This is a genomic window from Bacillus sp. DJP31 (genome assembly GCF_049310945.1).
Classification (GTDB): domain Bacteria; phylum Bacillota; class Bacilli; order Bacillales; family SA4; genus Bacillus_BS.
Map to the genome: position 1 here is coordinate 1 of NZ_JBMERO010000020.1, position 57,671 is coordinate 57,671.

Annotated in this window: 58 protein-coding genes and 4 pseudogenes (1 of these 62 running past the window's edge); 39 read left to right on the plus strand and 23 right to left on the minus strand. The window is 37.3% G+C overall.

Going from position 1 to position 57,671, the window contains the following annotated elements; translation table 11 throughout:
* Positions 1–199: pseudogene (locus tag ACOI1C_RS16195) on the minus strand (hypothetical protein); the annotation flags it as partial.
* A gap of 282 nt (positions 200–481) precedes the next feature.
* The gene (locus ACOI1C_RS16200; RefSeq protein WP_422511635.1) at positions 482–1,957 is read right to left on the minus strand and encodes a gluconokinase; all 1,476 of its coding nucleotides are present in this window, start codon (positions 1,955–1,957) and stop codon (positions 482–484) included.
* A 255-nt stretch (positions 1,958–2,212) separates the two neighbouring features.
* Between ACOI1C_RS16200 and ACOI1C_RS16205 the strand changes: the two genes are divergently transcribed.
* Both ACOI1C_RS16205 and ACOI1C_RS16210 read left to right on the plus strand, forming a co-directional pair.
* A complete protein-coding gene (locus ACOI1C_RS16205) occupies positions 2,213–2,581 on the plus strand; it encodes a hypothetical protein (RefSeq protein ID WP_422511637.1) in 369 nt (122 codons plus the stop codon).
* 393 nt (positions 2,582–2,974) lie between these two features.
* Entirely contained in the window at positions 2,975–3,313 is a 339-nt protein-coding gene (locus ACOI1C_RS16210) for a hypothetical protein (RefSeq protein WP_422511639.1), read from the plus strand.
* Positions 3,314–3,366: 53 nt separating this feature from the next.
* On the opposite strand, the gene ACOI1C_RS16215 is transcribed toward ACOI1C_RS16210, so the two are convergent.
* Entirely contained in the window at positions 3,367–3,564 is a 198-nt protein-coding gene (locus ACOI1C_RS16215) for a hypothetical protein (RefSeq protein WP_422511641.1), read from the minus strand.
* A gap of 219 nt (positions 3,565–3,783) precedes the next feature.
* Here ACOI1C_RS16215 and ACOI1C_RS16220 point away from each other — a divergent pair, with 219 nt between their 5' ends.
* Positions 3,784–3,930, plus strand: a complete 147-nt coding sequence (locus ACOI1C_RS16220; protein ID WP_422511643.1) for a hypothetical protein — start codon at positions 3,784–3,786, stop codon at positions 3,928–3,930.
* The gene (locus ACOI1C_RS16225; protein ID WP_422511701.1) at positions 3,917–4,108 is read left to right on the plus strand and encodes a DUF3221 domain-containing protein; all 192 of its coding nucleotides are present in this window, start codon (positions 3,917–3,919) and stop codon (positions 4,106–4,108) included. Before ACOI1C_RS16220 ends, ACOI1C_RS16225 begins: the two co-directional genes overlap by 14 nt.
* 76 nt (positions 4,109–4,184) lie before the next feature.
* Here the strand turns inward: ACOI1C_RS16225 and ACOI1C_RS16230 are convergent, their stop codons facing one another.
* The 4 genes from ACOI1C_RS16230 to ACOI1C_RS16245 all read right to left on the minus strand — a co-directional run bounded on the left by ACOI1C_RS16230 (position 4,185) and on the right by ACOI1C_RS16245 (position 6,981).
* Positions 4,185–4,343 carry a hypothetical protein gene (locus tag ACOI1C_RS16230; protein ID WP_422511644.1) on the minus strand — a complete coding sequence of 53 codons (159 nt, stop codon included), beginning with the start codon at positions 4,341–4,343 and terminating at the stop codon, positions 4,185–4,187.
* Between the two features lie 113 nt (positions 4,344–4,456).
* Complete coding sequence (locus tag ACOI1C_RS16235; RefSeq protein ID WP_422511645.1) at positions 4,457–5,551, minus strand: ABC transporter permease; 1,095 nt, start codon at positions 5,549–5,551, stop codon at positions 4,457–4,459.
* The gene (locus ACOI1C_RS16240) at positions 5,548–6,459 is read right to left on the minus strand and encodes an ABC transporter ATP-binding protein (protein ID WP_422511702.1); all 912 of its coding nucleotides are present in this window, start codon (positions 6,457–6,459) and stop codon (positions 5,548–5,550) included. Before ACOI1C_RS16240 ends, ACOI1C_RS16235 begins: the two co-directional genes overlap by 4 nt.
* 96 nt (positions 6,460–6,555) lie before the next feature.
* On the minus strand, positions 6,556–6,981 hold the full coding sequence (locus ACOI1C_RS16245; RefSeq protein WP_422511646.1) for a DUF6526 family protein: 426 nt from the start codon (positions 6,979–6,981) through the stop codon (positions 6,556–6,558).
* Positions 6,982–7,100: 119 nt separating this feature from the next.
* On the opposite strand from ACOI1C_RS16245, the gene ACOI1C_RS16250 reads away from it, so the two are divergent.
* The 7 genes and pseudogenes from ACOI1C_RS16250 to ACOI1C_RS16280 all read left to right on the plus strand — a co-directional run bounded on the left by ACOI1C_RS16250 (position 7,101) and on the right by ACOI1C_RS16280 (position 12,750).
* Complete coding sequence (locus tag ACOI1C_RS16250; RefSeq protein ID WP_422511647.1) at positions 7,101–7,460, plus strand: 4a-hydroxytetrahydrobiopterin dehydratase; 360 nt, start codon at positions 7,101–7,103, stop codon at positions 7,458–7,460.
* Positions 7,408–7,872, plus strand: coding sequence for a hypothetical protein (locus ACOI1C_RS16255; RefSeq protein ID WP_422511648.1), 465 nt, complete (start codon positions 7,408–7,410; stop codon positions 7,870–7,872). The genes ACOI1C_RS16250 and ACOI1C_RS16255 overlap by 53 nt, the downstream gene beginning before the upstream one ends.
* Before the next feature lie 126 nt (positions 7,873–7,998).
* A pseudogene (locus tag ACOI1C_RS16260) lies at positions 7,999–8,208 on the plus strand (polynucleotide kinase); the annotation flags it as partial.
* A gap of 159 nt (positions 8,209–8,367) precedes the next feature.
* Complete coding sequence (gene speD, locus ACOI1C_RS16265) at positions 8,368–9,177, plus strand: adenosylmethionine decarboxylase (protein ID WP_422511649.1); 810 nt, start codon at positions 8,368–8,370, stop codon at positions 9,175–9,177.
* A gap of 435 nt (positions 9,178–9,612) precedes the next feature.
* Positions 9,613–11,004, plus strand: coding sequence for an alkaline phosphatase (locus ACOI1C_RS16270; protein WP_422511650.1), 1,392 nt, complete (start codon positions 9,613–9,615; stop codon positions 11,002–11,004).
* A gap of 100 nt (positions 11,005–11,104) precedes the next feature.
* A complete protein-coding gene (locus ACOI1C_RS16275; RefSeq protein ID WP_422511651.1) occupies positions 11,105–11,749 on the plus strand; it encodes a hypothetical protein in 645 nt (214 codons plus the stop codon).
* A 188-nt stretch (positions 11,750–11,937) separates the two neighbouring features.
* Positions 11,938–12,750 (plus strand): CAP domain-containing protein, encoded by an 813-nt coding sequence (locus ACOI1C_RS16280; protein WP_422511652.1) that lies wholly within the window; start codon positions 11,938–11,940, stop codon positions 12,748–12,750.
* 34 nt (positions 12,751–12,784) lie between these two features.
* Here ACOI1C_RS16280 and ACOI1C_RS16285 read toward each other — a convergent pair whose 3' ends face one another.
* Positions 12,785–13,492 carry an aspartate/glutamate racemase family protein gene (locus ACOI1C_RS16285; RefSeq protein ID WP_422511653.1) on the minus strand — a complete coding sequence of 236 codons (708 nt, stop codon included), beginning with the start codon at positions 13,490–13,492 and terminating at the stop codon, positions 12,785–12,787.
* 117 nt (positions 13,493–13,609) lie between these two features.
* Here ACOI1C_RS16285 and ACOI1C_RS16290 point away from each other — a divergent pair, with 117 nt between their 5' ends.
* From ACOI1C_RS16290 to ACOI1C_RS16300, 3 genes are all read left to right on the plus strand, one after another.
* The gene (locus ACOI1C_RS16290; RefSeq protein ID WP_422511654.1) at positions 13,610–13,966 is read left to right on the plus strand and encodes a GntR family transcriptional regulator; all 357 of its coding nucleotides are present in this window, start codon (positions 13,610–13,612) and stop codon (positions 13,964–13,966) included.
* A gap of 292 nt (positions 13,967–14,258) precedes the next feature.
* Positions 14,259–14,717: a hypothetical protein gene (locus ACOI1C_RS16295; protein WP_422511655.1), complete on the plus strand. Its 459-nt coding sequence runs from the start codon at positions 14,259–14,261 to the stop codon at positions 14,715–14,717.
* A 15-nt stretch (positions 14,718–14,732) separates the two neighbouring features.
* Positions 14,733–15,902 carry a M24 family metallopeptidase gene (locus ACOI1C_RS16300; RefSeq protein ID WP_422511656.1) on the plus strand — a complete coding sequence of 390 codons (1,170 nt, stop codon included), beginning with the start codon at positions 14,733–14,735 and terminating at the stop codon, positions 15,900–15,902.
* 41 nt (positions 15,903–15,943) lie between these two features.
* On the opposite strand, the gene ACOI1C_RS16305 is transcribed toward ACOI1C_RS16300, so the two are convergent.
* A complete protein-coding gene (locus ACOI1C_RS16305; protein ID WP_422511657.1) occupies positions 15,944–16,171 on the minus strand; it encodes a spore germination protein in 228 nt (75 codons plus the stop codon).
* Between the two features lie 307 nt (positions 16,172–16,478).
* On the opposite strand from ACOI1C_RS16305, the gene ACOI1C_RS16310 reads away from it, so the two are divergent.
* Both ACOI1C_RS16310 and ACOI1C_RS16315 read left to right on the plus strand, forming a co-directional pair.
* On the plus strand, positions 16,479–18,887 hold the full coding sequence (locus ACOI1C_RS16310) for a penicillin acylase family protein (RefSeq protein WP_422511658.1): 2,409 nt from the start codon (positions 16,479–16,481) through the stop codon (positions 18,885–18,887).
* A 312-nt stretch (positions 18,888–19,199) separates the two neighbouring features.
* A complete protein-coding gene (locus ACOI1C_RS16315; RefSeq protein ID WP_422511659.1) occupies positions 19,200–20,453 on the plus strand; it encodes an ATP-binding protein in 1,254 nt (417 codons plus the stop codon).
* A 58-nt stretch (positions 20,454–20,511) separates the two neighbouring features.
* Here ACOI1C_RS16315 and ACOI1C_RS16320 read toward each other — a convergent pair whose 3' ends face one another.
* Positions 20,512–21,609, minus strand: a complete 1,098-nt coding sequence (locus ACOI1C_RS16320) for an SDR family oxidoreductase (protein ID WP_422511660.1) — start codon at positions 21,607–21,609, stop codon at positions 20,512–20,514.
* 100 nt (positions 21,610–21,709) lie between these two features.
* Here ACOI1C_RS16320 and ACOI1C_RS16325 point away from each other — a divergent pair, with 100 nt between their 5' ends.
* A complete protein-coding gene (locus ACOI1C_RS16325; protein ID WP_422511661.1) occupies positions 21,710–22,315 on the plus strand; it encodes a sterol desaturase family protein in 606 nt (201 codons plus the stop codon).
* A 50-nt stretch (positions 22,316–22,365) separates the two neighbouring features.
* On the opposite strand, the gene ACOI1C_RS16330 is transcribed toward ACOI1C_RS16325, so the two are convergent.
* The gene (locus ACOI1C_RS16330) at positions 22,366–25,476 is read right to left on the minus strand and encodes an efflux RND transporter permease subunit (RefSeq protein ID WP_422511662.1); all 3,111 of its coding nucleotides are present in this window, start codon (positions 25,474–25,476) and stop codon (positions 22,366–22,368) included.
* A gap of 272 nt (positions 25,477–25,748) precedes the next feature.
* Between ACOI1C_RS16330 and ACOI1C_RS16335 the strand changes: the two genes are divergently transcribed.
* Both ACOI1C_RS16335 and proC read left to right on the plus strand, forming a co-directional pair.
* On the plus strand, positions 25,749–26,621 hold the full coding sequence (locus tag ACOI1C_RS16335; RefSeq protein ID WP_422511663.1) for a TetR/AcrR family transcriptional regulator: 873 nt from the start codon (positions 25,749–25,751) through the stop codon (positions 26,619–26,621).
* A 44-nt stretch (positions 26,622–26,665) separates the two neighbouring features.
* Positions 26,666–27,475 (plus strand): pyrroline-5-carboxylate reductase, encoded by an 810-nt coding sequence (gene proC / locus ACOI1C_RS16340; RefSeq protein ID WP_422511703.1) that lies wholly within the window; start codon positions 26,666–26,668, stop codon positions 27,473–27,475.
* Positions 27,476–27,496: 21 nt separating this feature from the next.
* On the opposite strand, the gene ACOI1C_RS16345 is transcribed toward proC, so the two are convergent.
* Both ACOI1C_RS16345 and ACOI1C_RS16350 read right to left on the minus strand, forming a co-directional pair.
* Positions 27,497–28,252, minus strand: a complete 756-nt coding sequence (locus ACOI1C_RS16345) for a hypothetical protein (RefSeq protein ID WP_422511664.1) — start codon at positions 28,250–28,252, stop codon at positions 27,497–27,499.
* 148 nt (positions 28,253–28,400) lie between these two features.
* Positions 28,401–29,396, minus strand: coding sequence for a hypothetical protein (locus ACOI1C_RS16350; protein ID WP_422511665.1), 996 nt, complete (start codon positions 29,394–29,396; stop codon positions 28,401–28,403).
* 128 nt (positions 29,397–29,524) lie between these two features.
* On the opposite strand from ACOI1C_RS16350, the gene ACOI1C_RS16355 reads away from it, so the two are divergent.
* Positions 29,525–29,941 carry an aminopeptidase gene (locus ACOI1C_RS16355; RefSeq protein WP_422511666.1) on the plus strand — a complete coding sequence of 139 codons (417 nt, stop codon included), beginning with the start codon at positions 29,525–29,527 and terminating at the stop codon, positions 29,939–29,941.
* Positions 29,942–29,983: 42 nt separating this feature from the next.
* Here ACOI1C_RS16355 and ACOI1C_RS16360 read toward each other — a convergent pair.
* A pseudogene (locus tag ACOI1C_RS16360) lies at positions 29,984–30,471 on the minus strand (DUF3231 family protein).
* A 137-nt stretch (positions 30,472–30,608) separates the two neighbouring features.
* Positions 30,609–31,468, minus strand: a pseudogene (locus ACOI1C_RS16365) (NCS2 family permease); the annotation flags it as partial.
* Positions 31,469–31,811: 343 nt separating this feature from the next.
* Here ACOI1C_RS16365 and ACOI1C_RS16370 point away from each other — a divergent pair.
* A complete protein-coding gene (locus ACOI1C_RS16370) occupies positions 31,812–32,492 on the plus strand; it encodes a TerC family protein (protein ID WP_422511667.1) in 681 nt (226 codons plus the stop codon).
* Between the two features lie 365 nt (positions 32,493–32,857).
* Positions 32,858–33,862: a DUF3231 family protein gene (locus ACOI1C_RS16375; protein WP_422511668.1), complete on the plus strand. Its 1,005-nt coding sequence runs from the start codon at positions 32,858–32,860 to the stop codon at positions 33,860–33,862.
* Between the two features lie 116 nt (positions 33,863–33,978).
* On the opposite strand, the gene ACOI1C_RS16380 is transcribed toward ACOI1C_RS16375, so the two are convergent.
* Complete coding sequence (locus ACOI1C_RS16380) at positions 33,979–35,157, minus strand: class I SAM-dependent rRNA methyltransferase (protein ID WP_422511669.1); 1,179 nt, start codon at positions 35,155–35,157, stop codon at positions 33,979–33,981.
* A gap of 350 nt (positions 35,158–35,507) precedes the next feature.
* On the opposite strand from ACOI1C_RS16380, the gene ACOI1C_RS16385 reads away from it, so the two are divergent.
* Entirely contained in the window at positions 35,508–36,269 is a 762-nt protein-coding gene (locus tag ACOI1C_RS16385; protein WP_422511670.1) for a YqcI/YcgG family protein, read from the plus strand.
* A 42-nt stretch (positions 36,270–36,311) separates the two neighbouring features.
* Here the strand turns inward: ACOI1C_RS16385 and ACOI1C_RS16390 are convergent, their stop codons facing one another.
* Entirely contained in the window at positions 36,312–36,968 is a 657-nt protein-coding gene (locus ACOI1C_RS16390; protein WP_422511671.1) for a spore coat protein, read from the minus strand.
* Between the two features lie 191 nt (positions 36,969–37,159).
* Between ACOI1C_RS16390 and ACOI1C_RS16395 the strand changes: the two genes are divergently transcribed.
* Positions 37,160–37,750, plus strand: coding sequence for a DUF1989 domain-containing protein (locus tag ACOI1C_RS16395; protein WP_422511672.1), 591 nt, complete (start codon positions 37,160–37,162; stop codon positions 37,748–37,750).
* 50 nt (positions 37,751–37,800) lie between these two features.
* Here the strand turns inward: ACOI1C_RS16395 and ACOI1C_RS16400 are convergent, their stop codons facing one another.
* Both ACOI1C_RS16400 and ACOI1C_RS16405 read right to left on the minus strand, forming a co-directional pair.
* A complete protein-coding gene (locus ACOI1C_RS16400; RefSeq protein WP_422511673.1) occupies positions 37,801–39,282 on the minus strand; it encodes a sensor domain-containing diguanylate cyclase in 1,482 nt (493 codons plus the stop codon).
* A gap of 252 nt (positions 39,283–39,534) precedes the next feature.
* Positions 39,535–40,080: a flavodoxin family protein gene (locus ACOI1C_RS16405; protein WP_422511674.1), complete on the minus strand. Its 546-nt coding sequence runs from the start codon at positions 40,078–40,080 to the stop codon at positions 39,535–39,537.
* A 145-nt stretch (positions 40,081–40,225) separates the two neighbouring features.
* On the opposite strand from ACOI1C_RS16405, the gene ACOI1C_RS16410 reads away from it, so the two are divergent.
* Positions 40,226–41,062, plus strand: coding sequence for a trypsin-like peptidase domain-containing protein (locus ACOI1C_RS16410; protein WP_422511675.1), 837 nt, complete (start codon positions 40,226–40,228; stop codon positions 41,060–41,062).
* A 6-nt stretch (positions 41,063–41,068) separates the two neighbouring features.
* Here the strand turns inward: ACOI1C_RS16410 and ACOI1C_RS16415 are convergent, their stop codons facing one another.
* Both ACOI1C_RS16415 and ACOI1C_RS16420 read right to left on the minus strand, forming a co-directional pair.
* On the minus strand, positions 41,069–41,980 hold the full coding sequence (locus tag ACOI1C_RS16415; protein WP_422511704.1) for an RluA family pseudouridine synthase: 912 nt from the start codon (positions 41,978–41,980) through the stop codon (positions 41,069–41,071).
* Positions 41,980–42,855 (minus strand): sulfite exporter TauE/SafE family protein, encoded by an 876-nt coding sequence (locus ACOI1C_RS16420; protein WP_422511676.1) that lies wholly within the window; start codon positions 42,853–42,855, stop codon positions 41,980–41,982. Before ACOI1C_RS16420 ends, ACOI1C_RS16415 begins: the two co-directional genes overlap by 1 nt.
* Before the next feature lie 436 nt (positions 42,856–43,291).
* On the opposite strand from ACOI1C_RS16420, the gene ACOI1C_RS16425 reads away from it, so the two are divergent.
* The 11 genes from ACOI1C_RS16425 (at position 43,292) to ACOI1C_RS16475 (ending at position 53,770) form a co-directional block, all read left to right on the plus strand.
* Positions 43,292–43,525 carry a GerAB/ArcD/ProY family transporter gene (locus tag ACOI1C_RS16425; RefSeq protein WP_422511677.1) on the plus strand — a complete coding sequence of 78 codons (234 nt, stop codon included), beginning with the start codon at positions 43,292–43,294 and terminating at the stop codon, positions 43,523–43,525.
* Positions 43,526–43,844: 319 nt separating this feature from the next.
* Positions 43,845–45,338, plus strand: coding sequence for a spore germination protein (locus tag ACOI1C_RS16430; RefSeq protein ID WP_422511678.1), 1,494 nt, complete (start codon positions 43,845–43,847; stop codon positions 45,336–45,338).
* The gene (locus ACOI1C_RS16435) at positions 45,335–46,444 is read left to right on the plus strand and encodes a GerAB/ArcD/ProY family transporter (protein ID WP_422511679.1); all 1,110 of its coding nucleotides are present in this window, start codon (positions 45,335–45,337) and stop codon (positions 46,442–46,444) included. Before ACOI1C_RS16430 ends, ACOI1C_RS16435 begins: the two co-directional genes overlap by 4 nt.
* On the plus strand, positions 46,431–47,660 hold the full coding sequence (locus ACOI1C_RS16440; protein ID WP_422511680.1) for a Ger(x)C family spore germination protein: 1,230 nt from the start codon (positions 46,431–46,433) through the stop codon (positions 47,658–47,660). Before ACOI1C_RS16435 ends, ACOI1C_RS16440 begins: the two co-directional genes overlap by 14 nt.
* Before the next feature lie 6 nt (positions 47,661–47,666).
* Complete coding sequence (locus ACOI1C_RS16445) at positions 47,667–47,834, plus strand: hypothetical protein (protein ID WP_422511681.1); 168 nt, start codon at positions 47,667–47,669, stop codon at positions 47,832–47,834.
* Between the two features lie 398 nt (positions 47,835–48,232).
* Entirely contained in the window at positions 48,233–48,427 is a 195-nt protein-coding gene (locus ACOI1C_RS16450) for a CLC_0170 family protein (protein WP_422511682.1), read from the plus strand.
* Between the two features lie 151 nt (positions 48,428–48,578).
* Complete coding sequence (locus tag ACOI1C_RS16455) at positions 48,579–50,063, plus strand: spore germination protein (protein WP_422511683.1); 1,485 nt, start codon at positions 48,579–48,581, stop codon at positions 50,061–50,063.
* Between the two features lie 24 nt (positions 50,064–50,087).
* Positions 50,088–51,182, plus strand: a complete 1,095-nt coding sequence (locus ACOI1C_RS16460; protein WP_422511684.1) for a GerAB/ArcD/ProY family transporter — start codon at positions 50,088–50,090, stop codon at positions 51,180–51,182.
* Positions 51,179–52,240: a Ger(x)C family spore germination protein gene (locus ACOI1C_RS16465; protein WP_422511685.1), complete on the plus strand. Its 1,062-nt coding sequence runs from the start codon at positions 51,179–51,181 to the stop codon at positions 52,238–52,240. The genes ACOI1C_RS16460 and ACOI1C_RS16465 overlap by 4 nt, the downstream gene beginning before the upstream one ends.
* A gap of 60 nt (positions 52,241–52,300) precedes the next feature.
* Positions 52,301–53,248 (plus strand): nucleoside hydrolase, encoded by a 948-nt coding sequence (locus ACOI1C_RS16470; protein ID WP_422511686.1) that lies wholly within the window; start codon positions 52,301–52,303, stop codon positions 53,246–53,248.
* A 129-nt stretch (positions 53,249–53,377) separates the two neighbouring features.
* Positions 53,378–53,770 carry a DUF5365 family protein gene (locus ACOI1C_RS16475; RefSeq protein ID WP_422511687.1) on the plus strand — a complete coding sequence of 131 codons (393 nt, stop codon included), beginning with the start codon at positions 53,378–53,380 and terminating at the stop codon, positions 53,768–53,770.
* A 28-nt stretch (positions 53,771–53,798) separates the two neighbouring features.
* On the opposite strand, the gene ACOI1C_RS16480 is transcribed toward ACOI1C_RS16475, so the two are convergent.
* Both ACOI1C_RS16480 and ACOI1C_RS16485 read right to left on the minus strand, forming a co-directional pair.
* A complete protein-coding gene (locus ACOI1C_RS16480) occupies positions 53,799–54,266 on the minus strand; it encodes a thioredoxin family protein (RefSeq protein ID WP_422511688.1) in 468 nt (155 codons plus the stop codon).
* 1 nt (position 54,267) lies between these two features.
* A complete protein-coding gene (locus ACOI1C_RS16485) occupies positions 54,268–54,702 on the minus strand; it encodes a disulfide oxidoreductase (protein WP_422511689.1) in 435 nt (144 codons plus the stop codon).
* 180 nt (positions 54,703–54,882) lie between these two features.
* Between ACOI1C_RS16485 and ACOI1C_RS16490 the strand changes: the two genes are divergently transcribed.
* The 3 genes from ACOI1C_RS16490 to ACOI1C_RS16500 all read left to right on the plus strand — a co-directional run.
* Complete coding sequence (locus ACOI1C_RS16490; RefSeq protein WP_422511690.1) at positions 54,883–55,116, plus strand: CBS domain-containing protein; 234 nt, start codon at positions 54,883–54,885, stop codon at positions 55,114–55,116.
* A 224-nt stretch (positions 55,117–55,340) separates the two neighbouring features.
* The gene (locus tag ACOI1C_RS16495) at positions 55,341–56,879 is read left to right on the plus strand and encodes a GNAT family N-acetyltransferase (protein WP_422511705.1); all 1,539 of its coding nucleotides are present in this window, start codon (positions 55,341–55,343) and stop codon (positions 56,877–56,879) included.
* Positions 56,880–57,082: 203 nt separating this feature from the next.
* Positions 57,083–57,671: the 5' end (the start) of a phospho-sugar mutase gene (locus ACOI1C_RS16500; RefSeq protein ID WP_422511691.1), read on the plus strand. It continues 1,169 nt past the right edge of the window; the window shows 589 of its 1,758 coding nt (coding positions 1–589); the start codon lies at positions 57,083–57,085; the stop codon falls past the right edge of the window.

A 57,671-nucleotide genomic window follows, 5' to 3' on the forward strand; every position in this document is an offset into this window, starting at 1 on the left:
AAATGCCAACTACTAATAAGTATCCGACAATAAATTCAATGAATGCAGCTAATACAATGAAAATATCATAGGGAAAACCAAATTTAGGAACTCCATGATGCTGGATTATGCTAATGGTTAATTCTGGATATACCCATTTTTCCACTGCAATCCAACATAATGATAATCCCGTTCCTAAATAGAGAATGGGAAGCCCCAATCTTCTATCTTCGTTTTTTCTATAGGGAGGACACCTATATAGAGAGGTAAAAGCCGTAATCCAGCATATGGAAGACCCCAACCTCAGCTGTTACATATACAAAAAGTCCTAAAAGAAAGCTTGCACCTAATTTTGTTGAAATATGGTGTGGAATCAACAGGAGAATCATTGAAAGGATAATCCAGAATATTTCTAATGTTGATGTTACTTTAAACTCAGGCGCAAAAATAGACCCATTCATTATCTGCAATAGGAGAGCTATTGCTGTTCCGTATCCATTCCCTATCTTCTATACATTTTGTTCGTAGTCTTTGATAGCTCTGTGAACATGTTAAACATGTCGATATACACTTTATGGTTGTCCGCATTTGGCTTATAGAGTCCTTGCATGGGAATGCACTCTTTAATAGATTCTAGGGTATTGACCTCACCTATACCTTGCAAGGCAACCCAAGCTGCTCCCCATGCGGAGCTTTGATGACTAACTGGAACTTGTACTTCCTGATTAAAAACATCCGCCGTTATTTGAAGCCATAGTGGCGAACGGGCAAATCCTCCACTTGCAAGGAGTTTGGTTGGCTTGCCAGCAAGTCTTTCTAGCGCTTGTCCGACATGATAAACGCTATATATAACTCCTTCCAACCCAGCACGAATAATATGTTCTCTTTTGTGCCTTAATGACAGTCCAAACAGATTTCCTCTTACCTCTGAATTCCAAATCGGTGCTCTCTCCCCGTTTAAATAGGGAAGAAATAATAACCCCTCCGCTCCGGGACCCACTTTCTCGGCTTGAGAAAGGAATGCCTCATAACTTTCATGACTTCCGAGTGTTTCCTTTAACCATTGTAAAACGATGCCACCGTTATTAGTAGGACCGCCAATAAGGGACATCGAGTCGGTAAAGGTGTAACAAAATGTTTGTTGAAGAGCATCTGTTTTGGGTTGAGCAACTAATTGCCTAATAGCTCCACTTGTACCAATTGTGATGGCGACCTCCCCTGGATCAATGGCACCAACTCCCAAATTTGCGAGAGATCCATCACTCGCCCCAATTACAAACGGGATGTCTGTTGGCATTCCTGTTTGATGAGCAATCGCTTTATTTAAGCCGGTAATAACTTCTGTCGGTGGGACTGGCTTAAAGAGTCGATCCTCTGTAATACCAGCTAGCTTTAACGCATCTTGATTCCATGTTCGTTTATGTATGTCAAATAAACCTGTTGCAGAAGCAACCGCATAATCAACCACCTTGCACCCAAACCAGCGGTATAAGATAAATTCTTTTATGGACACAAATGTTGAGGCTGCAAGATATGGGGTGAAATTATTTTCCTTCATCCACATGAGTTTCACTAATGGAGACATAGGATGAATGGGTGTTCCTGTCGATTGATAGAGAGATAGACTATGCTCATTTAATTGAGAAGCTTGTTTTGAGGCACGTCCATCTGCCCATGTAATAGAATGAGATAAAGGTTCCCCTTCATTGCTCATACAAATGAGAGAGTGCATAGCACTCGACAAACCAATCGCCAAAATGGTACTTGAATCTATTTTACTTACTTCAATTAAATGATGAAGTACAGCAATTGTTGCTTGTTCAATTTCTAAGGGATCTTGTTCAACCCAATTAGGATTGGGCGTGTATAAGGGGTAGGATCTCTCGTGCTCAGCTACAACATGACCACTCTTTGTAAAAGCAACCGCTTTCACACTAGTTGTTCCAATATCGAGTCCAATAACAATAGAACGGCTCATAAGATACACCTTCTTCATTCATTACCTTTTCAGGTGAAATTTTCATTTAATTAAAGCTTACATTATCATAAAGAGACAAGAAAAACATACGTTTCAAAGAATTATTGCTGGTAAAAAATATTATTCTTGCAAAATCGTGGTAGTTTATGTTAATAACGGTTATAATAGGATATAAGGGATAAACCCTTTGGGTCTCCTGGTGATTAGACTCATTGGCGAAAAAAGCGTGAGACCTAAACAGGAAGGATGACCGATATGACAAGTGTGTTCTATCAAGCGAAAGCTGGAGACGGATTTCAAAAGAAGGGTCTGAAGAGAACCAATTTCTTCTTTAACACCCATCAAGAAGCTGTATCAGAAGTTTTAGCCCTAAAGGAAAGAATGGATGATACTTACAAGAATGATATCCAATGGGATTACAACGGAGAGATTACAGGCTCATCATCGAAAATGAAGATACTTAGAGGATACTTAGGTGGGGACCTGGAAACAAACCCGTTTTACCTTCAAATAGTATCTACTGAACAGACAGATAAAGTTAAAACCATTACTCCAGGCAAGCCTAAAAAGCTTACACCAAAGTATAAAAAGGTAATAAAAAGAGTTGAAGAGTTTTTAAAATAAACATATATGAAATAGGGGCAGGTTCATTTGAACCTGCCCCTATTTTTGTTTAGAAGAGTAGCTTAAAGAGCTGATTCCCAAAATAGAAACTAAAGCCTAGTAAACAAAGACCAGCAGTAAAGGTAATGGATCTTATTAAGTTTTTATTCATGAGTCGTTTGGAGAAGTGGACAGTGAAAATGACATTTAGATTTCATAAAAAGAGTCCGAGTATAATTGCAAAGCTACAGATGATCGAGAATACAAAGGAATGATGGGTGATTAGAGTTTGGAGGGAAGTCCCATACCATTTTTTACTAACTTTTACAAATTCTAAATTTTGAGTTGTTTTTTTATGTAATACTTTAAGAGTAGGTGTTTTTTAATAAATATTTTAGGGAGGATTAAAAAAGAATGATAAAAAAATTGTTTAGTAGTCTTTGTTGCATTTTTATTTTATTATCTTTTGGGCCATTTAAGAGTATACAGGCAGATTCATTAAACAACTTGGAACAAATTTTTGATCAAGAAATTGATGTTAAAGAGATTAATAAGAATATTAAATTCCGAGAAAAAATGGGCTTGAAGAGTGATCAGAATTTTGTTGAATATTTACTGAAGAATAAAGATAGTTACTTTGAAAAGAACAGTTATATCCTTACTGAAGAAGAATTTACTGAAATTAACAAAAGAACAGATATGCATGAAATAGAACTTCCTAAAATAAGGAATTATTACAGAAAGCATTACTGACAATTTTACAATCTATATCGATCAAAAACATCAAGGTAAAATTTATATTGGTTTTACTTCAGATCTAAAAGAGGGTGTTCAAAAAGTCCGGCAAAAATAGCTTCAAATTTCTTCGTCAGCTCGTCTCTCCGCTCCTCACGTATACAAAACATACGCGCAGGAAGCTCAAGACTTCGCTTCCTCGAACTTCTTTGCTCTTTTTGTCCTCCTTTTTGAACAGACTCTAAAAGGTGAAGACAAACAAAAAACAAAAGATTTATCTTCTGCTCCTGAAAAAATAATTATCTATCAAGTTAAGTACACACAAAAGGATTTGCAAAATTTAACTAAAAAGCTATTTAGTGATATTTAAGTGCTTAACAATAAAAACATAAAATTAATTAGTTCCACTACCGACATAAAAAAAGAAAGAATTGTTTTAGGTATTGAAGATCCAACAAAAGATGGATATTAATTCGGAGGCTAATACTATGAGAGTATTATGGATTTCATTTATTCTATTATTAGTTTCATGTTCTCAAGGAGAGTCAAATTCGATTGAAGGAATAGAAGGTGAAATTACTATAATAGATTCAGAGTCAATGAATCTATATGTTTTTAATGATGACCTATGGTGAAGTGGAACTTAAAACAAATAAGAATACTTCCATAGTCTTTAATAATAATAGAAGTGCTGAATTTTGGGATCTAAAAGTAGGACAAATTGTGAAGATATTTTATGAATCAGAACCAATTGATTCACAACCTCTTCAGGCCACAGCTGCTGAGATTAAAATAATTAAGTATAAGCTTTAATATGCGAGTCGGCAAAATAGCTACTAAATATTGCTTTTGTGTGACCGGAAGTTGTTTAGTGTATATAAAATGAGGTTTATACAATATGTTGGTGAATATCCGACAAAGTTAAGTCTATTCGAATAAAAGATATGAAGAATGGATTAGCTATTAGAGGGTGTTCAAAAAGTCCGGCAAAAATAGCTTCAAATTTCTTCGTCAGCTCGTCTCTCCGCTCCTCACGTATACAAAACATACGCGCAGGAAGCTCAAGACTTCGCTTCCTCGAACTTCTTTGCTCTTTTTGTCCTCCTTTTTGAACAGACTCTATTAAGCTAATCCATTGTTTACTTTTGACTTAATAATACTTCATTCCCATTTAAACACATAACTAGCTATAGCAAATCCTCCGATTAACCAGGCTGATAGGATCAAAGTTTCAAAGCCAAGAGCTAAAAATGGGGTACCAATATTCATTGTTTCCCTGAGTGCTGAGCTTAAGTGAGCAATTGGTAGTATTTTTACAAAAGGTTGTAAAAACTCTGGCATGTTACTAATAGGGAAGAAAACTCCACCTAAAAACAACATAGGAAAGGTGACAAACCCAGCGATTGGTCCAGCACTTTCTGGATTTTTCGCGATACCTGCAATGATAAAACCGAGTGACATAAATGCGAGTGTTCCGAGCACCACAAAGAAAATGAGAGCAAGCCAGGATCCAGCAACATCAATATCAAAGACAAGGTTAGCAATTAGGAGAACAAGTAATGCTTGGCTTCCGTTCAAAAACAATCGGGCGGTTATTTGAGCAGCAATAAAGGTAGAGGCTTTGAGTGTGGTCCCTTGCATTCTTCTCAAAATTCCTCGTTCACGCCATGCAGCAATTTGCCCAGCGACACCATTCATATTGTTGCTCATAATCATCATTGCAACAATTCCAGGCACTAAAAAGTCTACATAACGAATCGTTTTTGCCTCAATACCAAATGATTCAATTGTTATGGTCGGTTCGTAGCTAACAAGGTCTTTGCTATATTGGTCTATAATTCCGTTTACAACAGTCAAGCCAAGCTCGGCTGCTGCCAAATTGGTCTCATTATAATAAACAGGAAGTGGATAGGGAGCTTCATCCTCTGTTTCTGTTTCAGAACCATACCCTTTTGGTATTTCTAGCAAGAGAGGAACATCCCCATTTTTTACAGCAGATTTCCCTTCCTCTACGCTATCATAGTAGGTAACTGTAATACCCTCATTTTTTTTAAATAATTCTTCTAACTGAATAGAAGTTTCAGATTGATCATCATTCACAATTGCAATGCTAAGAGACAAGTTATTCCCTCCTCCGACAAATGTGCCAAGAGCAAGCATTAAGATAATTGGAAAAAGTAAAGTGAAAAATAGAACCTGTTTATTTCTTGAGAAAATGCGTAATTGTGCCAGTGTTAACTGCAAGTAGGCTCTCATGATTCTCGTAAGCTCCTTCCTGTCATATGAATGAATACATCCTCTAAAGTAGCGGACCTAGTTTGAAGCTCTTCTATGATCACATTGTGATCGGACACATAGTGAATCAAGGCAGTTAGTGACTTTTGAAGCTCATCCGTATATAACTGAACATATTTGTCACGAATCCCAACTTCCTTCACACCATCCAACTGTAAAAATGAGTCCTTTTCAGGAGGACTGGCGACTTGAAACTCAATCGTACTGCTAGATTGAAGCTGCCTCACTAAATTTGTTGGCGTATCCAATGCAATTAGTTTACCTTGATCCATAATTCCAATCCTGTCACACAAGACATGAGCCTCGTCCATATAATGTGTGGAGAGGATAACTGTTTTTCCTTGATCCTTTAAACGTAAAATAATATCCCATAATGTGCGTCGTGCTTGTGGGTCAAGTCCAGTAGTAGGTTCATCCAAGAACACTACTTTTGGATCATGAATCAAGGCTAAGGCGATTGCCAAACGCTGCTTCTGACCACCTGATAAGCCTTTCACTCGATCCTTTCGCTTCTCAGCTAAAAGCATATCAGTGATTAGTTGTTCTATGTCAAGGTGTCTTGGGTAAAAGCTAGCGTATAAGTGTAGAATTTCCTCCACTTTCAATAATTCAAACAGGGAAGTGGATTGAAGTTGTATTCCAATGACTTCTTTGACCTTGTTAATCTCTTTTTTTACATCAAAACCAGCTAAAAAAGCTGTGCCTTCGTCGGGCTTACGAAGACCAACTAACATCTCAATTGTGGTTGTTTTACCAGCACCGTTTGGTCCGAGAAGTCCGAATACTTCTCCTTTATAAACTGAAAGATCAACACCATTTACTGCTGTAAAGGAGTCATATCTTTTTACAAGTCCCTTTGCCTCAACCATTATTTCTTGTGTCACTCTAGCCACCTCAATCTATTTTCCATTTAGGTTTCAAAAAAGAAACAGCCCTATATAGGACTGCTGATTTACTTAAGCTTATTATACTCGATGGAAATCTGATCGCCAATTATTAACAGCTTTTTTGATTTCATTTGCAGATAAATTTTCATCAATAGCTCTTGTAACTAATGCAGGGTATTCTTCATCACTAGCAAAACGAAGGGCAATGATTTGTCCTAACGTTAAGCGGGGTTCAGCTATTTTACCTGTAAGCTGAAAGCTACGAAAGTTTTCTTCATTACGAATAATACGATCCTGTAGTTTTAATCCATAACCTCTTGCCTTGATCGCGAGAAGTAGAAAAATAACAGGACTTAATAGGACAATGAAGCTAAGTAGCATTTGTTCACCCAGATTTTGAATGAAGAAGATGACAGATAAGATAAGGCTAATAAGAATGGATAGAAGGATGCCTCCATGGAACATTGGGAATTGTCTGTGATTATCATAGCTTTGTTTTTTCACGTATGTACCTCCTTTTGGTCTTACTTTTATTATAAGGGTTTAAAGCTGATTCTGTACAAATTATATAGGCTAAGTTGTATAGTTAGAACAAAGAGCATGAATTTAAGGAGAATGAAATTGTGACTCGATTAAATCCGGAAGAAATTGAAGAGTATTTAAAGAACCAAAACGGGTGGAAGCTAGTAGAAGAGGTATGGATTCAAAAGAAATATCGATTTAATGAGTATTTAAGGGGAATTGAGTTTGTACATGAGGTGGCGAAGAGGTCTGAAGAAGTTAATCATCATCCGTTCATTTCGATAGATTATACGCTTATTACGGTGAAAATGTCGTCATGGAAAGCTAGAGGGTTGACACAGCTAGATTTCGAGCTAGCGATGATTTATGATCGAATCTATGATGAGATAAAAATGAAAATAGATTCAAGTGACAAACACAAAAAAGTTCTTGATACAAGCTCAAGAACTCGTTCTCTTTAAGATGATATTTACCTTTTATTTATACAATTTTAAGGAAGTCTTTCAGAAATATTGTTGGGACATAGATGATGTAAGTCAAATTCAAATAGCACCTTTTCACGTGTTAGCACATAGTAAAGAAGCATTTTTCCAAAAACCACATACTTTGCATATGGAAATGAACGGAGAGTTTGCCGGGATTTCAAAGTTTTTTGTTGAAACGGAATATAAAATTATTACCGATGAAGCAAGTGAAGCTGAGGTCATACAGTGGTGGGAAAGCCTAACAAGTGAAGGGCACGAAGGAATCGTCATTAAGCCTTTTAAATTCACTTCGAAAAACAAAGGAAAACTTCTTCAGCCAGCTATTAAAGTACGTGTACGTATATATCTTAACATTATAGAGGATGTTCAAAAAGTCCGGCAAAAATAGCTTCGAATTTCTTCGTCAGCTCGTCTTTCCGCTCCTCACGTATACAAAACATACGCGCAGGAAGCTCAAGACTTCGCTTCCTTGAACTTCTTTGCTCTTTTTGTCCTCCTTTTTGAACAGGCTCTTATATATGGCATGGATTATTTACTTCCCGAAAATCTTGTGAGGCTAAAAAATAGGAACACAGGTAAAAAGCAAAAGCTAGCCTTAATCGAGTTTGCTTTAGGTATTGAGGGAATCAAACGATTTGTAAACGGTGAATCCTTAGAAAGAGTCCATGAATGTGTTCTAGCAACATTAGCTATGGAATCTGACCGGATTGATCCTAGATTATGATAGACTCAGGACTTACTTATTTGATTAAGGCTTTTTGCATCCAGAAGAATAAACCGTAAAATTAGTAAATACTTCCTTAGTTGTTAGTAGAGAATAGTAAGGAGCTCTTTTAACAAACCTAATTATATCGAAACATATACAAAAAAGGGGACCTAATGGATGACACTGACACCAGAACAACGAATAGAACTCCATGGATTTAATAATCTTACTAAATCGTTGAGCTTTAATATGTATGACATTTGCTATACGAGAACAACTGAAGAGCGGGATTCATACATTCACTATATAGATGAACAGTATAATGCGGACAGATTGACCAAGATTTTATCAAAGGTTACTGAAATGATTGGGGCTCATATTCTCAATATTGCAAAGCAAGACTATGTTCCGCAAGGATCTAGTGTAACGATTTTAGTATCAGAGGGTCCAGTTGATGAAGCACCCAAAGAAGCATTTGAAGAGTCACCTGGTCCAATCACTGGAAATGTTGTGGCTCATCTTGATAAGAGTCATATCACCGTCCATACATATCCTGAATACCATCCTGACGCCGGAATTAGCACGTTCCGAGCCGATATTGATGTTTCCACTTGTGGGGAAATATCTCCACTGAAAGCCTTGAACTATTTAATTCATTCATTTGAAACGGATGTAATGGTTATAGATTACAGAGTCCGCGGCTTTACCAGAGACGTGACGGGCCATAAATTATTTATTGATCATGATATCAATTCCATTCAAAATTATATTCCAGATGAGGTTCAACGGTTGTATGACATGATTGATGTGAATGTATACCAAGAAAACATCTTTCATACTAAATGCAAGCTGCGACAATTTAATTTAGATAATTATCTATTTGGACATAAAAAAGAAGAACTCCCGCCTGAAGAGCAACTCGAAATTACGAAAAAGCTCAAGACCGAGATGGAAGAGATTTTTTATGGCAAGAACATTACCTATTGATCATGTAAAAACTGTTTAATAACTGTAATGATAAGTTGTTAGTCCACTGAAATGATGTAGAAAAAGTAAATTAAAAATTATAGAAAGAAGGTTTCCAGGCTGCCGATAAATTCTAAGGCAGCCTGATTTGTTTGTTACATATCGATTTCATTGTAAAGAAAAACGTTAACAAATCTATCAAGCTACTAATATAGTACATGTGACAAATTAGTCTGAAAAGATACAAATATCGACAAAACATAGGATGAAAGAAGCGGTGAATAAAGTCGATACTGATCGTTTTATAGTTCCATTGATTTAAAAAGATTCATTTTACTAGAATAGCCAATCATAATCTTAATTTACACTAATTACATGTTTATGTTATCAAAACTTCAAACTACTAAACTATAATCAGTTTTGTAGATTGTACATAAAACGATTGGAGGTATGTAAATGTTTAAGTCTAAATTATCAAAGAAATTAATTCCGTTTGCTGTTGTTTCTTCGTTAGCATTAGGAAGTCTAGCAGGAACTTTTGCAACAGCAGAAGCAAATGGTGATTCTAGACGTGCAGAAGTAAAGAATGTAATCTTCTTAATTGGTGATGGAATGGGTGTTTCTTATACATCTGCCTACCGTTACTTAAAAAACACTTCTACAAATGAGTATGTAAATGGGACTTACATGGATCAATATCTTGTTGGTCAACAAATGACGTACCCAGAAGATCCAGCACAAAACGTTACGGATTCGGCATCTGCTGCAACAGCTATGTCAGCTGGGATTAAAACATACAATAATGCGATTGCTGTTGATAATGATGGTTCTGTTGTGAAGACAGTATTAGAGGCTGCTAAAGAACGAGGGAAAGCAACTGGTCTTGTAGCAACTTCTGAAATTACTCATGCTACACCAGCAGCATTCGGTTCACATGATGAGAGCCGTAAGAACATGAATGCTATTGCTGACGATTACTATCAAGATTTAATTGCAGGGAAGCATAAAATTGATGTACTACTTGGTGGTGGCACAGCCCTATTTAAGCGTGCTGACCGTGATTTAACGGAAGAATTTAAAAATGATGGCTTCAGCTATGTTACTAACAAAAAAGAATTAATGGCAGATAAAAATCAGCAAGTATTAGGTTTATTTGCTCCAGGTGGAATGCCAAAGATGATTGACAGAACGGAAGACATTCCATCTCTTGAAGAAATGACAAACTCTGCAATTAATCGTTTAAACAAAGACAAAGACGGATTTTTCTTAATGATCGAAGGAAGCCAAATTGACTGGGCAGGCCATGACAATGATATCGTTGGGGCTATGAGTGAGATGGAAGACTTTGATAAAGCTTTCAAAGCAGCCATTGAGTTTGCAAAGAAAGACAAGCATACATTAGTTGTTGCAACAGCTGACCATTCAACTGGTGGTTTCTCTATCGGATCTGACGGAATTTATAACTGGTTTGGTAAGCCAATAACCGCTGCAAAGCGTACTCCTGATTTCATGACAGCTGAAATTATGAAGGGTGCGGACGTGGAAGAAACATTAAAGAAATACATTGACCAGAATATCTTAGCCTTAACTCCTGAAGAAATTAATGCAGTTAAGACATCTGCTACAACAAAAAAGCCAATAGAAATAGATAATGCAATTGAAAATATCTTCAATAAGAGATCTCATACAGGCTGGACAACAGGTGGACACACTGGTGAAGACGTTCCAGTATATGCTTTCGGACCTGCAAAAGAACGTTTTATGGGCCAAATTGACAACACAGATATGGCTATTAACATTTTTAACCTTTTAGGATATGGTAAGAAAAATAATCATGATAATGACTAATAGGTAGTATTTGAATGAAAGAACAAAAAAATTCCCGTTGTTAGTTGATAACAGCGGGTAGTTTTTGCCTTTTGTGCACAATGGTTGGAAGGGGATTTTTGTGAGGAAATATTTCATTTTATTGCTCTCATTTACATTATTCGGATGCTCAAATAGTTCGTTTCAAGAAGCGAATGCTCCTCATGAAAAAGAACAAGTTCTTTCTCAAAAAAAGATAAAAAGAAGTGATGTGTATGTATCAAATCCACAAGTACCAGATGATCGCACTTTGCTTAAGGTTGGAGATTCCTATTCTGACCGAAAAGGTGAGATTACTTTACATGCAATAGATGACTTAGATAGAACGTATAATATTGGTGACATCGAGATGACGATTAAAGATGTAAAACTTATTCAACTTGTACCAGATTACAGTCTAATCGATTACTTTCACACACTAACACATGAAGAACAGTTTGTTTTTGCTAAGGTGTATGTAGAAATTAAAAATAACAGTTCAGAAAACTTGAACTTTGCACCTGTAGCCATTTTTGAAACAAGTGAAGGTGAAAATATACCATGGGAAAATGATATTTACCTTGAAGACTTGAATGGAGTTATCGAAGGTCAGGAGCAGAAATTCGGTAACATAGGTTTTATTCTTGAAAGGTCTAAAATTGATTCACTAACTATTACAACAAGCGATGTATTTAATAAAGATGAAGATAAAATTCAAGATGCAGAAAAAATTAAGATTGATTTCTAAAATAGGAACTAAAGAATGCCAGCTAATAAGCCGGCTTTTTTTTGTAGATATTTTTATATAGTTTGGTTCATCCAAGTCCAGAGCCCTAAACCACTAAAATGCTATTCATTACTAATTTTTTTTAGGATAAAAAAATTCTTCCGGTGAAGATTAAGAATGCATGATGTTCATTATGAGGAGGTTCTACAATGAAAAAATTAAGTACACTTTTCTTGAGTGCGCTTCTTATTTTAGGAGCATTGTCTGGTTGTAATACAGAAGACGATGAATCTGCCCAAGATTACGATAATAGAAACGACTTTTTAACTGGAGATGACGTGAATTATCACTCAGGAAACAGTCGAACAAATTCGGATGGAAAGCTAACAGGTAGTACGGCATCTAGTAAGCCTTCAGGACATCATGACCCAAAGATTTCCACTAATCATCAGCAAAATCAACAGCGTCGAAATATGGGTTATCAAAACAACAGACAACAAGGTCAAAACCCAACAACGAATCAAAGTGCTGGTGGAAATACGAGCCAAGGACAAGCAGCTACTCCTAAAGCAAATGCGGGCCAAGGGAATTCAACAGCACCTGGAGGAACCGGACAAAAAGCAGCCCCAGCGCCTGCACCATCTGGTGATATGATTACTCAAGTGGTTCAATTAACAAATCAAGAAAGACAAAAGAATGGTCTGGGAGCTCTTTTGGGAGATTATTCTGAATTACAAAAAGCAGCCCAGATGAAATCAGATGATATGGCCCAAAATAAGTATTTCTCCCATACTTCGCCAACATATGGATCACCTTTTCAAATGCTAAAGGACTTAGGAATTGAGTATCAAGTAGCAGCAGAAAATATTGCTGCCGGACAACGCTCAGCTCAAGAAGTAGTGACGGCTTGGATGAACAGCCCAGGGCATCGACAAAACATTTTAAATAAAGAAATCACTCACATTGGGGTAGGCTACGCCACTTCAGGAAGCTATTGGACGCAGTTATTTATTAAGAAGTAAAAGAAAAGGGCCAGCATTAAGCTGGTCCTATATCTTATTTTTGAAAGGACAAACCTGATAATGCAAATTTTGAAGCTGCTATTGCATGAATCTGGGTTGTGTCAAAAAGAGGTATGGATATATCATTTTGTCCAATGAGTAAGGGTATTTCTGTGCACCCAAGTATGATTCCTTCTGCTCCATCTGAAACTAATCTATTTATGATTTCGATATATTTCTTCTTTGAAGATTGACTAATTTCTCCTTTACATAGCTCGTTGTATATTACGTTGTGAACAAGAGTTCGATCCTCTTCACTCGGAATGACTACTTCGATATTATGCTCACTTAATAATCTATGATAAAAATCTTGTTCCATTGTAAATCGAGTGCCAAGAAGTCCGACTTTTTTTACTTTTTGTTTCTTAACTTCTTCCGCGACAGTATCAACAATATGAAGAAGTGGAATATTTACTGCTCTTGAGATTTCCTCTGCCATTTTATGCATCGTGTTCGTACAAATCACGATGTTATCAGCCCCGCCTTTTTCTAAAGTCCTGGCAGCCTCAATCATCTTTTTCGTTGCTTTGTCCCATTCCCCGCTGTGTTGAAGGTTCACCATCTCTTGGAAATCAAATGAATAGAGCAGACATTTTGCCGAATGTAGACCGCCCAACTCTTTCTTTATAAATTGATTGATATAGCGATAATATTCAGAAGTTGACTCCCAGCTAAGTCCCCCGATTAAACCAATTGTCTTCATTTTTAAACGTCCCCTCTCTAGTCTTCTTATGAGAATCGTAGCATGTTACACTGGTTTATAATAGTGCCAAGTAATGAACGTTTTCATAGGTCCAGATAATTGAATGTAGATGATAGAATGCTATTAATATATGTTGAAAAAAAAACAAAAAAATCATTAACACTGCAAGTTTTCGAACAAATTAAAAATAAGATCTTAATAAAAGAATTCCAAGTTGGCTATCGTCTTCCTTCTTCAAGAGAATTAGCTACTGTTTTAGGGATTTCTAGAAATGTAATATTGGAGGCCTATGAGCAGTTAGTTGCTGAAGGCTATTTGATTGTAAAGCCAAGGTCGGGAACCTTCGTTGCACCAGAATCTTCTTTTGAAAGAAAAGAAGAACTTCCTGAATCTACTGACCAAAGAATACAACTAGAAAAGGAAAAGGATCTGATTGATTTTAAAGTTGGAAATCCAGAATTTTGTTCGTTTTAAACTAGTAGGCCAAGCTGCTGGGATGCACTTAGTTGTTGAGTTTGAAAATGTTTTATTCACTTGTTCATTACTAGAAAGGATCAGACAAGTTTGGGTGTCGTGGTCTATCCTGTGGAGAAATATGCCATGCAAAAAGGATTACATACCCACAAAATAGTATTGGGATACGAAAAGCTTGACAGAACTACAAATAAAAGAGGGTATCAAACGTCTGAAAAAGGTAATTTTAAATTTAAAATAGAATACTAGTAAGTAACAAGAACAAGCTTTAAGTAAAGGGGAAAAGCTAAAAATGGATCCTTATAAAGGGAGAGTTAAGGCAGCAGAAGACTGGCTTCAAACACATAAAATTGATACGTGGCTTATTGTAACAAGAGAAGGGACTGATTCTTCTGTTCCATTTTTGCTTGGAATTAGGTCTGTTTCTTTAGCATTTATTTTTATTCGTAGCAATGGTGAACACACCGTATTAACCTCGAAAAGTGATCAAGGAAACTATGAAGCGACCGATCTATTTCCTCATGTTCATGTATTTGGGGAAAATGTTGAAGAAACGTTTTTGCATATATGGAATGAATTAGACTGTAATAGACTGGCTCTTAATCTATCTGAATCAGATGAAATGTCAGGTGGATTGACTCAAGGCCTGTTTGAATGGGTGGAGAGTATGATTGGCGAAAATTCATTGGCTGAAATTGAAGTGTCTAGTGAAGGTTTTTTGAAAGAACTCTTGAAAACAGAGATTGTGTAGAGGAGAGGTGAAGGGATGTTTGAAATTCAAAAAGAGAAGCTAAATCAGGCTGAACAGTACTTAGATGAGTATAATGTTGACGTTTGGTTAATCGTGGCAAAGGGTGGAGACGACCCGTGTTTACCTCTTATTTTAGAAGTAAAAGCAGGAGGAGTATTTGCGATTTTACTTACTAGGAGCGGGAAAAGAGTTCTCCTTTGTAACAAAGAAGATGCTTATAGTTTTGAGGAGACAGATCTTTTTGAAGTGAAAATTACAAATAATCTAAATGAGTGTCTTCAAACAGAGATTTCGAAATTAAATCCCACTACCATTGCTTTAAATGTTTCTAAAGAAGAGCATCTAGTAGATGGATTGACTGCTGGACGGTTTCGTTGGTTGATACGGACATTAAAGAATGATTTTAAAGGAGAGTATGTTTCATCAGAGCGTATTCTAACGAAGCTTAGAACGATTAAATCTAGTAATGAAATTGCTCGGATCCAAAAGGCTATCACTGTGACAGAAGAGATTTATCAAGCTGTTTTCTCTGAGTTGAAGGCAGGAATGACCGAAAAAGAGATCGGTCAGCTTTTTGTTCGTGAGATGGAGATGCGTGAGGTGGTAAATGGGATTGACCGGACGTTATCCATGCCAATTGTGATGAAGGAGAATATCGCTCATCGTGCTCCTAGTGAGGCGACCGTTCATCCTGGTGATCTGGTCATCATGGACTTTAGTGTTGATGTGGAAGGTTATGTTTCTGACATCGCTAGGACAGTATATTTTCTAAAAGAAGATGAAGACAGAGCTCCACACAAGATAGAACAGGCTTTTCTAGCAGTTCATGAAGCAATTTCAAGAGCGGCATCAATAATAGTGCCTGGTGTTATGGGGTACATGGTCGATGAGGCAGCTCGTAATTACTTTGTTTCAAATGGGTATCCAGAAATTACTCATGCGACAGGGCATCAAATTGGAAGAGCTGTCCACGATGGAGGTGGATTGTTTGCTCCTAGATGGAAGCGCTATGGGAATTCCCCTTTTGTTGAAATCGAAGAGGGTATGGTATTCACGATCGAGCCTACCTTGTTTTTAGATGATGGAATTCATTTTATTGTTGAAGAAAATATTGTTGTTACGAGTACTGGAATCCAATACTTGACGAAAAGACAAAATGAACTAATTCTGATTCCAGCCAATTAAATCTCTGCAACAATTAAAAAAATCGGGATACACCCGATTTTTTAAGTAACAGCTCCAGTTTCTGTCACGTTTGAATCTGCTACATCCGGATCGTTGTTTAAAGAAGAACTTAATCCATTGTTGGTTTGAACAAAGTAACCAGTATTAAATCCCCCTGAACCTGCAACGACCTTGGATGAAGAAGTTGGAGAAGTATTCAAAGAATCACCTGTAACAATGATTCCTTCATTACTATTAAAGACGATGGGTCCTACAATTATACAAGGCATAAAAACACTCCTTTTAAAATCCTTATGTTAGTGTATGAAGGACGCTTAGCAATTGATTAGACAATTGTTCATTATTTGTTTATTGTTCAAAGATAAGAAAGTATAAGTTTTATCAAAATGGGTTAGTGTCTAGCTCCAACGAAGGCGCTTGCGCTTTTCTTGTAGGTGGCTTTTTCAACAAGGAGATTTTTTATCTTATTATAATATAGAAACTCTTGGTTTTTTTTGGTATGATAAGACAAAATATTCATAAAATTAAGTAATGAATCAGCATTATTGAAAGCGTTTTCTATTAGGGGGGAACAAAGTGGAAGTTATAGTGAAAAAAAGGTTACGGATTTGGCCAACTAAGAAAAGATGGCAAGTCACAGTGTCTGTTTTATTGGCGATATTTATGATCTCCTTGTTACTAATTGGCTATTTCTATTGGATGTTAAACAAAAGTGCTCCAATAATTGAGGGCTCTTTGGAGATTGAGGGGCTAACCGAGCAGGTATCGGTTTATCGTGATTCAGCTGGTGTTCCACATATTGAGGCAAAGAATCAACAAGATCTTTTTTTAGCTCAAGGCTATGTAACGGCACAAGACCGGATATTCCAAATGGACTTAAGCAGAAGACAAGCCTCTGGAATGCTCAGTGAGGCTGTTGGGGTTCAAGCACTAGACAGAGACAAATTTTTCAGAACACTAGGTTTAAGACGAGCTGCTGAGAAATCGTATGAAATATACTCTGAGGAAGCAAAGCAGGCATTAGCCGCCTATACAGAAGGGGTAAATCAATATATTAAACAGGCGAAGGCAGAGGGTAGCCTACCCATAGAATTTACAATTTTAGGATATGAGCCAACAGAATGGTCGGAGATTGATTCACTGACAATCGGTAAATATATGGCTTTTGACCTTGGAGGCCACTGGGAGGGACAAGCATTTCGCTACCATCTCTTACAAAAGTTTTCAGAAGAAAAAGCGCTGGAGCTATTTCCAAGCTATCCTAAGGACGGGCCTACCATCATTCAAGCACTAAAGGATACAAATCTAGACATGGAAAAAAGCTTTGCTGGGGCAGTTATTCCGCCTGAGTGGAACGGTAGCAATAACTGGGTTGTGAGTGGTGAAAAATCTATATCCGGGTTTCCACTTTTAGCAGATGATCCACACCTCGGGTTAGCTACACCTTCTATTTGGTATGAAACACATTTATCGTCACCCGAAATAAATGTGAGCGGGGTCATTTTTGCTGGGATTCCAGGAATTATCCTAGGTAGGAATGAAACGATATCATGGGGAGTCACAAACGTTGGACCAGATGTTCAGGACTTATATGTTGAAAAAAGAAATCCAGAGAACGAGCATGAATTTTTGTATAATGATCAGTGGGAAAAAGCAGAGGTTATTACTGAAACTATACCAATTAAAGGAGAGGAGCCTTTAGAGTATGAAGTGGTGATAACCAGGCATGGGCCACTTGTTTCTGAATTTGCCCATTACGAAGAGGCTGAAACAGCTTTATCGATGAGGTGGACTGCATTGGATCCCTCATCTGAGCTCGAGGCGGTTTTAATGTTCAGCAAGGCGAAGAATTGGGATGAGTTTAAGGAAGCATTAACATACTTCCAAACTCCAGCTCAAAATTTTGTCTTTGCGTCAACAGATGGAACGATTGCCTATCGTGCAAATGGTTTTATTCCCATCCGAAAAAAAGGTGATAGTAGTCTTCCAGTTCCAGGTTGGACAGATGAATATGAATGGGAAGGTTATATCCCTTGGGATGAGCTTCCAACCATTGTGAATCCAGAGGAGGGCTTTATCTCAACGGCCAATAACAAGATTGTGGATGATGATTATCCTTACCATATCACTCATTCATGGGCGCAACCATACCGACAGCAACGTATCCGAGATGTTCTTGGATCCAATGAAAAATTGACAGTTGACGATATGAAACAGCTACAATTTGATCATTACAATCTGCAAGCTGAAGAGTTTGTGCCTATTTTCATGGAGCATGTGGATGTGGAGTCTTCAGAACTAAGGGAAGTGGATCTAGCAGCTCTTGAGTTATTCAAGGATTGGAACTTCACGGACGATACAGAACTAGCTGCACCACTTCTATTTCATTTTTGGATGGAGGAAGTGGCTAATCTACTGTTTAATGAGGAAATAAGTGAAGACATGCTTAAGCTTTTTAAAGGAAAAGCACAAGTGGTCGATCAACTGATTCGAGAAGCTAATGATGGGGAAGCCGGGATATGGATAAAGGAAAAGGATGGTTTACAGGAAGTGTTGAAATCATCTCTTCAAACAGCTGTTAACCGTGCATCTGAAGTTCAAGGTAACAACCCAAGAGATTGGAAATGGGGAGATGTGCACTCTGTAACATTCACACACCCTCTTTCTTCTGTTAAACCTTTGAATCTATTGTTTAATAAAGATGGATCGATCCCGATGAGAGGAAGTCGCGTTACGGTTGGGGCGGCAGGATGGAAGAGTGAAACCGGAGAAGTGAATCATGGTGCATCCTGGCGGACAGTTGTAGACATGAAAAATCCACTAGAGAGCTATAATGTAGTGGGGCCAGGTCAATCCGGACATGTGATGAGTCAATGGTACCAAGATCAGATGAAGGACTGGACAACAGGAACGTATCATAAAACAGTTATGAGTGAAAAGTATCGTGAAGAATCTAGTAAGTTACTATTAATCCCAACTGATTGATAAAGCTGATAAAAAAGTAAAATTGGCTACTGTTCCTTACTTCTATTGTTAGATCCCGCCAGAAATTTTTAGCGGGATTTTTATATTGAAGTATTTTAGGGAGTCTATGTTGATTGGAGTGGAAAGCGAGCATCCTATCGCTGAAATCAACCACTCAACAAATTGGTTAAATAGCAGCAACAAAGCTTACGAAAACAGCCTTCATAAAACACATCAAGCTTTCCGAATTCCGAAACTTGTAGAAAAAAAAAGGAATAAGAGTTTTTTTGTCGTATCTCTTTATAATATACTATTTTTTTAGGAGACAAAAGGATGCTGGCAGAGAAACTTTTACTTCACGTTCTAATTATCTTAACACCGATCCTCATATATTATGCCCTTTTTGAAAGTCGTAAACTAGGAAACTCTCCCTATCTAATTGGGATTTTACATGGTATCGCTACTTTTTTATGTATGATTTTTGCCTATGAGAGTTATGGTTTATATTGGGATCTTCGCTATGTTCCCTTAGTTCTTGCAGCACTGTATGGGGGACCAATCTCCGGAGGGATCGTGTTCATTGTTATTTTAGTAACCCGAACATTGATTGGTGGAGATGCTTTGTTGTTTGGTTATATGAGTGCTATTCTAGCTTCCATTGTACCTCTTCTATTTTCAAAAAAGTTCATTACCATAAGACCTAAAAAACGAGTAAGTACTGCAGTGCTTATTGGTTTTTGGCCAGCATTCATTCAACTATGTATCTTAATTACTTATGTGACACTATCTGATGTCTCTAGTAAAAGTAGTCTTGAAATCTTCATGTATGTGACGTTTTTTGGATTAATTCAATTAGTAGCGGTTGCCTTTGCAGCTACCTTATATGAGGCAAATATAGAAAAGCAACAAATGAAAGAAGAGATTAATAGGAGTGAAAAACTGAATACACTCGGGGAGTTGGCAGCTTCCATTGCGCATGAGGTGAGAAATCCCTTGACTGTTGTAAAAGGATTTTTACAGCTCATGAATGAAGATGAACAAAACGACAATAAGAAGTATCTCTCTTTAGTGTTAAGTGAGCTTGAAAGAGCAGAAGCCATCATTAGTGACTATTTGAATTTTGCTAAACCACAGTTGGAGATAGTCGAAGAATTTAGCCTGTCAGAAGTCATACACGAAAATATCGCACTCCTTGAGCCGTTAGCAACGAAGAATGGAGTTGTCTTAGTTGAAAGCTTAGAAAAGAATATAATAATAGAAACAGATCGAAACAAGCTTAAGCAAGCACTTATCAATATTATAAAAAATGCAATAGAAGCAACGAATGACGGAGGTAGTGTCTCTGCCATACTTAAAAAAGAGAAGCACTTTGCAAAAATAATCATTCGGGACAATGGAAAAGGGATGACACAAGAGCAGGTTTCTCGTATCGGTACATTATTTTACACAACTAAGGACAAAGGAACAGGACTTGGAACGTTGGTTTCGATTCGTATAATTGAAGCAATGAAAGGCAAGATGACGTTCTCAAGTAAACAAGGTGTTGGTACAGAGGTAACCATTCTCATTCCTTTTATCCAAGAGTGACATTTTTATGAAAATTGACAATGAGAAAAGAGGTCAGCTACTAAGGCTGACCTCTTTCTCATTGAATGGGAATAAACTTTGTTGGATCTGTCTGATTTTCTTTGTAGAATGAAACGATGACAGGAATCATTTCTAGTAAATCAGGGCAGGTGATATTAGTACCTTGAAGATCTCTCTGTGCTTGATTACAGTCAAATGATGCATTCCAAGTAAAATAATCAAGTGTTTCGAGCTCAACACGAAGCCATTTCCTTATAAAGGATATTGATAAAAATGATTTGACAAGACTTACTGGAACAGTGCCCACAGGTTTCTTATTAATAAATTCCTTCATCATGGCCTTATAAATATCTTTCACTGGGTATGGATGTGGATTGGTCAAATGATACACATTTCCTTCTCCAATTTGAGAATGACTCAGATAGCTTGTTGCTCTTATAAGATAATCAATTGGCACTAAATTAAGAGGGTGGACGCCACTCCCCATGTTTGGAATGATGGGTAGAAAACGGAGGCGATCAAGGAAATTCAGGATAAAATACGGTCCGTCAAATTTGGCAGTTTCCCCTGTTTCAGAGTGTCCAACTACAATTCCTGGTCTGATTATTGTAGTTGGTATGAGATCCATTCGCGCTTGAACAAGAAGTTCTGCCTCGTATTTTGTTTGGTCATAATGATTGTGAAATTGTTGACCCATTTGGAGCTCATCCTCTTTAATAAGGCCAGTCCGTTTCCCAGCGACATAGGCTGTGCTAAAGTATATGAACCGCTCAATTGAAGAAATTGTAGCCACAAAGGTAAGAACTTGTCGTGTTCCTTCCACGTTTACTTTATGGGCAATAGCTTTTGGAACAGCCAGATCATAAATAGCAGCAAGGTGGTAAAAATGAGTTACATAAAGCTGGAGTTCCTTATGTAATTCAGGCTTTATACCCAAATTACTCGCTGTAATATCTCCCTCTACAAGGGTAAATAGATCACTACTAACCTTATGTTCCTCACAAATAGAAGAAAGCTCATTCTCAGCTTTTTCCTTCATCGAAGGCAACACTAGCAAGTATACTTGTTTAATAGGGGAGTAGTCTTTTAAGAGCTGAATAATAAGCTGTGTAGAGATGAATCCAGGAAACCCTGTAAAAAAGTAAGTATGATTCATTTTTTATCACAATCCATTCTAGGGTTTATTTAAGTTTATGACTAATAATGTTGCAAAATTCTGAAAATGTATAATAGAATAATAACATGGAGGGATGTATATGAGGAAGTATTTAAAAGAGTTTATAACATTCCATGATGTATGGTTAATGCTTTGTTTTATCCTACTAGCACTCATTGGAATGGCTTCGGTTTTTACAAATGTGTTCTTGTGGCTGTTTTTTATATTAGGAATCATTCTTTATATTATAAGTGAGTACACAACTCACCGGTTTTTCTTTCATATGAAAGCACCAAAAAACAAAGTGTTTCTTGCTTTCATGAAACGAATTCATTATGACCATCACGAGGACCCAGATGATTTAAAGCTATTATTTTTACCAATATGGTATAGCTTGCCTCAACTATTTGTATTACTCTTAATTGGCTTTCTTTTTACAGGTGAGATGGCTTTTGGGTTAGCCTTATTTGTAGGTGCAGCTTGTACACTTCTTTACTATGAATGGACACACTATATCGCCCATCGACCTGTTCAACCGAAATCTGCTTGGGCAAAGTGGGTAAAAAAATTGCATCTATTACACCATTACAAAAATGAAAACTATTGGTTTGGAGTGACAAACCCTTCCATGGATTATCTGTTTGGTACGATGAAGGATGGCAAAGATGTGAGTAAGAGTGAAACCGCTCGCAAGTTAGATGTATAAAGAAAAACGACAAGTGCCAGAAGGACTTGTCGTTTTTTTCTTATTTTAACTTATTTCTTCTTCTTAAATTTCATTAAGCCTTCATAAACAATTGGAACAATCACTAGTGTTAGAAGAGTTGAACTCGTCAATCCTCCTATAACAGTTACACCTAATCCTTTCGAAATGAGACCACTACCTTCGAGTCCAACTGCTAGTGGAGCTAGAGCACCAATGGTTGCAATAGCAGTCATTAAGATTGGACGAAGGCGCGTTCCACCTGCTTCTAAGATGGCTTCACGAGTTGACATACCTTCTTTTTCTTTATGAATAACGCGGTCAATTAATACGATGGCGTTGGTCACAACAATTCCGATTAACATTAAAGCACCGATTAACGAAGAGATACTTAATGTTTCACCAGCGATTAATAAGCCTATCAATCCACCGATAATGGTGAATGGTAGGGAGAAAAGAATAGCAAATGGTGCGAGTCCTCCACCAAATGTGATAACAAGGATCAAGTATACAATCGCAATCGCTGCAAGCATAGCCAATCCTAATTGAGTGAAGGATTCTTGAATATCCTCAGTGACTCCACCCATTGTGACCTCAACATTTGCAGGAAGCTTTAATTTATCCACTTCTGCTTGTAAGTCTTGTGATACTTTTGCAACATCCTTTGTAGTAATCACTCCACTTACACTCGCGAAAATTTGTCCATCACGACGTTTTACTGTATCAGATGTACTGCCTTCATTAAGTTCAATAACATCCTTAATTTTGACAGCTTTACCAAGTGGAGAGGTAATCGTTTTATCAAGCATTTCGTTAATATCTGAATATTTTTCTGCTTCTACTTCTAAATAAACATTAATGTCTTCCTCATCTTTTGTAACAGTTGTTAGGATTTCACGTTGATTAAAATTACTTAATGCCATTCCAATTTGAGCAGCAGATAAACCTAGCTCGCTTAATTGTTCCTGGTTGGCAACTAAAGTGTACTCCTCATATGTGTCAGAGATACTGGATTCTACTTTTGTTAGGCTATCCTGCTGTTCCATAATGGCAAGAATGTCTTCAACAACAGGCTCAATGTCTGTCATGTCCTCACCAAAAATTTGCATAGATAGACCGTTACTAGCTCCAGCTCCTGAGAAGTCTTGACTTGCCCATTCACCTTTTTCATTTAACGCCTGTAAGTCCTTGATAACTTGTTCTTTTTCAGTACTAAACTCTTCTGTTTCTGGATCATAGCTAATAAAGAACATCGCTTGATTGGTTTGACCTGGATTCATAGGGTTCTCAGATCCAAGTGAAAACTGAATCGTTTCGACATCTTTGCGAGCTTGAAGCATTTCCTCTGCTTTTGTTGCAATCTCTTCAACTTCTTCTAGTGTTTGTCCAGGTAGCGGCTTATAAGTAGCCACGACCATTTTTTCCTCATCAGCTGGTAAGAAGCTAACTCCGATAATCGGAACTAAGAATAAGCTACCAACTAACATCCCAACAGCAATTAATGAAGTAATGATTTTATGATTTAAAGTCCAAGTTAGTAGACTGTTGTAAGCACTTTCTAATTTTCTTGGCTTGTCTTCTTCATGCTTATGAGGTAAGCCTTTTTTAAATAAAGCATGTGACAGCATTGGAACAATCGTAATTGCCACTAACAAGGAAGCCAGTAGAGAGAAAACAATTGTCAGTGCAAAGGGTAGAAATAATTCACCAATCGTTCCCTTTACTAAACCTAAAGGTAGGAATACAGCGATCGTTACAATGGTTGAAGACATGATCGGCATAAACATTTCTCGTGTAGCATCTAAAATCAACTCACGACCAGTAAGCTTCTCATCCTTCAAAGACATACGTCTGAAAATATTCTCAATAACAACGATTGAGTCATCTACAACACGACCAATGGCAACAGTCATAGCACCAAGTGTCATGATGTTCAGTGTGATATCCATTTGTTTCAAAATCAATACAGCTATTAGCAATGACAATGGAATCGAAATAACTGAAATAATCGTAGTACGGAAATTTCGTAAGAACAATAAGATGATAAGCATCGCAAAAAGTGCCCCAAATAGTGCCTTGCTTAGCATCGTGTTTACGGATTCTTCAATGGGCTTTCCTTGATCAAAAATAGGAGTCATTGTAAGTCCGTCTATATCTTCTTGAAGCTCTGTATTCATTTCTTTCACTGCGTTTACAACATCTACTGTATTGGCATCTGCTGATTTGATAATCTGAACACCAATGGAAGTTTCTCCATTCGTTCTTGAAATTGATTTTGATTCACCCACTAATTCGATCGTTGCAATCTCACTTAATTCAATAGTTGGGATTGTAGTAGGTTGATTGCTTGCTGGCGGTTGTGCTCCAGCTTGTGGAATGGTCGAACCAGGCCCAGCACCCATTGGTTGACTTGGGGCTGACGGTACAACAGGAATCTTTAACTCCTTTAGATTCTCAAATGTGACTATGTTCCCATCTATTACTACAGACTTTTGCATTTCGTCAAATGTATAAAGGCCTAGAGGCATCGTAATATCAGAGCCTTGGATCATTTGCTTAACTGTTTGTTCACTTAATCCAAGCTCTTTTAATTTTTCCTGATCAAAGGTTAATTGAACCTCTTTTACTTGCTGTCCTGAAATTTGAATGGAGGAGACTCCTTCAACCCCTTCTAATGAAGGAAGAATGTTTTCTTCAACTTCTTTCGTTAGTTCTGCAAGAGATTGCTCAGAGTTTGATATACTTAAAGACATAACAGGGAAGGCATTGAAGCTTAATCGCGAAACGTTAGGCTCTTGTACGCCTTCTGGAAGAGTTAAAGACGATACAGCTTTTTGAACCTCCTCCTCAGCTTTGTCCATATCTTTGCTAAAATCAAATTCGATTTGAATATTAGAAGCATTTTGGAAGGAAGAAGAGCTAACTACAATTACTCCTTCAATGCTCTTTACCTTTTTCTCCATCGGTTCTGATATTGATTCGGCAACTTGCTCAGGAGTAGCACCTGGATAGATTGTTGTAACTGAGACTAAAGGTGTCGTAATACTTGGGATTGTTTCGAGCTTCATATTTAAACCAGAATATAAACCTGCTACAGTAATAATTAAGGTAATAAGCCAAACTGCAAACTTATTGTTTAAAGAAAAACGAATAATACCTTTCAACTTGTTCACTCCTCTAATGTGAATTGACTACTTGGTCATAACCACTTATAATATTACTGACTGACCAGTCATAAGTCAAGCTGTTTACACAACATTAATATAAAAGCGCAAGCGCCTTATCCAGCCCAGGCATAGCAATGTTCTAAAAGCGAAGAAAAGGGCGATCTTCCCTTTTATTTGATTCAGGTTATTTGACCTCAGGCGGGCTAGGCGCTGGAGCTAGATCAATAACAAAATCATGAACAAAACGTGATTATAAAGGGGATATATATATGAAAGAGAAGGATTTGATCATCATTGAAGAAGCGATTAAGCTTTTTGCGAAAAAGGGCTTCTCTGCAACCTCAATTCAAGAAATTGCAACAGAAAGTAGAATTTCAAAAGGGGCATTTTACCTTCATTTCAAATCAAAGGAAGCCCTTTTATTAGCTATTCTGCATTACTACTTTGACTCCTTACAAAAGAATGTTCTTTCTATTGAGGATGAAGGACTGCCACCTAGAGCAAGGTTTACTAAGCAAATAAACGTTATGTTTGAAAATCTCTTGCAGCATAAAGAGTTTATTATCATGCAATCAAGAGAGCAAGCGATTCCACTAAATGAGGAAGTAAAGGAACTGATCTATAAAATGCAACTATCCACTCATGAATTTTATCGTAATAATATAGTAGAAATTTACGGTAACGAAGTTGAGAAGTATGTATGGGATTTGTCTATTATACTCGAAGGTATCTTTCACTCGTATATGAAGCTTCTGTTCTTAGGTCAACAAGCAGTAGATATGAGCAGAATAGCTCAATATATGTTAAATCGACTAGATGATTTGGTTAACTCTTTAGTAAACGGAGAAGAAAAGCCATTAATCACTCATGAGACCATTCAAACCATATTAGAAAATTCAAATATGTGCATGTTGCTTGAATCGGATAACATCTCTGCTGTATTACTTGAAATGCGAAGTGAGTTAGCCAATTCCAACGATAATGAGGATTTGCTTGTGTCACTAGAGGTAGTAGAAGCTGAAATTAAACAAGAGATTCCAAGAGCAGCCGTCTTACAAGGCATGCTTTCAAATTTTAAAAAGGAACCGAAGTTTGAAAAATATATTACTAGAATTACTAAGCTATACAATTTACAAAACTAACTGGACTTTTAAAATACTAATAATTAAAGAGGGATATACAGATGATGGAAAAGAAAATAGGTTTTATCGGTGGCGGAAAGATGGCTCAAGCCATGATTGCTGGAATCATTCAGTCATCTATCGTGAAACCAAATCAAATTATGACAAGTGCACGTTCAAATGAAACCCTTCTTAGTGTAAAAGAGAGATTTAATGTGAACATTACATCAAGTATTCAAGAGGTTGCGAGGTGCTCAAACATTCTCTTTCTTGCAGTCAAACCGAACTTATACTCAAAAATCATTGAAGAAATTAACGAATATGTGAGTCCCGACACCCTTGTTATCACAATTGCGGCTGGTATTGACCTTGCCTTTATGGAGAATCAATTTGCAAGAGCCGTAAAAGTTATTCGGACCATGCCTAATACACCATCGCTTGTTGGTGAGGGTATGAGTGCACTATGTGTAAATCAATTTGTAACCGATCAAGAACGTGATGAAGTAGTGGGTCTTTATAACAGTTTTGGAGAATGCGTTGTAGTTGATGAGGCTTTAATGGATAGCATACCAGCCATAAGTGGATCTTCACCAGCCTATGTGTATATGTTTATTGAAGCGCTTGCAGACGGTGGAGTTAAGCAAGGAATACCTAGGCAGCAGGCATACAAGCTAGCCGCCCAGGCTGTGCTCGGAGCAGCAAAAATGGTACTTGAAACAGGAAAGCACCCGGCTGAATTAAAGGATGATGTTTGTACACCAGGCGGAGCTACGATTGAAGCGGTTTCTGAATTAGAGAAAAATGGATTTCGTTCAGCCATATTATCAGCCATGGAGAGTTGTACGGATAAGGCGAAAGCATTGGCTAAGAAATAACCCAGTGAAATGGGTTATTTTTCAATCTATTTTTAAAAGGTACATAGTAGAGATTTTGGCAGAAAAGAAAAAATCGGTGCTCTTGGAACTATCCGAGTTCTTATCGTTTAAGCAAATAGGAGCAGAGTAAATCACTCCAACTAAATAAAGAAAAATCGCTACATATGCGGGTAGCAAGTGAGTAAATGTAGTATAACCAATTACGAAGTGCGTAGCTAGGCCAGCAAGAAAAGCGGGAATAGCTCCAAGTGTTAACGTCCACCACACCCAACTTTCTCCCTTGCGATAGCCCCATAAAGCGAGCATTAACACCAGCAACCCAACACTCAAAAGTGCACTTCCAAAGCCAGCACGGTCATGTGCAATAACAGGAATTAGTCGATTATTAAATTCGTTCATAGCATCAGGTGTCACACACATATAGGCTAGGTCAGTTGGGACAAATACTGTAGTAACCCCGACTAGAGAAATGACAATTCCACCAACAACTAAAGAAAAACCTAGGATAATAAACGATAACTGACCAATCAATCCTTTCTGCCATCTACGGTTGTTATAAAGGTTTATTCCACTTGGCGAATTCACTGCCTTTCGTGTCTTAACGAAACCAGTAATAAAGAGCGACACTAAAATAAGCCAAAATAAACCGTGTAGATAATCAAAATAACCGTAGCTTATGAAGGAGAGAATACCAAGAAAACTTATCACGCCCCCTATATTAATGGCTCTTCTCGCCCAATGAATCCCCTGCTTAACGCCGTTACGAGCAAGCTGCATATAAAGAATTCATCCAGAAATCATCGTACCTGAAAGCGTCATCCTGTCATGTGCCATGAAGTAGAGGACTGATGGGTTAAACTCAAGTATATCTCTCCTGAAAATTCTGAGAAACATTTCATCATATGGAAGGATCACTTTCGTCATGCTAAATAGAAGGGCAACTAAACCTCCGAGGGTAATACATAGCCCCGAACAGCCAATACCACACCCAGCCATCTATAATTACTTCTTCGTGAGAAATCTTAGACTTGTATGCTTCGTTCATACGTTTTGGAAGTCCGGGTCCTGAAAAAACATAATCAAAGGTTAATAGAACAAGAGAAGCCCCTAATTGTAACAAGGCGATAGCATCAACTGGTTCTTTAATCCCTCCAACCGTGACAATTGGAAAACCATGCCCTTTTATGGCTTTAATACGTTTTATCCCTTCACTAATATGGGAGTGCTGCTCTTTCGTTTCAAAAAATTGCTCTTCATCTATCATAATTCCATCTATTTCATTCCTATCTAAAATGTCGAAGCTTAGTAGCTCACAAAGTTCCTTAGCAGGTATTGAGAGAATAATGGATTTTCCACCAAGACTACTTTTAAAATGTCGCAGGTTCGAGGCACCATGAAGTGAGCTATGTTTTATAACAAAGACATCCGCATAGTCTGATAGTTCAGTAGCTAAAGAAATGATATCTTCAAATGCTCCATCTAGTTTTAAAAGAAGAGGAACCTTCTTCTTTTTCAGTGAAAGTAATTTGTTCTTCGCTTCTTGAACACTTATTGAAGTGATGGGGGATATGGTTATCGTTTCAGCTTCTGGATTTACAGATAAGTCTTGTTCAATTTGCCCATTAACTGTTATAGGGCCGACTTCAATAAATCCAAAACCAAGGTGTTGAAAGGCTTTTATCCCTGATAGATGGGGATCAATCTTTCCACTAAGTCCCACTGGAGAGGGAAAGTCGATGTTAAATAGATCTCTAGACAGCTCTTTTGAAGTTTCCATGTGTCCAAGGAAAGTGATAAAGGCTGATCCACCAGGCAATGATGATATCGTATTCATACCACGATGAATGAACTCACGAGCGAACTTAGGTGGAAGCTTTTGGAGAATCGGCTTAAATATTGTATGATACGACCAATCTGGCATTGAACTCATCCTTCAAGATTGTTTTTCTCTATTCTAACATGAAGAAAACGTGTGATTCACTAAGAACCATCTGTTTTTTTATCATTGAAAATGGTGGATTTTCTTATTTGGGAGTCTTCTGTCGGAAAATGATAAATCCTTTGGTCATCACTTCTTGGTGTCATATTTTTCTGGAAATAGGTAGAAAAGTAATTAGAATTCGTTACATGCTGCTAAGAAAGCTGATTGAGACAAAGGGGAACTCGATTTATTTGGGAGAGGTAGCTTTAGTAGACAACAGCTCGATAATCTCACAAATGAATGTGTTATTTTATAATACACTTTTTGATGAAAATGCTTCATGTCATCTTGCTATTGGAAATGCCTATTCGAGTAACTTTGAAGGTGGAGTAAGTATGAATAAAGAAGAGCTGAAAAAGCATGGAATTAATCAAAGTATTATAGATGAGGATTTTATGATCGGATCCGATGATTTACTAATAGAGGCAGAAATGGTTGAAGGTATTAAGGAGGTTATTATGAAAGATGGTAGTTGGATGATTTAATGAGCAGAGCCCAGTTGAAAAAAATTTCAACTGGGTTCTTTACTATCCCTCTAACTGAATATGCAATGGTGGGGGTACAAGCCAACCTTTTTCTTTATTCAGGCGTAAAGTTTTTGCAGCGAGTGTAGCTTTTTCTGTATGAATTTGTCCAAACATTATAGCGATATCTTCTCTAATACATTGTGCCATCATTGAACTGCATGCTATAAGACCAGCACCAACATCAGCCAATAGAGACATACCGATTTCATTGTCTAAAACCCTAGCACCTGCAGGGATTTCCTCAACGGATGCTTTTGGTCTTTCTGGTGGAGTTGGAGGAAGACCTACTCCTATCTCTAATAACAAGCCCTCGAATTGCTTTGATTCCTGTTGACCCTGTTCAATAAATTGTCCAAGTAACTTTTGTAAGTCCTTGTCACCAGCATGATTTTGAAGTGTTTGATGAAAAGCAATCATTGCCTTAACAGCCATTAGGGCTTCCCACAAACCATAGGTTCTTCTTTAGGATTACCGCTTAAAATACCCATTGTATAGCCTCCTCTGAGATATATATAGAACGTCTGACATTCTAGTTGCATTTGTTAGAGTATCCTTGAAATTTAATAATATAAAACCAAATAGTGGGATAAATGTTTTTTTTATAAAAAAAGAGCCATATCAGCTCTTAATGTGGTAAAAAGGCTAATTGATAAAAGAACAAAACGGCGAAAATGTATACCAAAGGATGAACCTCTCGCCATTTTCCCTTTGCTACCTTTAGTAAGGGATAAGCGATAAATCCTAAGGCAATTCCTGTAGCAATACTTGACGTTAAAGGCATACTTAGGATGATTAAAAAGGCAGGAAAGGCTTCGTCTAGTTCGTTCCACTTGATATGAGCGATGCTACCAATCATGAGACTACCAACAATAATTAAAGCGGGTGCTGTAATTGCCGATATACCCGATACTGCACCAACGAGTGGGCCGAAAAAGGCTGAAATAATGAACAATCCTGCAACCGTTAATGTCGTTAAACCTGTTCTTCCTCCAGCGGCAACTCCGGCAGATGACTCAATATACGCACTTGTTGGGCTTGTTCCGAATACAGCCCCAACAGTTGTCGCTACTGAATCTGCTAACAAAGCTTGTCTTGCTCGAGGTAATTTTTTGCCTTTCATAAGACCTGCTTGCTGGGCAACACCAACCATGGTTCCTGTTGTATCAAAAACCGTAACGAGGAGGAAGGAAAAGACAACAGCATATAAACCATACTGAATGACATCACCTATTGCCGTTAAAGGATTTACGATAATAAGTCCCTCTGGAAGTGAAGGAAGGTCTACAAATCCATTTTCAAAGGATAATTCGCCAGTAAAATAGGCGATCATGCCTGTAATAATCATTCCAATGAACAATGCTCCATTCACGTTTAAGGCCATTAAGGTAATGGTTATAGCTTACCAGTCAAAGCTAACAATGCTCCAGGTGAGTGTAAGTCACCAAGTGTCACAAGATTTGTTGGATGATCGGCAATTATTCCAGTATGCAAAAATAGGCAGTAAAAGAGTAGATAAAATTAGTATGTCGCAATATAATGAAAGTATAATTTAATAGCTTCGGAAAACGAAGGGGAGTAGCTTAACAATAAAGTCGTCATGACGTGATTGTAAAAAATCGCCGGCTTTATTGGACAACATTATTTGTTGTTTGCAAGACCTTTATCATGAAAATGGTAAAGGGATCTCTTTTGTCTAAAAGCCTTTACCAAAATTGGTAGAGGCTTTTCTTTATGTATTTCAGTATTTCAATTTTTCAATGAGGAATAATAAATAAGGGGTAAAATACAAGAACCGTAAGTAGAATGTAATATAAAAGGGGGATGGACAATGGATTTTTTTTCAATTGAATTTTTTACAGCTTTATTATCAATCATTATGATTGACCTTGTGCTTGCAGGAGATAACGCCATAGTAATTGGTTTAGCAGCACGTAACTTACCAAAAGAAATGCAAAAGAAAGTTGTATTTTGGGGTACAGTTGGGGCAATAGGAATACGGGCAATTGCAACATTATTAGTGGTTTGGCTTTTACAAATCCCTGGATTATTGTTAATAGGTGGGGTACTACTTTTATGGGTAGCTTATAAACTCCTTATTGACGAGAAAGAGCATGAGGTAGGATCCGCTACAAATTTTTGGGCTGCAATCCGTACCATTATCATAGCTGATGCTTTAATGGGACTTGATAACGTAATTGCTGTAGCAGGTGCAGCACATGGGAATTTTGTACTAGTTGTTTTAGGGTTAATTATCTCAATTCCAATCGTAGTATGGGGAAGTACAATCATCTTAAAATTTGTAGAAAAATATCCAATCATCATCACAATTGGTGCTGCAGTTTTAGCTTGGACAGCTGCTAAAATGATCGTCAAAGAGCCATTCCTAATGGATTACTTTATAAATCCATTTATTAAATACGGATTTGAAATACTTCTTGTTGCTATAGTACTTGGACTCGGCGCCTACATGAAGTCAAAACGTGGAACCCAAGAAAAACAGGCTGCATAATCAGTTTTAGTAGATAAAAAGGAAAAAAGGCAATCAGCTTATATTTCACCTGATTGCCTTTTTTTACTATTAGTCCTTTATCACTGTAAAGCGACGGGGGCCTGGCCCCCGATGTTATTATGGGCATTAGAGCAGCATTCTTGATGAATAATATAACATTCAAACTAACATCTTTGTTAAGGATGGCTTCTTAAAGGTAGGCACTTGAGTATTTCGTGAGTATGGTCTAATTTGCTTTGTTGTAATAGGGGTAAGCAATGAATTGTGCTTGCCTTTTTTAAGGTTTAATTTTCTAGTGAGCTATATTTTTCAAAAGAATTAATATCTCTTACTGTATTAGCAAATAATATCAAAGAGGTGATTATGTGAATGAGAACAAATTAAGACTGACATCTTCTGAAATAGGAACACTGTGGGGAGAGTATGTAAACGGTACAATGACAGAAGTGGTACTTAGATATATGTCTTCTATTATTGAAGACAAGCCAATCAAGGCAATTTTTGAGGAAGCTATTAAAACGTTTGAAAAACAAAAGCGAGAGATCGTAATTTTTATGGAGGGCGAAGAATTTCCAGTTCCAATTGGATTTACTGAATCTGACCTCTTTACATGTAAAAAGAGATTGTTCACGGATATATTTTGTCTGAATTATTTACATGTCATGACATTGCATGGGTTGCTTGGGCACAGCACTGCATTAGCTGTTTCAGTTAGAAAAGACTTAAGGGAGTTTTACGATTCATGCGATAATGATGCGAAAAGGATGTATCATCTAACAATAGAGTTATTGCTTGAAAAAGGAAGCTTCCAGAGAGACCCTTTATTTTATCCTGCAAACAACCCACAGTTTGTTTCTAACCAAGATTTTACCGACGGTTACTTTGGAAAAGGGAGAACGTTGGCTGCAACAGAAATCATAAGTATTTCTTTTAACCTCAAGAAAAGTATTATGGCTAAAACACTTTCTATAGCATTCAGTCAAGTCGCAGAAACAAAAGAAGTAAGAAAGTTTTTAATGGACACCGAGAAAACGGCCGATGGTCAAATAAAAACATTTAATAAAATTATGCAAACCGATAATTTACCAGTCCCGAGATCTTGGGAAACAGAAGTCACATCATCAACGGATTCTCCTTTTTCCGACAAGTTGATGCTCTACCATATTGGTTTCTTATTTCAAGTAGCACAAAATTATCACGGTGCTGGCCTAGCATCTTCTATGCGAATGGACCTTGTAACTATTTATGAAGGCACCATTCTAAAAAATCTGATGGTAACGAAAAAATGGTTTAATATTATGGTCCAAAATAAATGGTTAGAACAACCTCCACTAGCTCCAAATAGAAATGAAATTGCGAAAAAAGTTTAATCCTATAATTACAATAAAATGCTAAAAGCAGTGTAATTCAACTTTCGAATCCCACTGCTTTTAAATTTGAGTTTTTATCCTTAAAAAAACTACAAGTTATCAGGCGATCTTCAGTATTAACGTGAATACACTTCATAGATGCCGAATTTTAGATAGTCGCCTTCTTCTGCTGCAAGAAGTTTTGGATGGTCATAGCCGGCACCACTCCAATGGATTTCGCGTAAAACCTTCCTTGCGTCAACAGCAGCTTCTTGAATCACTGATTTGAATTGGTCTGGTCTTAGGTGGAAGGAACAGCTAGCTGTGATAAAGAATCCTCCATCTTTGACTAACTTTAATCCATTTAAATTAATATCTTTATAGCCTCCGATTGCTTTTCGAACGGCATGAGCAGATTTGGCAAACGCCGGTGGATCTACAATGACAACATCCCACTGCTTGCCTGCGTTCACGGCCTCTCTTAGGTAATCAAAGGCATTAGCTACGACATACTCTACATTATTGAAACCATTCAGTTCTGCATTTCGTCTAGCTGTTTCAATTGCATGCTCCGATATATCAACCGCTGTAACATGTTTGGCTCCATATAAGCAACCGTTGAGCATAAAAGATCCAGTGTGAGTAAAACAATCCAATAAGGTTGTACTTGAGTCGATTAATGGCTTTATAGCCGCACGATTTTCTCGTTGATCAAAAAAGAAACCTGTTTTTTGGCCGTCTTTAATATCGACAATGTACTTTACATCATTTTCTTCAATGACCACCTCGGTAGGGGACTCACCGTACCAAAATCCCTTTTCTTGCTCAAGACCCTCAAGCTCTCGAACATAAACATCATTGCGTAAATAAATCGCCTTTGGCTGAAATAAAGCAAGCAAAGCATTTAAAATCCACTCTTTGCGAACTTCCATTCCGAGAGCCATGATTTGAACAACTAGAACATCGGCATATTTGTCCACCACTAAACCCGGGAGAAAATCCGCTTCTCCATAGATGGCTCGACAGGAATTTACGTTAGGGATTAGTTTTTGTCGTAACTCCCAAGCTTTCTTAATCTTACTAAAAAAGAATGCTTCATCGATTTCTTCTTGTGTGTAGGATAACAATCGAACAATCATTTGTGATTTTGGGTTGATATACCCTTTACCTAAGAAGTGCAGTTGATGATTATAGACATCCACGAAATCACCGGGTTCATATGTACCTTCAATTCTGTTTACTTCACTTTGATAGATCCAAGGATGCCCTTGCTCTAAACGCTTCTTCCTATTTCTTTCAAGTATAACTTTTGCCATCTTTTCATCACTCCAAAAATTCATTCGCCTTTTATCATACCGAATTGAAGGTTTGAAAGCTAGTTTTGTTCAAGAGTTAACCCTTTAACGTTAAAAAATACAAAGTCTTAAGGTATGTTGCAGCATTTTGTTATTTAATTTGAAAAAATAGAATCAACGAAATGATTTTCGAGTTTACTTGCATGACCTTCAACACTATTGCACAACTCGACTCACATATATTAGTTAGCTTAGATTTTTGTGTGGGCTTTATTAAGGGAAGGTTCTAGTCATTCTAGTACGCAATGGACAGTCACCTATCTACCCTCCAATTAATACATATATCGTATGGTATTGGAGGTGGAGCTTTAATGGCAGAGTTATACACCAAAAGCTGGATATCCGAGCATTTATCAACGTTCAAAAGCTGGGAAATCGATGCTTTTCAAAAATTTTCGACAATGGTTGCCGATGATGAAAATAAATACCCTTGTCTTCCGAGTCGTATAGGATTAGTTTCTGGGCATCTTCGTTTTGGCTTTGTTGGTGATCCTAGAAACCCTAACACTTCAAACGAAATTGCGAGCCATTTGGCAGCATACGGGGAGTGTTCAAGAGACACAGGTAAGTATGCTTCACTAGTCTTATTTTGCGAAACACCATTAGAGTTAAAAGATAGTTATGGGGTTCAAAATTACGAGGATATTTTTTGGTCACTTTTAAACCAAGTCAGTGAATTAGATGTAATTGTTTGGCCATCCCAAATTTCAAAGGACCCTACAGACCCATCATGGGAATTTTGTTTTAATGGTCATCCTTATTTTTGTTTCTGTGGTACACCTGCACATATCCATCGGAAAAGTAGACATTTTCCTTATTTTTTATTAGCCTTCCAACCGAGGTGGGTTTTTGAAGAAATGAATGATTCAACAACAATTGGCAGAGCAATGAAGAAAACCATAAGAGAACGATTACTAAAGTATGATACAGTACCTGTACATCCTTCGTTAAAATGGTACGGTCAAAGTGAGAACCTTGAATGGAAACAGTATTTTTTACACGACGATAATCATATACCCTCAAGATGTCCATTTCTCAATTCAAAAAGAGAACATCAGAATAAAAAAAATTAAAAAGCAGGCTAGACAGAAATATGTCCAGACCTGCTTTTTTGACTAATTTCTATACATATTGCCCTGATTTGGCATTTGTGGCTGACCTGTAAAAGGGACATATCCATTTGTCATTTGATTCATATCCTGCTGGGTTAGCTGTGGAACTTGATAGTAGCTCTGTTTATTTTGATACAAGAAGATTTCGTAAGCCATTTCAATATAATTTGGAACACTGTCTGCAAGCACACGTCTTACTACCGGATTCGTGACTTCAAGAGAAGTCATGGTTAACAAAGAAGCACTAGATTTTATTAAACCAAGCATATGCCCTGAAATCCCTTTATCCTTGATGTCCTCAATGGATTGATTGGGCATCTTTGGTTGACTTGGTTTTAATCCATAAATAACATTGTTATTTTGCTTCATCATATACTTTTTTGTGGGATGTGACGGGTCTTTTCCAGTCGTAAAGCACTCACACGTAACATTATAAGAATCCAAAATAAAAAGATATTGACGATCAAGTATATCGACTAATTCTGGATCTTTTACAAACATGCGAAACATCATAAATTGATCCAAAACATTAATTGTTCCAGAGAGTACCTCATGAAGGTCGAATACTTCATGACCACCATGATTCATTTGGTTTGGCATTTGGTTGGACCCGGCGATATTGATCTGGGCTTGCTGAGGTTGTGAATATTGTATTTGCATCGTTTTACCCCCCGAATAACTTTTATTGTGTTACTCAACTATTATTGACAAAAACCCACATAAACTTTCTATAGTTCTATTGGAAATTCACTTAAAAATTAGCAATGACTTCTTTCGTCTAGATGTATGAAAAGATTAACCGCCGAGCCATACTAATATCTAGTATAAATCCAAGTAGATTGGAGCGAACTATGAAGCACCAATTTCATATTCAGAAGAAAACAGGACACGGATTTCGTGTAGCTAAGGGAGATAGAATAAAGGTGATTGATGTGGAAGGTCAGCAGATTGCTGATTTTGTTGCGTACAATGCAAGTGATTTTAAAGAGAGGCTTGATTCGGTTGCAACAAGGGATACATTGCAATCAACAGAAATAAAAAAAAATTCAGCACTGTATTCCAACCTATATAAACCTATGCTTACGTTACTAGAAGATACAGTCGGTAAACACGACTTGTTATCACCTGCATGTAGGCCGGAAATGTATCAAATTCTATTTAATAAAGAGAAACCATATGAAAACTGTTATTGTCATTTAAATGAGGCAATAGCTGCCTATGGAGTACCGAAAGCTAGACAGCACTATCCGTTTAATATTTTTATGAATACAGTGATTAGTGGTAATGGACAAATTGAAGTCAAAACAGCCTTGTCAAATGCTGGTGATTATATTGAATTGAGAGCAGAAATGGATTTGATCATTGCCATCTCGGCTTGTCCTAATGAGGAAAGTGCTGGGAATGGATATAGATCCACTTCAATTCGGGTAGAGGTTTCATAAGTAATATGGAAAAAGGTAAGCAGAAATAGAAATATGCTTACCTTTTTGGTTTAGTTGTGGAAAAAAGTTAGTTCATTTTTTCCGTTCCGTTTAGAGTCATATAATGCTTTGTCAGCATTTCGTAAGACCTGATATGGATCTGTATCATCTTGTGGCCAAACGGATCCACCTACACTGCATCCAATGTTGATGATTTTTTTCTCCAGTTCAAAGGATTTATTTAGTGATTGGATGATTCTCTTACCCACTAGTGTTCCATTTTCCAATGCAGAAGTAGCAGTGGAAACAATAACAATGACAAACTCATCTCCACCAAGTCGGCAAACAAACTCTTTCCTTCGTAATGAGCTTTGTAATCGATTTGCGACTTCTTTCAGCAAACGATCCCCAAGATCATGCCCGAATTTGTCATTTACTTGTTTAAAACCATCCAAGTCAAGAAATAAAAAAGTTAAGGAATCCCCAGCTTCCTCTAAATCGGTTGAAGTATATGAATTTAGATATTGCTCTAATGCTAGCCGATTAGGTAGATCTGTTAATTTATCTTTTTGTGCTAAGATTTCCATTTTATTAAGAGCGGATTCGGTTTTGACCAAGGTTGAAAGTAGATCTCTAAGAGAATTCGAAAGGACTTCTATGTCACGAATTCCCTTTGTGTAAGGGATTTCGACCTTTTCGCCTTTTCGTAACCTTTCGGCGGTGAGAGAAATTTGCTTGAGTGGATTAGAGATAATCCCCGCAAGAAACCAACTTATTATTGCAAAAAGAATGGTAGACAAGAAACCAACGAGCAAGATATACTCTTTTAATTCTGCAACACTAAAAAACGCAACCTCTTTGGGCTGTCTCACTAATACTGTCCAATCCAAACCGGGGTAATTCAATAATCCATCTGCCAGTGCATAGCCTGTTAAGTATTGTTTTCCATCTTCCCATTCTTCAATGGACCAACCATTTTTACCAGATTGTGCTTGTTGAATAGCTGGTAGTTCTAGTTTCTTACCAATAAGATTCTTAGGACCTAGAAGCACAGTATTTTCTCTTTTACTGATGATCAATATTTCTTTTTGATTGTTTTTTTCCTCAAGGGGTTGAATAACGGAACGTTTTACTTCTTCTGCCCATTCCCAGCTTAAATGCGCTGCTAGGACACCGACAAAAACTCCATCTTTAGTCATAATTGGGGAGCTTATATCAACAAATTGCAAGGGTTCACCAGTAGGATTAGGTAGTAATTTAGATAGAAGAACAGCGTCATGAACGTCTCCTATAAAGGTTTGTTCTTTAGCTTCTGTGAATACTGGGCGTTCAGAAATAGATTTACCCACAAGAATATCATCAGTTGAGGCCATGACGGTTCCGTTAGAGTTTGTAAATCCAACCCATGAAAAGGAAGGAAAGCTCGTTTTAAGTTCATTAAGAAGCAGACGTATTTCATCTTGATTCGTAGGCTCTTGTAAGACATTTAGCTTACTTATTACAGTAATTTCTCCGTAACGAGACCACATAAAGTGATCCAACTTATCTGCCATTTGAAAAGAATCTTTTGCAAGGGATGCACCGATTTGTTTTTCAACCTCCTGACCTGATCTATTACTAATAGAAGTACTAAGAAGCGTGGTTAATAAAATGACAAATATAGAAAAAATAATGACAAAGTATGTTCTTAAGTTTATTGACAGTTAAATTCTCCCCCTTACTAAAGAATATCTACGATTAGTATATCGGATAATTGTCGATTCTTGTCGATTATGTCGCTTTATTTTATGGGAGAGGTGAAAGTTTTATTTATTATTTCTAAAGGACAAATTCACTTGGCATGCCTTCTGTAATGCAATCTCATCATGAAGGACATCCCCTGGCCTACCCCCTTTTCCGATTACATAATCCTCAAAGGGCATCTGGACGAAATCAAAAATATATTGAAATTGTTGTATCAATGGCAATCCTTTAATTTTAGGATCATCTCCGCCGCAAACGACGACAATTGCCTTTTTTCTGCTCATCTCCTCTTTAAATTGAAACCGACTATCTCTCAAGCTTTGTGACCAACGATCAACAAAATTTTTCATCAATCCGCTCATTCCATACCAATAAAGCGGCGTTGCAAAAATGATTCGGTCAGCCTTCAAAACCTCCATAATGATTTCATCATAGTCATCATCGACAGCTTGAAACCCACCTTCATCATGACGCTGATCAAGAATCGGTTTAATGGAAAAGTCCCGAAGATTGATTTGTTTATAGGTAAGACCTTCAACAAGTAGCTTTGAAAGGATCTCCGTGTTTCCGTTTTCTCTAGAACTTCCTTGTAGTAAAATAATACTCATTTCATCGCTCCTTCATGTAAATGGAATCACTTTTCCTTATTATACAATTACGCGACTGTTTTAAAAAATAATCCGTTTTTCTGTACTATTACTTTAGAAAAGTAAATAATAAAAATAAAAACGAATGTAGTAGTAGGGGGAGACAATGGATAAGGAGCAGCATGAACCAGAAGAAAGAACAGATCCGCCATATGAACATGAGCAGGAAGGTTTTGACTATCAAGCTTTTTTTGCAGAAGATGACGAAGAGTTATACGAGGCTGAAAAAGAGAAACGTAAAAAGCAGAAGAAAGCACAATCAAAAATAATAGGCTGGATTTTAGTTTTGGTTCTCTTAATTAACGGCTTAGCCATATGGCCTCAGGTCGTGAACCTACCAGCCGCCCAGTTTCTTGCTGTATCAGCATCGCTTTCGCAGCAAGATGAGATTAAGCAATACAAAAAATCAGTTGTTACCATTGAGTGGGGGGGTGTTAAGGGAACAGGCTTTAACATTGAGCCAAATGGATTAATTATCACAAACGAGCATGTAGTTGAAAATGCCAATGTTGTAAATGTTCACTTTAGAGCAGGGGAATCATATGTGGGGAAAGTGATTGCGAAGTATCCTGAACTCGATATAGCCTTTGTCGATATAGAAGCTGAGAATCTGCCAACCTTATCCCTCACGTTTGAAGAAAAATCTTGGAAAAAGGGAGAAGAGGTTGTCTTTATTGGAAATCCGCTTTCATTTACGCAAATAGCAAATGAAGGTGAAATAATCGGAGAAACAACATTAAAGGATTGGGAAAAACCTGTTATGATGATTGAAGCACCTATATATAGAGGTAATAGCGGTAGCCCCGTCATTAATCAAGAAGGTGAAGTGGTCGGTGTTGTATTCGCAACTCTCCAAAACCCCTCCATAGAATCAAAGGAAATCATTGGGGTGGCAACACCTGTAAGTTATCTTAAAGAAATAGTAAAAAAAGTGACGGAATGAAATCTGTCACTTTAGATTGTTCTCGAGCTGGAATAAATCTAATGGAAGAGGGGCTTCAACGTGAATATCTTCTTTAGTAATCGGATGCTTCAAGGAGACTGAAAAAGCATGTAACGCTTGATGCTGGATCAATGAATGGGTGCCTCCATAAAGTCCATCACCTAAAAGAGGATGCCCAGTATGACTCAGGTGTACCCGAATTTGATGAGTCCTTCCTGTATCTAATTGAAGCTTGATTTTTGTAACTTGATCCTGTCTGAAAACCCTTAATACCTCATAGTGAGTGATGGCTTTTTGACCTGTAGCTGATACCCTTCTTCTCGTTGGATGGTGTCGATCCCGACCAATGGATTCATTGATGGTACCCTTTTTACTTCTAAGGATTCCCTCAACGAAAGCAGTATAACTTCGTTTAATTTCTCTCTTTTCTAGCATTTGATCAAGCAGAGCACTTGCCAGGGCATGTTTGGCAAAGATTATAGCCCCAGTTGTCTCACGGTCTAAACGGTGAATATGCCGGACTTTTGCTTGAATACCTGTGAGCTGCCAATGATAGGCGACACCATTGGCTAAAGTTCCGGTTTGATCTGATTCATTCGGGTGAGTGTCTAGCATGATTGGTTTATTTACAATGAGTAAATGGTCATCCTCAAATAAAACCTCAATACTAAGATCCTCCGGAACCACTCCGAAGCTTTCTTCTTTAAAACATTTTATATATAAACGATCCATTTTCTTAACCACAGTCTGCCACGGTACCACTTGATTATTTAATTTTATCCCATTCTCTAAACGCAGCTCGTGAAGTAGTTTTTTTGGCACGCCAATTTGTGCTTTAACAATGGTCTCAATTGTGAATCCGTCCCAGTAGGAGGGTGTAACGATTTCCAACCATTTTCCTTTTTTCATTGTTTGTATCATGAGGCGACCTCTTTTACTTTTCGATCCTTAAGGTATCGCCGGATTCTTATACTAAACAGGACGAGTAAAAATGCAATATAAGATAAAGAAATAATGAGACCTATTTCAGAATAACCAACCATTTTGAGGACCATATTGATGACTGTGAAAACATATAAAATTCCAAGATATTTTTTGATTTCATCATTTTTATATAGTTTTGTAATGTAAGCACCTAATTGTCCTCCAATCAATGCACCAATGATTAAAGTAAAGGCAAACGAATAATCAATAGGTGTATTTACTGAATACGTGATAAAACCGGCAATTACTATAAAAAACACAGTGAAAAGACTTGTTCCAACAGCTTTCTTCGGCAATAGGCCAAGGAATGTAATAGTTAATGGTACAATGATAAATCCTCCACCAACACCTAATGTAGTGGAAACAAAACCACCGATAAAACCAATCAGAAGAAGAATACCCCATGAATTTCTTGTTTCATTTTTTGGAACGGGAACTTCCTTTTTACCTTTAAGCATGGAATAAGAAAAATAACCAGCTAGTACTATGTAAAATAATGGAATTACAATATGTTCAATGTCGTTTCTTTCTAAAAGTTGAACAAACGGGTGTGCTACCTGTGTAGCTACTAGCCCTGAACTCGCCATGACTAAGCCCGTCTTAAATTGAATATTCTTCATCCGAAAGTGAGCGAGTACCCCAGATAATGAAGTACCGATCGTGTAGAGTAAACTAGTAGCTACAGCCACGACAGGTGAAAACCCCATTAATAATAGAATAGGTGTTAGCACAAAGCCTCCTCCAATTCCGAAATATCCAGACAGAATTCCAATACATGTGCCCAATATAATATATAAGATAATTTCCAACTATATTGCTCCTCTCAGCTTCAGTACAATAATTCCATTATGAAGATACATAAAGGTTTATTCAACCATTTCCAATGAACAAGGAAATTCATCCAAATATAATACAATTTGTAAACACCCCCTTACCATATCGGTAACAGTTTGTTTACGAAGCCTAGTTGCTTTGGTTCTACATGCTAAACTGATAAACGAGTTACGAGATTCAGTACATAGTTCAAAAATGGCATTTTCAGATGAATTAAAGGAAGATCCTTCATTACAAACAAAGATAGAGTCTCGCATACTAGATAAGGTGATCAATAACCAGCTACTTTTACTAGCAGCAAAGGAACCAGGCTTGGAGGTTCCGGCTCGGGAAGTTAACAGTCACATTGTTGGGTCTTTTTTTTGGCTGAATTACCCATGTTAGTCTAAAGAAGAATAAATAATTCCAGACTTGACAAACTATGCCCAAAGGCCGGAAAAGCTTTTGAAGACCGGCATATATACAGCCTTCATTACGTTACTCTTTTCCCTTGGACCTATTACAGGACCTATTGCAATGTTCGGTCCTGTTGAAGCAGCCAAAATGGCATTTCCAACCTTTTCAGAGGTACGGTATATCGTTGCTGGTGAAGTGCTAAACCGATTCGATGCAATCGCGGTACTTTTTTGGACAGTGGGTTTATGATTAGAATTTCGATTTTCTTTTATGGATTGGTATTGGGAACCGCACAAGTAAACAAAATCAAATCATATCAGCCTCTAGTCATTCCTTTTCATGGGTTATTGGGCTTGGAGCTTTATTATTTGCAAACAATTATGCCGAGGTTAAGGATTTCTTATATCAGACTTACGTGCCACTTAACCTTTTAATGGGTGCTGTTTTCCCGTTACTATTACTTGTTTTCTCATTCCTATTTAAGAGGAAAATTTCAAAAAGAATGAAGTCTTTTACTGTTGAGAAATAAAGCAATTTCAATATTTCCTAATTCGGAGAGTGAACATGTGTGGAGACTGAAAAAAAGTTCTTTTCAGACAATCTAGAAGAAAATCTAAAAAAGTTAAAAGATAGCTTTTCATACCCTACAAATGAAGACTTTGTTGTCCGTTCTGTTCATATTCCCTCGCTGAAGAAAGCAGCTGCACTTTTGTATGTAAAAGGGGCCGTTGATGTAAAAAGAATTGAAGAAAATATCCTCACTCCACTATTTGAAAAAGACGTACAGAAGATGGGAGAAAGCTTTGACCGTGTAAAAGAATTACTTACTGTTCAAGACTTGAAAAGTAGCGAGAATTTCAGTGAGGTTGTTCATCTCATTCTCTCCGGTCATACTGCCATCATGATAGAGGGAAGTAAAGAGGTAATCCTAGCAGTAACACCGAAGTTTGCCCAGAGAAGCGTGGAGCAACCAGAAATCGAAAGTGTGATAAAGGGACCGAAAGAGGCATTCATTGAATCATTAGAGGTGAATCGTTCTCTCATTCGAAAAGCACTGAAGTCACATCATTTAATAACAGAAAAACTCTTGTTCGGTAAAGAGAAGAGAAATGAAGTGTCCCTCATGTACATGGGTGACATCGTAAACCAAGAACTCTTGACAAAGGTAAGGGAAAGAGTTCTAGAGATTGAGGCTGAACATATTCAGAATCTTTCAATCTTAGAGCAACACATTGAGGAGAGACCTTATTCTCTTGTTCCGACAGTCTTGCTTACAGAGCGACCGGACCGTGCTGTCAGCTTTCTGAAAGAGGGACATATTGTGTTACTCATGGAAAGTTCCCCTGACTGTTTAATTGTCCCTGTTACCTTTTGGTCGTTCTTTCATACAGCCGAGGACCAATATCAGCGCTGGGCATTCGGGAATTTAATGAGAATTGTGCGACTGCTTGCCTTCTTTGCAGCGTTACTAGGCCCTGCTGCTTATATTGCCATTACGAATTACCATATAGAGGTCATTCCTACAAATTTGCTGTTAACTGTAGCGGCAACAAGAGAAACAGTTCCATTTCCAGGATTATTTGAATTAATCATGATCGAAATCACCTTTGATATTATACGTGAGTCTGGTTTACGATTGCCCATTAAGATGGGACCAGTTGTTTCATTATTATCGGCTGTAATTATTAGCTATGCGGCTATTGAAGCAGGAATCGTGAGTCCTGTGCTGATTGCCATTGTGGGATTTTCAAGCCTTGCATCTTTCTCAATACCGTCCAATAGCTTTAATTTTGCTGTTAGACTTGCACGATTTGGATTTATTGGACTATCGGCTATGATGGGTTTCTTTGGGATAGCGATTGGTGTTCAAATGAGTGTGGCTTATTTAGCAACTGTTAAATCGTTTGATGTCCCTTTTGTATCACCTATGGCACCACACTACCCTTCGTCGAAGGATATGATTGTTCGTCCACCAGTATGGAAGCAGTGGTTACGTCCACTAAATTTGTACCCTCAAAACCGAGTTAGAGGGAAGAAGCCGAAGGGAGGAAAGTTGTCATGATCAAACAATCTGATGGAAAAATCGGAACGAGAGAATTTCTAGGGATGATTATTCTTACCATTGGACTTAAAATGTCTGATATTACACCAGCTACCTTATTTCCTTTTGGTAAAACAGCAACCTGGATGCTTCCGATTATTTCTATGTTCATTGTCATTGTTCCGTACTTTCTCTTATTAAAAGTACTAGGTCGTTACGAGGGAAAAGGATTGATCGATATTGTATTCATTCTAACGGGACGTTATATCGGTTTTGGTATAGGATTTCTCCTATTCGTGTTCATGTTGACGAATACCGTTCTATACACTAGGAGCTATTCAGATATTATGGGTTCGATGTATTTCACCAAAACTCCACCTATTATTATCATCTTTTTATTTATGTTTACTGCTTATTTTATCGCCAATCGTGGACTCGAGGGACTTGGCAGGACCTCATGGCTGACAGTACCCTATTTTATCATTTCGTTAGTTGTCCTTGTCGCACTAATTTGGACAGATTTGAAGTGGAGTCACCTAACTCCTATTCTAGGATCTGGTCCTCTAGAGCTAATAGTCGAGGGGACGAAACATAGCTTTATACTAGGGGAGATTCTCTTGTTTGCTGTACTTTATCCATTTGTTCGGACTCACAAAAATTTCCGAACGGCGAGCCTTATAGGAGTGGGTGCATCCGCAATGCTGTTAGTTGTGTTCTATGCCATCTTTATTATGATTTATGATTATCCACCTATTGAAAGTATGACGCTTCCTTACCAACAACTAACTAGAATCGTGGAGCTTGGTCCTGTTTTTGGTAATAGTGAAGTGTTTTTCTTAGGTTTCTGGGCAATCGCCTCGATTACAAGATTAGCGATTTATTTATATGTTACCGTTGCTTTATTTGGCTCAACATTAAGAATTCATGAATTCGAGCCATTACTTTTACCTTTTGCAGCTGTTATTTTCTTTTTTTGTCAAATCCCAGAATCGAATATTGTGAGCATCTTGCTGCTGCGTGATAATAGGCTTCTTCAATGGAGTTGGTTCATGATTATCGGTCTCCCTTTCCTACTGTTTGTGATATCTGAGTTTAAAAAGGAGGGAAGAAAACGTGAAAAAATTTAAGTGTTTGTTGATTACACTGTTGGTCTATACTCTTTCAGGCTGCTGGGATCAAGGTGAACTTGAGCAATTCGCGTTTCCAATTGTGATTGGGTTTGATAAAGGGGAGAAGGACTTAATTAAAGTGACCTATCAAATTGCCAATCCACAGCAGGGAGCACTTGCACGAACAAGCGGTTCTCAAGACACTAACCCCTCCGAAATCATAACGTTAAGCGCACCAGACTTTTTGTCTTCTCGTGATTTAGCTAATATATCCGTTACGAGGGAAATCCACTTCTCACATGTAAAACAAATTATCATTAGTGAAGAACTTGCTCGTTCTAAAGAATTCGAGCTTATCATGGAATCTACCTTCCGAGACAGACAATTAAGAAGAAACACAAATGTCATTATAACAAGAGAAAAAGCTTCAGATTTCATTCGAAATAATGATCCTCAGTTAGAACGGCGCCCTCATAAATATTATGAATTAATGAGTGCGAGGTGGGAAGAGACTGGATTAATGCCAGATGCTACCATTAATCGTTATTTTGAACTAATGGGCGGACATACAGGCTTATTTTTAGCGGTATTAGCTACTGCAAATAAAGAGGAGCCAAAATTTGAAAATGAAGATGAATACTTAGCGGGTGAAGTAGAGAAAGAGGGTGGCAATCCAACTCAAATGATGGGGTCTGCTGTTATTAAGGATGGAAAGATGATCGGTACCTTCACAGGAGAAGAAACAAGACTAGCCTTGTTATTACGACCTGACTCAAAGACTGATACGATGATAACAACCTATAAAGATCCTTTAGCACCTGATTACCGAATTTCCGCGATGCTTTTAAAAACAGAAAAAAATAAAGTGAAAATAGATACAACTAAGAAAATACCTGAGGTAGATGTTATCGTGCGGGTAGATGTTCAAGTATTAAATATTCCTAGCAAAATTGACTATGTCGAAGATTTTAAGAAACAAGAGATATTGAAAAAAACAGTACGGAGCCAGCTTGAGAGTAAAGCAAAAAAGCTAGTTGAAAGGACCCAAAAAGAGTTCAAAGGAGAACCATTTAGATGGGCGTACGCCGTTCGAAAAGAATTTGCAACGTGGGATGAATACAAGGAATATGAATGGTCGAAAAAATACCAAGATGCGAAGGTCAATATTAAGTATGAAATCGAGATAACAGGGTTTGGGATTCAATTAAAACCAACACAAGAACCAGAGGAGTGATACACAGTGAAATGGATTATCATCATCATGTCGCTATACCTCGTCTATTACACCTTTGTATATTCTAAAATGGTATGGAAGGATGGCCATAAATTTGCTGGTGCTATCGTAATGATGATGATCGGTGGAAGTCTCCTTACTCTACCTATTTGGTTATATTTTATAAATCGATGAACCTATTAGAAATTTGTGGGAAAACATCAATGAAAACAATCATCCTTGCACTTCAATGGATTATGATCACATTACCTTTCTTCTCTCTCTTTTTCTTGAAGAAGGAAACCATTAGACACTATATGCCTGTAGTCATTTTCACCATGTTTATTAGAGGATGTTCAAAAAGTCCGGCAAAAATAGCTTCGAATTTCTTCGTCAGCTCGTCTTTCCGCTCCTCACGTATACAAAACATACGCTCCGGTGCTCAAGACTTCGCTTCCTTGAACTTCTTTGCTCTTTTTGTCCTCCTTTTTGAACAGGCTCTATTATAGACATTTATCATGAAATAAGTAATAATAAATTTTTTTTTGGAAATACCTTATCCGTTAATTCCACCCACCATTTTTTATGAAGCTATGGCAGTAGCTAATTTTTTCGTGGTTATTTTATTCGTTACAGGTGGGTTGGTTTTAGGGACTGATTTACGATTTTATAAGAGAGAAAAGATGAAGAAGGAGCAGAAGGTTGCGAAGATTCTGGCTTGGACCAATATTTTTTTAGGAATCATGGTCTTTGTGAGTAATTGGGTGTATCAGCAATTTTTGTGGTAAGTTTCAAGGAAGTAACAATGCTCAAACATGAGTGTTGTTTTTTTGTTGTATTTCAAACATATTTGGCAAGTTATGCATACTAAGGATGATTCAAGGAATGCTACTAAAAAGACATACTAGTTATTGAACATACAGAGATGGTGAGATCACAATGATGAAATGGTTTGACAAGCATATTTTACATAAGGATATACAATCAGTAGAAGAAATTTTTGCTTATATGGCAAAGTCTACAGACTTCGTTAATTACACAAACAAAAAAGTGAAACATCCGTATATCCTTGCTTATTATTCAAGTATAGTTGATTCTAAGGTCATCCATCGGGATATTTTGCCCTACTTGAAGAATGTTGAAAAGGAAGATGATTTACAAGCGATTATTCCGGTTCAGGATATTCTATCGGTTAGTGAGGCAAATGAAGTCAGAGAAAAGCTTCCCCAAGGGTATGTGTATGTTAGTTTCGTAGACAAACGAAATAAAGGTGTGCTCATTCAAGCACAACTAAAGGAGAAACGACCCATTTCTCCACCAGAAGTCGAATTTAGTGTTGTTGGGCCAAAGGAATCGTTTATTGAATCCATGGATACAAACCTCCATCTTATTCGAAAAAGGATTCCCATACAGGAACTTCGAGTAGAAGAGGTTGTCATTGGTAAACTATCTAGATCTAAGGTTGCTATCATTTATATAGACGGAATTGCGGATATGGCAAACGTCAATACGATGACACAACGAATTAAAGATATTGATTTTGACATGATTACAGATAGTTCTTATGTAGCACAAATGATTGCTGATAATGAAAACTCTCCATTTCCACAAGTATTAGATACAGAGAGACCGGACAGGGTTGCAGCTGTTCTAGCCGAAGGAAAAGTAGTCGTTCTTGTGGAGGATTCGCCGCAAGCATTAATTGCTCCAACAACATTGATCGAGTTCTTTTCTTCCTACGAAGATTATTTATTTAACTGGTATGTGGCTTCATTTATTCGCCTTCTTCGGGTGTTTGCTGTTGCCTTCTCTATTTTAATTACACCGATTTATGTGGCAGCCCTAACCTTTCATTATGAACTCATTCCCAAGGACTTGTTAGCTACCTTAATAACATCCCGAAGAGAGATTCCACTTCCACCAATATTAGAAGCCTTATTTCTAGAGCTAACGATTGAGCTATTACGTGAGGCTGGAGCTCGACTACCGACGAAGGTTGGTCAGACTATTGGTATCGTGGGCGGGATTGTTATCGGAACAGCATCCGTTGAAGCTGGTCTTACTAGTAATGTTCTACTCATTATCGTTGCCTTAGCCGCCCTTGCATCCTTCACAACTCCTGTATATAAAATGGGTAATACAATCCGATTAATTAGATTTCCTTTCTTATTGTTAGCTCATTTATGGGGACTCATCGGAATAGTTATGTGCTTCTGTTTCCTTATGACACATTTGCTTCATTTAACTTCATTAGGAAGACCTTTCTTGGAACCTATTTATCCTCCTCGATTTGAGGATTTGAAGGACGCCTTTATCAGATTACCCTTTGCAAAGCTAGCTAAAAGACCAGTTCAATTAAGAACAAATAATAAACTACGCTTCAGTCCAAAAGAAGCGAATTATAAAAGGGACATTGATGAATAGCACAACTAGAGGGAGTGCTTTCTTGTGCAAAAGATTCCAGAACGATTACTTGTTTCACATTTTCTTGTTTTTTTTCTTGTTCATTCCATGCAGTTTGGGGTCGGTGTTTTAGGGTTTCAGCGAATTGTCGCAAAATCTGCCGAAAATGATGCCTGGATCTCTGTGATTATCGGTGGCCTCGGAATTCATATTTTAATATGGATGATTTATAAAATTATGGAAAAAGGTAATGGAGATATTACAGACGTGCATCGGACTATCTTTGGGAGATGGGTAGGAGGTTTTCTTTCATCCTTGCTCATTATCTATTTTATTTTGCTTGCTATTACCATTACTAGGACTTATCTCGAAGTGGTTCAGGTTTGGGTATTTCCAGGGATGCGAACATGGACATTTAGCTTGATCTTTCTATTTCTTATCTACTATATTGTGATCGGCGGATTTCGGACAGTTACAGGAATTGCATTTCTCGGTGTGATTTTACCTTTCTATTTAATCCTAAGTTATTTGTATCCATTGAAATTTTCTTTCTTTGGAAACCTATTGCCGATTATGGATCATTCTGTAAAGGAAATGATAGTATCAGCGAAAGATTTAACATTGAGTATCTTGGGTTTTGAACTCCTTCTAATGTACTATCCGTTTATTAAAAATCCCGAAAAATCTCAAAAATGGGCTCACCTAGGGAATTTATATACAGTCCTTCTCTATCTAGTTTCTATGATAGTTAGTCTTGCCTATTTTTCTCTAGAGCAGCTTCAAAAGAATATTTGGGCTTCAATCACAATGCTTAAGATAGTACAGCTTCCTTTCGTAGAACGTGTCGAATATATTGCCATTGCAACATGGATTGTTATAATCCTACCAAACGTTTGTATTGCCATTTGGGCTGCAAGTAGGGGAGCTAAACGACTTTTTAAGAAGAAGCAACGCAACTTACTGATAGGAATCCTATTATTATGTTTCTTTGTTATTATCCAATTTAAAACAAGAACCCAAATCAATATGTTAAATGATATGACAGCACAAATAGGCTTTTATCTGATTTATGGTTATATCCCCATACTCTTTCTCATCAGCTTTTTCTACAATAAATGGAAAGTGAGAAATGTATCATGAAAAAACATTTATTCTCATTTTTAATTCTCATTTTACTAACAGGGTGTCTTCAAGAAAGAATTATTGATGACATAAACCTATTGAGTGCATTTGGCTATGATGTTTCCGAAGGAGGAAAAATAAAGGGAACAGGAATTATTCCTGTTTACAGAGCGGACAAAAGTATTGATAATGAATCATTCACAGCTATCGGAAACCAAAGTAAAGATATAATTAAACTTATGCAGCAGAAATCTGCAGATCCAATTGAAAATGGGAGTGTTGAAATCATTCTATTTGGAAAAGAGATGGCTGAAAAAGGTGTGATTGAAGTCATTGATACACTTGAACGAGATGCAAGAATTGGCTCCAATATAGCGTTGGCAGTTGTAGACGGAACAGCAAATGAGGTCTTAATAAAAGATTTGGGAAATAGAGGAACTGGTACCTATCTGTCAACTCTTATTGAACACAATATGAAGAATAGAAATCTGCCATTGATTAACCTTCATCTCTTTTTAAATGCGTACTATTCTAAAGTCAAGGATCCTTTTTTACCTTATATAGAGTTAGAAGATAATAAGGTAAGAGTGAAAGGATTGGCTCTTCTACAAGAAGACAAAGTGGTTTCATATGTGGATAATGCGGATATGTTTTTCTTCAAAACATTAATGGAGAATTTTAAGAATGGTTCACATTCCATTAAAGTTGAGGATGAGTACGTAACAACATTTATTTTAACGTTATCTAGAGATTACAAAATAGAAAGTGCATTGTCTGATCCAGTTGTCTATTTAGATTTGAAAATGGAAGGACATATTCGAGAATTTTCAGGCAAAATACTAGATCCCAAGATGATTAAAAAAATCGAAAAGAAATACCAAACCATCATAAATGAAAAATGTGAGAAGCTGCTCACCCGTTTTAGTGATGAAAATATTGACCCTATTGGTGTTGGATTAATGGCCAAGACACAAACCAGAAAATTTGATATAGAAAAGTGGAAGGAATCCTACCCAAAGACAACCTTTAGAGTGAGTTCTAAGGTGACTATAAGTGAAACAGGGGCTATTGAATAAGGTAAATAAATACCCCTACACGTGAATATATATTAGTAAAACAACACAGGAGGATACACCATGCCCAAGGTTTTACTATTTGCTGATCCTGGTATTGATGATTCTTTAGCTATAATGTATGCCCTGCTCCATCCACAAATTGAACTGGTTGGAATTGTAACGGGATATGGAAACGTGTCGAAGGAGCAGTCTACCCAGAATGCGGCTTATTTATTACAGTTAGCTGGGGTGCGGGATATACCGATAATCGGCGGAGCCCAGGGCCCATTATCAGGAGAACCAGTACCTTTTTATCCAGAAATCCACGGGCAGGAAGGATTAGGACCAATCCAACCACCTGAACAATATAAAGTGAATTTATTGAATTTTGATGAAGTCTTTAAAATCATTGAACGGTATCAAAATGAACTCATTATCGTGGCTGTTGGTAGATTAACAGACCTAGCCATCGCGTTTATATTAGGTGGAGAGCAAATGAGGAAGATAAAAGCATTCTACATAATGGGTGGGGCCTTTTTGGTTCCTGGAAATGTGACTGCTATAGCTGAGGCTAATTTTCATGGAGACCCGATTGCGGCTGATTTAGTAATGGAGAAGGCAAGGAATCTGACATTACTGCCTTTAAATGTGACAAACAATGCGATACTTACTCCTGAAGTAGTGGATTATATCGTACTTCAAAATAACACTCCGTTTAAGTCACTCATTAAACCGATTTTTGACTATTACTTTGAGGCATACAAAAAAAATGTCCCTGGGGTTCCTGGGACGCCTCTTCATGATGTGGTTACAATTAGTGCAATGATGAATCCAAATATAATTGAGTACTTAGACCGAAGAGTTCGTGTCACTTCTCAAGGTGAAGCAGCCGGTCAAAGTATAGCCGATCTCCGTCCTAAGCCCGACCAAGAGCCTTATGAAACACTAGATCGGATTGGAATGAAGTTGGATTATCAGGCGTTTATTCAAGATTTTATTAGAATCATGACAACAACTAAGATTGAGTAGAACTCATTCTTGATAGGAAATGGTTAAGACGGAAAGACTTACCTTAGCATTTTTGATTACTAGTATGATATTTTAGTACTATACTATATTGATTATTGGTCTTTACCCGAAACTAAGGTGGTCTTAAAAATGAAAATTGTAACAGCATCCACTCCCGAACAAGAGAACTTTATCGAAGAATTAGTTAGCTATATGTATACGGAAGTTTTTCCATATTACTTTTCAGATGAGTATATTAAAGAGTTAGAGGCCCTAAGTGTACTTATTCCAGAACAAGGTTTGTATAACGGTACTCTAAAAGAGGCATTTCAACTTATTTCTGGTATGCAGGCTTTAATTGCTGTTATTGAAACCGTCAGAACAGAAGAAGTCTTAGACAATCATCGAGAGATATTCGATAAGAATACTAGTATATTAGAAGAATACGGGTATAAGTTCCCTTTAACAATTGAACATTTTGTTATCCTAAAGGAAAATCCTATTAGTCAGTTTTCAAAGCCTACAAGTCAATATTTGATGTAGAAAAAAAGCATCTGAACTTCGATGCTTTTTATTTTGTCCACTGTTCAAACCAACTCTGAAACGCTTCGTCACTTATTTTCCCTACAACTCGATCTACTTCTACACCATCCTCGAAACGAATAATAGTGGGTGTGCTTTCAATATTGTATGTTTGCCATCCATTTTCAAACTCAAGTAAATTAAACAAAGGTAAATCTAAGCCGATTTCCTCTGCCATTGGCACGATGACAGGTGATGTTACCTGACAATGAGAGCAGGTAGGGCTATAAAAATAAACGGTTACATTTTCTTTGTTCGTAATTTTCGTTTTCAATTCTTCTGGTAGAATTTGATTTTGATAATTTGGATCCTCCAGCTGCCCGACTGTGGCAGGATCTAATTTTGTTTTATTAAATGGATTACCAACTGATGCCTGTTGATTTGAATAGTTAGTTACTAGTATAAGGGCAACAAATAATGCAAGGATGATCGCAAGAAAGATAAGTACTTTTTTCATGTTATTGCTCCTTTCTTATTTTAATGATGAAGATATGTAAGATTGTAATGAGTGTAAAAGCCGAAAATGCTAAAAAAGGTATGGTAATAAAGCCTAACCAATTAATATACTGACCCGTACACGGTACAACTCCACATGAGATAGAATTTGCTGCAAGGAAGTCGACCTTTTGAATCAAGTAATGATAAAGAGATATGCATCCTCCTATGATTGAGAAAGGCAAAATATAGGCAGATAAATGATAATCTTTTTTGGTGACTCCAATCCCCATAAATACTACGAGTGGGTACATGAATATCCGCTGATACCAGCAAAGCTCACAAGGGACATACTTTAGTACCTCGGAGAAGTATAAGCTACCAAATACAGCAATGACAGAAACGGCCCAAGCTGAGAAGAAGAGTGTTTCAATTTGTTGAGTTCTACTAGACTTCATCGTGATTCCTTCCCTTTATGTACTTTATATAAAATTATAGTATGACAAAGAGAGAACGTAAAACAATATATTGTGAAATTCGTGAAAAATATATCTGAAAGAGAACAAGGGAAAAATTGACAGTCAATGATTTAGCTAGTCTGGTCATGGTCAACACTAATATAGAAAGGAGTGTTAATCATGAACTTGATCAGAGACATTATGACTGAAAAAGTAGCTACTGTTTCACCAATTCAAACAATTCAAGAAGCGGCTACCTTAATGAACCGATACAATGTTGGATCCATACCTGCTGTAGAAAACGGACAAGTTAGAGGGGATTGTCAAGACCGACACATCACCCTTTGTTCTACAGCACAAGGGTTAACAAGTACAACAGCAGTGTCTGTGGAGATGACTGCCTCCGTTGAATAAGGGGATCCAAACCATGCCTAGCCATATCTTTCATTGCATACAAACACTATCTATCATCTTCTTTTGTATATACTTCAAATTCTAAAGAAGAATCTTGCTTCGTATACATAAATGGTGAGTCAATAATGCCGCTTGTTATAAAATTATTCACTTCGTGGAATAATTTGTTTATGATATAAGAGTAGCGGGTATAGGTAGTCGATAGGAAATAAAGGGGACGAAAAATCATGTCAAAAATAGACTTAACTAAATTTGAGAAACGAATGAACATTCGAAGGATAGAGGAAAAAGACTTCGATGAGATTTTAGAGATGCAAAGAGTTTCTTTTCCGGGGATGGATCAGTGGCAACGTGACCAGTTGGAAAGCCATATAGAACATTTTCCTGATGGACAGCTCTGTGCAGAATATGACGGGAAAATAATTGGTTCATGCTCAAGCTTAATTATTAACTTTGATGAGTATGATGACAAGCATACATGGGACGACATCACAGATGAAGGCTACATAACCAATCATAATCCTGACGGGTACAATTTATATGGAATTGAGATCATGGTTCATCCAGATTATAGACGTATGAAGGTCGGGCAACGTCTCTATGATGCACGGAAGGAATTGGCCAGAGAGCTAAACTTAAAAAGCATCATTATTGGCGGGCGCATTCCTAATTACCATAAACATGCGGAGGAAATGTCACCTCGTCAATATGTAAAAGAAGTAACTATGCACAAAATTTATGATCCTGTTCTATCATTCCAGCTTATGAACGGTTTCACACTAATGCGGATTAACCCAAATTATTTAGAGGACGATCATGCATCATATAAATATGCGACCTTGATGGAATGGAACAATATTGATTATCGTAGTAAAACAAAACGCCATTTTCAAACGTCTTTTCCGGTTAGGATTTGTGCCATTCAGTACGCGATGAAGCAAATAGAATCGTTTGAAGAGTTTGCGAAACAGGTGGAGTATTATACGGATGTAGCGGCAGATTTTGAATCTGATTTTGCTGTATTTCCAGAAATTTTCACAGCACAGCTTATGTCCTTTCTTCATGAAAAAACACCAAGTCAAGCAATCCGTAAACTAACGGAATATACAGAGTCTTATATTGAGCTTTTTGCGAACCTTGCCGTTAAATATAATATCAACATTATTGGTGGTTCCCATTTTGTTGACGAGGAAGATAAAATATATAACATTTCCTACTTATTTAGACGAGATGGAACAATTGAAAAACAATACAAAATTCATATCACTCCAAATGAAAAAAAATGGTGGGGAGTCAGTGCAGGTGATGAAGTAAAGGTGTTTGATACGGACTGTGGACGAATTGCGATTCTCATTTGTTACGATATCGAGTTCCCAGAATTAGCACGGATTGCAACAGACCGAGGCGCTAACATCATCTTTACTCCATTTTGTACAGAAGACAGACAAGGCTATTTACGTGTTCGAATTTGTGCTCAAGCACGTGCCATCGAAAACCAAATCTACACAGTAATCGCTGGGACAGTTGGAAACCTACCTCAAGCGGAAAATATGGACATCCAATATGCACAATCTGGAATCTTTACGCCCTCAGATTTTGAATTTGCCAGAGACGGCGTAGCTGCTGAATGTAATCCAAATCTAGAGACGGTTGTGGTAGCAGATGTCGATCTCGAGATTTTAAGAAGGCAGCGAAAAGGCGGAACAGTAAGGCAGCTTCGAGATAGAAGACGTGATTTGTATGAAATTCGATATAAGAAATAAGCACCGTATTTTTTATACGGTGTTTTTATGTCGAAATTTGCAGATGTATTTTTAAAGGATTGAGTAGTTTTATGAAGAAAATGTAAAAGAGTACTAAATAGAATTGTAAAAGTTAGTCAAGCTTTGATATTCTATTTAAATGAATGAATTTGCCATTATAATATTTAGACAGACTAGGGTATTCACACGAGGAGGAAAATTGAATGAATTGGCGTGAACAATATAAAAGATGGGCAGAAGCACCAAATCTTGAAAATGGACTTAAACAAGAGCTTCAACAATTGCATGCTAATGAAAAGGAACTAGAGGATCGTTTCTATAAAAGCTTAGAATTCGGAACTGGCGGTATGCGTGGTGAGATCGGCGTAGGAACGAACCGAATGAATACATATACCGTTCGAAAAGCATCAGAAGGGCTTGCCCAATTTATTTTGTCTTTTGGAGAAGAAGCAAAAAAACGTGGAGTCGTTATTGCGTATGATTCTCGTCATAAATCACCTGAATTTTCGATGGAAGCTGCTAAAACCTTAGCTTCACATGGTATTCAAACATACGTTTTTGAAGAGCTTCGTCCGACACCTGAGCTTTCTTTCGCTGTACGATATTTGAATGCCTTTTCAGGAATTGTCGTAACGGCTAGTCATAATCCTCCCGAATACAATGGATATAAAGTGTATGGGGAAGATGGAGGTCAATTGCCTCCATTTGAAGCAGACAGAGTTATTTCAGAGGTTAATAAAGTGGAAAACGAGCTAATGCTTGTGGTTGAAGATGAGACAACATTAAAGGGAA

Bases quoted from the DNA above. Each gene is read 5' to 3' on its own strand.
- ACOI1C_RS16200 (WP_422511635.1), bottom strand. From the start codon at position 1,957: ATGAGCCGTTCTATTGTTATTGGACTCGATATTGGAACAACTAGTGTG.
- ACOI1C_RS16205 (WP_422511637.1), top strand. From the start codon at position 2,213: ATGACAAGTGTGTTCTATCAAGCGAAAGCTGGAGACGGATTTCAAAAG.
- ACOI1C_RS16210 (WP_422511639.1), top strand. From the start codon at position 2,975: ATGATAAAAAAATTGTTTAGTAGTCTTTGTTGCATTTTTATTTTATTA.
- ACOI1C_RS16220 (WP_422511643.1), top strand. From the start codon at position 3,784: ATGAGAGTATTATGGATTTCATTTATTCTATTATTAGTTTCATGTTCT.
- ACOI1C_RS16225 (WP_422511701.1), top strand. From the start codon at position 3,917: ATGACCTATGGTGAAGTGGAACTTAAAACAAATAAGAATACTTCCATA.
- ACOI1C_RS16230 (WP_422511644.1), bottom strand. From the start codon at position 4,343: ATGTTTTGTATACGTGAGGAGCGGAGAGACGAGCTGACGAAGAAATTT.
- ACOI1C_RS16235 (WP_422511645.1), bottom strand. From the start codon at position 5,551: ATGAGAGCCTACTTGCAGTTAACACTGGCACAATTACGCATTTTCTCA.
- ACOI1C_RS16240 (WP_422511702.1), bottom strand. From the start codon at position 6,459: ATGGTTGAGGCAAAGGGACTTGTAAAAAGATATGACTCCTTTACAGCA.
- speD (WP_422511649.1), top strand. From the start codon at position 8,368: ATGACACTGACACCAGAACAACGAATAGAACTCCATGGATTTAATAAT.
- ACOI1C_RS16270 (WP_422511650.1), top strand. From the start codon at position 9,613: ATGTTTAAGTCTAAATTATCAAAGAAATTAATTCCGTTTGCTGTTGTT.
- ACOI1C_RS16280 (WP_422511652.1), top strand. From the start codon at position 11,938: ATGAAAAAATTAAGTACACTTTTCTTGAGTGCGCTTCTTATTTTAGGA.
- ACOI1C_RS16285 (WP_422511653.1), bottom strand. From the start codon at position 13,492: ATGAAGACAATTGGTTTAATCGGGGGACTTAGCTGGGAGTCAACTTCT.
- ACOI1C_RS16290 (WP_422511654.1), top strand. From the start codon at position 13,610: ATGCTATTAATATATGTTGAAAAAAAAACAAAAAAATCATTAACACTG.
- ACOI1C_RS16295 (WP_422511655.1), top strand. From the start codon at position 14,259: ATGGATCCTTATAAAGGGAGAGTTAAGGCAGCAGAAGACTGGCTTCAA.
- ACOI1C_RS16300 (WP_422511656.1), top strand. From the start codon at position 14,733: ATGTTTGAAATTCAAAAAGAGAAGCTAAATCAGGCTGAACAGTACTTA.
- ACOI1C_RS16305 (WP_422511657.1), bottom strand. From the start codon at position 16,171: ATGCCTTGTATAATTGTAGGACCCATCGTCTTTAATAGTAATGAAGGA.
- ACOI1C_RS16315 (WP_422511659.1), top strand. From the start codon at position 19,200: ATGCTGGCAGAGAAACTTTTACTTCACGTTCTAATTATCTTAACACCG.
- ACOI1C_RS16320 (WP_422511660.1), bottom strand. From the start codon at position 21,609: ATGAATCATACTTACTTTTTTACAGGGTTTCCTGGATTCATCTCTACA.
- ACOI1C_RS16325 (WP_422511661.1), top strand. From the start codon at position 21,710: ATGAGGAAGTATTTAAAAGAGTTTATAACATTCCATGATGTATGGTTA.
- ACOI1C_RS16335 (WP_422511663.1), top strand. From the start codon at position 25,749: ATGAAAGAGAAGGATTTGATCATCATTGAAGAAGCGATTAAGCTTTTT.
- proC (WP_422511703.1), top strand. From the start codon at position 26,666: ATGGAAAAGAAAATAGGTTTTATCGGTGGCGGAAAGATGGCTCAAGCC.
- ACOI1C_RS16345 (WP_422511664.1), bottom strand. From the start codon at position 28,252: ATGCAGCTTGCTCGTAACGGCGTTAAGCAGGGGATTCATTGGGCGAGA.
- ACOI1C_RS16350 (WP_422511665.1), bottom strand. From the start codon at position 29,396: ATGCCAGATTGGTCGTATCATACAATATTTAAGCCGATTCTCCAAAAG.
- ACOI1C_RS16355 (WP_422511666.1), top strand. From the start codon at position 29,525: ATGATAAATCCTTTGGTCATCACTTCTTGGTGTCATATTTTTCTGGAA.
- ACOI1C_RS16370 (WP_422511667.1), top strand. From the start codon at position 31,812: ATGGATTTTTTTTCAATTGAATTTTTTACAGCTTTATTATCAATCATT.
- ACOI1C_RS16380 (WP_422511669.1), bottom strand. From the start codon at position 35,157: ATGGCAAAAGTTATACTTGAAAGAAATAGGAAGAAGCGTTTAGAGCAA.
- ACOI1C_RS16385 (WP_422511670.1), top strand. From the start codon at position 35,508: ATGGCAGAGTTATACACCAAAAGCTGGATATCCGAGCATTTATCAACG.
- ACOI1C_RS16390 (WP_422511671.1), bottom strand. From the start codon at position 36,968: ATGCAAATACAATATTCACAACCTCAGCAAGCCCAGATCAATATCGCC.
- ACOI1C_RS16395 (WP_422511672.1), top strand. From the start codon at position 37,160: ATGAAGCACCAATTTCATATTCAGAAGAAAACAGGACACGGATTTCGT.
- ACOI1C_RS16400 (WP_422511673.1), bottom strand. From the start codon at position 39,282: ATGGCAGATAAGTTGGATCACTTTATGTGGTCTCGTTACGGAGAAATT.
- ACOI1C_RS16405 (WP_422511674.1), bottom strand. From the start codon at position 40,080: ATGAGTATTATTTTACTACAAGGAAGTTCTAGAGAAAACGGAAACACG.
- ACOI1C_RS16410 (WP_422511675.1), top strand. From the start codon at position 40,226: ATGGATAAGGAGCAGCATGAACCAGAAGAAAGAACAGATCCGCCATAT.
- ACOI1C_RS16435 (WP_422511679.1), top strand. From the start codon at position 45,335: ATGATCAAACAATCTGATGGAAAAATCGGAACGAGAGAATTTCTAGGG.
- ACOI1C_RS16450 (WP_422511682.1), top strand. From the start codon at position 48,233: ATGGCAGTAGCTAATTTTTTCGTGGTTATTTTATTCGTTACAGGTGGG.
- ACOI1C_RS16455 (WP_422511683.1), top strand. From the start codon at position 48,579: ATGATGAAATGGTTTGACAAGCATATTTTACATAAGGATATACAATCA.
- ACOI1C_RS16465 (WP_422511685.1), top strand. From the start codon at position 51,179: ATGAAAAAACATTTATTCTCATTTTTAATTCTCATTTTACTAACAGGG.
- ACOI1C_RS16470 (WP_422511686.1), top strand. From the start codon at position 52,301: ATGCCCAAGGTTTTACTATTTGCTGATCCTGGTATTGATGATTCTTTA.
- ACOI1C_RS16475 (WP_422511687.1), top strand. From the start codon at position 53,378: ATGAAAATTGTAACAGCATCCACTCCCGAACAAGAGAACTTTATCGAA.
- ACOI1C_RS16480 (WP_422511688.1), bottom strand. From the start codon at position 54,266: ATGAAAAAAGTACTTATCTTTCTTGCGATCATCCTTGCATTATTTGTT.
- ACOI1C_RS16485 (WP_422511689.1), bottom strand. From the start codon at position 54,702: ATGAAGTCTAGTAGAACTCAACAAATTGAAACACTCTTCTTCTCAGCT.
- ACOI1C_RS16490 (WP_422511690.1), top strand. From the start codon at position 54,883: ATGAACTTGATCAGAGACATTATGACTGAAAAAGTAGCTACTGTTTCA.